Below are 57,365 nucleotides of genomic sequence, written 5' to 3'. Positions count from 1 at the left end.
CGGCTCGTACCGGGACCGGTGCTACTGGCAGCCGTCGTACACGCGCCGGGCCGAGTTCGCCGGCATGGACGCCGGGGACTGGCGGGACGCGGTGCTGGACTCGCTGCGGACCGCGGTGCGCCGGCGGATGGTCGCCGACGTTCCGGTCGGCGTCCTGCTGTCGGGCGGCCTGGACTCGTCCCTGATCGTGGCGCTGCTGGCCGACGAGGGCCAGAAGGACCTGGCGACCTTCAGCGTCGGGTTCGAGGCGGAGGGCGGCGAGGAGGGTGACGAGTTCACCTACTCGGACCTGATCGCGCGCCGGTACGAGACGGAGCACCACCAGCTCATGGTGCCCTCCGACCGGGTGTCGACCGCGCTGGACAGCGCCGTCGCGGCCATGAGCGAGCCCATGATCAGCCATGACGTGGTCGCCTTCCACCTGCTGTCGGAGCTGGTGTCCAAGGAGGTCAGCGTCGTCCAGTCCGGCCAGGGCGCCGACGAGGTGTTCGCCGGCTATCGCTGGTACCCGGAGATGGCCGCCGTCGAGCGGGAACGGGAGCCGGAGCGGTACGCCGACGTCTACTTCGACCGGCCGCACTCCGATTTCGCCAGGATCCTCCAGCCGCACATGCTCACCGACCACGACGTCTCCGGGCGGTTCGTGCGCGACCACATGGCCGTGCCGGGCGCCGAGACCGCGCTGGACGCGGCGCTGCGCCTGGACACCCACGTGATGCTGGTCGACGACCCGGTCAAGCGGGTCGACAACATGACCATGGACTGGGGCCTGGAGGCACGGGTGCCGTTCCTCGACCACGAGCTGGTGGAACTGGCCGCCGCCTGCCCGCCCGAGCTGAAGCTGGCGCAGGGCGGCAAGGGCGTGCTCAAGGACGCCGGGCGCAAGATGCTGCCCCGGGAGGTCGTCGACCGGCCCAAGGGCTACTTCCCGGTGCCGGCGATCCGCCACATGGCGGGCCCCGTCCTCGAACGGGTCCGCCAGGCGCTGTCCGCACCCGAGGCGCGGGCGCGCGGGATCTTCCGGGACGAGTACGTCGCCGAACTCCTCGCCGCCCCCGACGAACACCGCACGAGGCGCGGGGCGAACGCCCTGTGGCACGTAGCGTTGCTGGAGATATGGCTGCAGACGCACAGGATCAGCTGACCGGGGCCTCGTCGGCGGCACCCTTCGTGGTGCCGCTCGCCGACGTGGCCGGCCCGCGCGACACCCGCCAGCCGCTCGTCTCGCACGGCTGCTGGTACCCGTCGGCGGACCCGACGGGTGAACACGTGGCGTTCATCTGCGACCGCACCGGTGTGCCCCAGTTGTGGACCGGTCCGGTCGCCGGCGGACCCGACGGGGAGGGCATCCACCTGCTCGACTCCGACCCCGACCCGGTGACGGAGGTGGCCTGGTCGCCCGACGGGCGCTGGATCGCCTACACCGTCGCCCCCGGCGGCGGCGAGCACACCCGGGTGCTGTGCGTACGCCCGGACGGCACCGGGCGGCGGATCGTGGCCGGTGCCGACTCCGGCAGCTCGGCCTACCTGGGCTGCTGGGCGCGGGACGGCTCGGCGGTCGCGGTGACGGTCGCGGAACCGCCGCCGTCGCCGGGCGCGCCCGCCCGGGAGGACGCCACGGCGGAGGACCGGGGCGCGGCCTTCGGTGAGCTGCCCGCCGACTGGGCGGACCGCGACGGCCGCGCCACCCTGCTGGGCGGCGCCCGCCGGGGCGACGTGGGACCGGCGCGCGACGGGGCCGTGCCGGCCGGGCCGCTCCTCGACGGTGCGCTCCTGGACGGGACGGCACGGGACCGGGCGGTAGGAGACCGGGGCGCCGCCGCCGGATCCCGGGCGGGCGGGCCCGCGACGGGCCGGGCCGCGCTGGACGCGACGGCACTGGACGGTGCGGCACTGGACAGGACGGCGCTGGACGGGACGCCGCTGGACGGTGCGGCACTGGACGGGGCCGGGCGTGACCGGCTCAGCGCCTACCTGGTGGACCCGGACGGCATCGCCTCGCCCGTGCTGGTTGCCGCCGAGAGCGGCGCGGCCACCCTCCGGGTGTGCGACATCAGCCAGGACGGCCGGCTGGCACTGGTGCGCCGGGGGCCGCGCGGGCGGCGGGAGGCCGTCGTCCTGCGCACCGCCGACCTCGGCACCGGCTCGGTGCTGCGGGTGGCCGACGGCGACCCCTGGATCGGCCGGTTCTCCCCCGACGGACGCACGGTGTGGCTGCGCAGCGACCACGAGCGCGAGTTCGCGGCGCTGCTGGCCGCCGGACTGGACGACGAGGGGCGGCGGACCGGGCTGTCGGTGGTGGCCGAACGCGACGGCTGCGACCTCGAACTGCTCGCGTTCGCCGAGGACGGCCGTACCGCCGCCCTCTCCTGGAACGTCCTGGGCGCCAGCGAGTTGCGCACCCTCGGCCTTCCCGCGGCCGAAACCGCCGCGACCGCCGGCACCGCGCCCTGGGCCGGTGCCGGGGCCCCGCCGTGGGGCGGCGCCACCGGAACCGCCCCGCCCCGTGACGTCCCCCTGCCGCACGAGGTGGTCACCCGCGTCAGCCGCGCCGGACCGGGCGGGCTGGTCCTGGCCCTCTCGGGCTCCCAGCGCCGTCCCGGCGTGTGGTGGCTGCCCCGGGCCTCGTCCCCCGTGCGCACGCCCTGGTCGTCCCGGGACGAGGACGCCGTACCGCCCGGCCGGCCGCCGGTGCGCCCCGCGCCGCTGCGGCCCACGGCCCGCGACGGGCTGGTGCTGGGCGGCTGGTACTACCGGGCGCCGGGCCGGGCCGAGGGCCGCCCCGCGCCGTGCGTGATCCACCTGCACGGCGGCCCGGAGGAGCAGGAACGGCCGGTGTTCGAGCCGCTGTACCACGAGCTGACCGGGCGCGGGCTGGACGTCTTCGCCCCGGACGTGCGCGGCTCCTCCGGCTACGGGCGGTCCTTCGTGGACGCCGACCTGGGCACCGGCCGGTTCGCGGCGATCGAGGACGTCGCCGACTGCGCGGCGCACGTGGTCCTGACCGGGCGGGCCGATCCGACCCGGCTGGCGGTGATGGGCCGCTCGTACGGCGGGTACCTCACCCTCGCGTCGCTGGTCTGGCATCCCGATCTGTTCCGCACGGGCGTCGCCGTGTGCGGGATGTCGGACTTCGCCACGTTCTTCGCCGGGACCGAGCCGTGGATCGCGGAGTCGGCGGCCCACAAGTACGGCCACCCGGTGCGCGACCGCGAGCTGCTGCGCTCCCTCTCCCCCATGAGCCGGATCGACGAGCTGCGCGTACCGCTGCTGGCCGTGCACGGCGAGCACGACACGAACGTCCCGCCGGGAGAGTCCGAGCAGGTCGTCCGGGCGGCCCGGGAGAGGGGGCACGCGGCGGAACTGCTAGTGCTCCGCGAGGAGGGCCACGAGTTCCGGCGGGCCGACAACCGGCGGCTGTTCCGCCGGACGGCGGCCGACTGGATGGAGCGCCACCTGACGGGCTGAGGGGCGGCGCCGGGTCGCCCTCGCGGCCGGCCGGCCGGAGCGCCGTCCGGCGGGCGGAGGCCGTGCGGGGTCCGGCGCCTGCGCATACAGTGACCGGACGTGGGCATTCCGTACATTTCCCCGGAGCCCGTCCCCGACTGTGGAGGCGTGGACGCATGATCCCCTCGCTCGCCTCGTACGCCGTGGTCGTCCCCACCGTCGGACGGCCCTGCCTCGCCGACTGCCTCACCGCGCTCGCCTCCGCCGAGGGCCCCGAGCCGAGCCGCGTCGTCCTGGTCGACGACCGGCCGGGGCCGCCCGGCGCACCGCTGCCCGTGGCGGCGCTCGGCGCGCTCGCCGACCGGGCCACCGTGCTGCGGACCGGCGGGCTGGGACCGGCGGCCGCCCGCAATGCGGGCGTACGGCTGGTGGACGAACCGTGGACCGTCCTCCTCGACGACGACGTTCGCGTCAGCGTGTACTGGCGCGAGCAGCTCGCCCGCGACCTGGCCGAGGCCTCCCCCGACACCGGCGGCGTCCAGGGCGTGGTCCAGGTGCCGCTGCCCGCCGACCGCCGCCCCACCGACTGGGAACGCAACACGGCGGGACTCCAGGGCGCCCTGTGGGTGACCGCCGACATGGCGTACCGCACCGAGGTGCTCAAGACCGTCGGCGGCTTCGACGAGCGGTTCCCGCGCGCGTTCCGCGAGGACGCCGACCTGGCGCTGCGGGTCATCGACGCGGGCTGGCGGATCGTCCGCGGCGAACGCCGCACCGAGCACCCGGTGCGGCCCGCCGACCGCTGGGTGTCGGTACGGCTCCAGAAGGGCAACGCCGACGACGCCCTGATGAGGCGTCTGCACGGCGGCGACTGGTGGGAGCGGGCGGCCGCGCCCCGCGGACGCATCGGGCGGCACGCCGCGGTCACCGCGGCGGGCCTCGGCGCACTGCTCCTCGCGGCCACCGGCCGGCGGCGGGCGGCGCTGCTCGCCGCCGGCGGCTGGGCGCTCGGCACGGCGGAGTTCGCCCGCGCCCGTATCGCCCCGGGGCCCCGGACGGCCGACGAGATCGTGACGATGGCCGCGACGAGCGCGCTCATCCCCGCCGTCGCCACCTGGTACCGGATCGCCGGCGAGGTGCGCCACCGGTCGGCGGAGAGCTGGGACGGGGTCCTGTGACGCGCCCGGCGGCGGTGCTGTTCGACCGGGACGACACCCTGGTGCGGGACGTCCCCTACAACGGCGACCCGGACCGGGTCCGTCCCATGCCCGGCGCCGTGGAGGCGCTGCGCCTGCTGCGGCAGGACGGGATCCGGACCGCGGTCGTGTCCAACCAGTCGGGCATCGGGCGCGGTCTGCTCACCGAGGCCCAGGTGCGGGCGGTCAACGCCCGGGTGGACGCGCTGCTCGGCCCGTTCGACGCCTGGGCGTACTGCCCGCACGTGCCGGAGGACCGCTGCGGCTGCCGCAAGCCCGCGCCGGGCCTGGTGACGGAGGTGGCCCGGCTGCTGGGGGTGCGCCCCGAGGAGTGCGTCCTGATCGGCGACATCGGATCCGACATGGGCGCGGCCCGGGCGGCGGGGGCACGGGGCGTGCTCGTCCCCACGGCACGCACCCTGCCCGGCGAGGTCGCCGCCGCGCCGCACGTGTGCGCCGACCTGCTGGACGCCGCGCGGCACGTGCTCGCGGACGGGCGGCCGGCGGCCGGCAGTGGGGCCGGGCGCGGGAGGCGGGCGTGAGGGCCCTGGTGGTGCGGCTGGACAGTTTCGGGGACGTCCTGCTGGCCGGTCCCGCCGTGCGGGCCGTCGCCGCGAAGGCGGACCGGGTGACGCTGCTGTGCGGGCCCCGTGGGGCGCCGGCGGCGCGGCTGCTGCCCGGCGTCGACGAGGTGATGGTCTGGGAGGCGCCCTGGGTGGGGTTCTCCCCGCCGCCGGTGGAGCGCGCCGGCATCGACCGGGCGGTGACCCGGATCGCCGCCGTGCGGGCGGACGCCGCGCTGGTGCTCACCTCGTTCCACCAGAGCCCGCTGCCCACCGCGCTGCTGCTGCGGCTGGCGGGCGTCGGGCACATCGCCGCCGACAGCGAGGACGCCCCCGGGTCGCTGCTGGACGTACGCCACCGGCGGGCGCCGCACGCGCACGAGGCGGAGGCCGCGCTGGACCTCGCCGTGGCGGCGGGTTTCCCCCGGCCGCCGGGCGACGACGGGCGGCTGCGGGTGCGGCACGAGCCCGGCGCGCCCGGGCTGACCGGGCCGGGGCCCTACGTGGTGGTCCACCCGGGGGCGAGCGTCGGGGCGCGGCGGTGGAGCCCGGAGCGGTGCGCGCACGCGGTGCGGCTGCTGGCCGGCGCGGGACACCGGGTCGTCGTCACCGGCGGCCCGGACGAACGGGAGCTGACGGCACTGGTCGCCGGGCGCGACGGGCTGGACCTCGGCGGCCGGACCGAGCCGCCGGAGCTGGCGGCGGTGCTGGCGGCGGCGGGCGCGGTGGTGACCGGCAACACCGGTCCGGCGCACCTGGCGGCGGCCGTCGGCACCCCGGTGGTCTCACTGTTCTCGCCGGTCGTGCCCGCCGAGCGCTGGGGACCGTACGGCGTTGCGCACGTCCTGCTCGGTGACCAGCTCGCGCCCTGCGCGGGCACCCGGGCCCGGGAGTGCCCGGTGCCCGGCCACCCCTGCCTGGACGGGGTGACGGCCGAGGACGTGCTGGCCGCCGTGGAGAAGCTGCTGGAGGACGGCGGATGATCCGGGCCGCCGGGGCGCCGGGTGGCGATCGCCGCACGGCCCCGCCGCGGATCGTCGTCCGCCCGCGGGCCGGTCTCCGCGGGGCGGGGGGCCGGGGCGTGTACGCCGTCTCCGCGCCGGATGCCGGCGGCCCGGGCGCTCCGGCGCGTACGGCGTCCACGTCCACGCCCGCGTCCATGCCCGCGTCCGCTTCCCCGTACGGCGAGGAGGGGCCTGGCCCGGAGGGGCCGCGACCGGGTCCACGGGCCGCGACGGGCCCTCGGGCACGGGGGGCCGGCCGCGACGGAGCGCCGCGCCTGCTGGTGCTCAGGGCGCTCGGGCTGGGCGACCTGCTGGCCGGGGTGCCGGCGCTGCGGGCGCTGCGGCGGGCGTTCCCGGCGTACGAGATCGTCCTCGCCGCGCCGGAGCCGCTGGCGGCGCCCGCCGCCGCCTCCGGGGCGGTGGACCGGCTGCTGCCGGCGTCGGCGCCCGGCCGGGCCGTACCGGAGCGGCTCGACTGGGAGGGGCCTCCGCCGGACGTGGCCGTGGACCTGCACGGCAACGGGCCGCCCAGTCACCGGCTGCTGCAAGGGCTGCGGCCGGGGCGGCTGTTCGCCTTCGCGCACGCGCGGACGCCGGAGATCGCGGGGCCGGAGTGGACGGCCGACGAGCACGAGCGCGCACGCTGGTGCCGGCTGCTGGAGTGGTACGGCGTCCCCGCGGACCCCACCGACCTGCGGCTGCCGGACCCCGGCACGGCCTCCCCCGCGCCCGGCGCGGTCGTCGTGCACCCGGGCGCCGACTCCGGGTCGCGGCGGTGGCCGGCGGAGCGGTACGCGGTGGTGGTGCGGGAGCTGCGGCGGCGCGGGCACCGGGTGGCGCTGACCGGCGGGCCGGGTGAGGACGGGCTGCTGGAGCGGGTCGTCGCCGGGGCGGGCGGCGGGGCGCCGGACGGGGGCCTGGACGTCTTCCGGGGCGGGCTGCCGTTCGACCGGCTCGGCGCGCTGTTCGCGGGCGCGGCCGCCGTGGTGAGCGGCGACACCGGGATCGCGCATCTGGCCGTGGCGTACGGCACCCCGTCGGTCACCCTTTTCGGACCGGTTCCTCCCCGATTGTGGGGGCCGCCGCCGGGTACGCGGCACGTGGCGCTGTGGCACCCGGGGCCTCCCGGTGATCCGCACGGGCAGGACCCGGACCCCCAGTTGCTGCGCATCGGGCCCGAGGACGTCCTGAAGGCCCTGTTCGACCACCCGGAGGTGGCAGCCCCGTGACCGCCGACAGCCGCACCACCGTCGTGGTGATCACCCACAACCGTCGTGAGCTGCTGCTGGGAACGCTGGACCGCCTGGCCGCACTGCCCGAGCGGCCACCGGTGGTCGTCGTGGACAACGCCTCCACCGACGGCACGCCGCGGGCCGTGGCGGAGCGCCACCCGGGGGTGACGGTGCTGCGCCAGGGCCGCAACCTCGGGGCGCAGGGCCGCAACGCCGGGGTCCGGCGGGCCCGTACCCCGTACGTGGCGTTCAGCGACGACGACTCGTGGTGGGAACCGGGGGCGCTGGCCCGCGCCGCCGACCTGCTGGACCAGCACCCCCGGCTGGGTCTGGTCGCCGCCCGGGTACGCGTGGGCCCGGACGGCGCGCCCGACCCGCTGAACGCCCTGCTGGCCGCCTCGCCCCTCGACGGTGCCGCCGACCTGCCCGGCCGGCCGGTGCTGGGTTTCCTCGCCTGCGCGGCCGTGGCCCGGCGGGAGGCGTACCTGGAGGCGGGCGGCTACCACCCGATCTTCTTCGTGGGCGGCGAGGAGACGCTGCTGGCGTACGACCTGGCGGCGCGCGGCTGGGGGGTGTGCCACGCCCCCGAGGTGGTGGCCGTCCACAGCCCGGCCGGCGGGGCGCGGCCCGGCAGGGCCGCCGTACAGCTCCGCAACGCGGCGCTCACCGCGTGGCTGCGCCGCCCGCTGGCCGTGGCGCTGCGGCGGACGCGCTCGATCGCCGTGCGGGCCCGGCGGGACCCGGAGGCGCGGGCGGCGCTGCGCGACCTGCTGGGGCGCCTCCCGGTGGCGCTGCGGGACCGCCGGCCGCTGCCGGCGCGGGTGGAGGAGGCGGCGCGCCGGCTGGACCTCCAGGAACCGGCCGCGCGAGCGGGACGGGCGAGGCACCGGGCGGGCCGGCCATGACCGATTCAGCCGATCGTTCGGAGGGTACCCGGGGCGACATGATCACCATTGGGGTCGAGGAAGAGTACCTGCTGCTCGATCCGGACACCTGCCTGCCCGTCCCGCTCGCGGACCGGGTCCGTGCGGCGGCCGGGCTCGAGCCGATCGTGGAGGACGCGGAGGTCCAGTCCGAGCTGCTCCAGGCGCAGGTGGAGGTGGCCACGCCCGTCTGCACGGACCTGGAGGAGGTCGGCGGTCACCTGCTGCGGCTGCGCCACGCGCTCGGTACGGCGGCGGAGAAGAACGGCTGCCGGATCGGCGCCTGCGCGACCGCTCCGTACCGCGAGGTGGCGCCGGTGCCGGTCACCCAGAAGGCCCGGTATCTCGCGATGCGCTCCCAGGCCCCGCAGCTCGTGGCCGAGCAGCTCGTCAACGGGATGCACGTGCACGCGGCGGTGCCGGACCGCGAGATGGGCGTCGCCGTGCTGAGCCGGATCCGGGTGTGGCTGCCGATCCTGGTGGCCATGTCGGCGAACTCCCCGCTGTGGGACGGCAAGGACACCGGTTTCGCAAGCTGGCGCACGGTGATCTTCGGGCGGTGGCCGGTGAGCGGGCCGCCGCCGTGCTTCACGTCGCTCGACGACCACGAGCGGCGCGTCCGGACGCTGCTGGACACCGGGATCATCACCGACACCGGTCAGCTCTACTGGCAGGCCCGGCTGTCCGACAAGTACCCGACCGTCGAGGTGCGCTGCGCGGACGTGCAGCTACGGGCCGACGCGGCGGTCATGTTCGCCGGGCTCGTCCGCGGCCTGGTCGCCACGGCCATCCGGGACGAGAAGGCGGGCCTGCCGCTGCCGGAGTGCCCGCCGGAGCTGCTCCAGGCGTCGAACTGGCACGCCGCCCGGCACGGCCTCAGCGGACTGCTGGTCGACCCCGAGGGCAGGGCGCGCCGGGCCGGTGACGTGCTGGTCATGCTGCTCGACCATGTCACGCCCGCAATCGACGAGGCCGGGGACACCCGGGAGGTCACCTCCCTGGTCCACCGGCTCCTCCAGCACGGCACCCCGGCCGACCAGCAGCGCCGCGCCCTGGAGGAGGGCGGGCTGCCGGCCCTCGCCGAACTGATCACCACGGAGACCGTCGCCCCCTGACGGGCCGCGGCCGCGCCGGCGACGGACCTTCACCCGGTCGGCCGCCGGCGCGGCGCCGTCCGCGCGCGGGGCGGCGGCACGGGTGGGGGCGGGGGGCCGGCGGGGTCACCGCGGGTGACCACTCGAACGGCTCCCACCACCGCGCCCCCCGCCCTCGTTCGGCCCAGCCTGGTCGCAGGTGCACAGGGCACTCGCCCGCCGTTCGCGGTTCGCACCCGTCCGGAGGAGACCGAATGAACACCGCTTTCTCGCGCAGTTGGGAGCATGCCGTCGTCACCGGTGGCGCCGGCTTCGTCGGTTCGCACCTGTGCCACGCCCTGCTGGACTCGGGCACCGCCGTCACGTGCGTCGACGACTTCAGCACCGGCCGGCCGGAGAACATATCCGGCCTGCTGGACCGTCCCGACTTCACGCTCGTCGAGGCGAACGTCTCCGAGCCGTTCTCCGTGGAGCGCCCGCCGGACCTGGTGCTGCACTTCGCGTCGCCCGCGTCGCCCGCCGACTACCTCCGTCTCCCGCTGCACACGCTGGACGCCGGGAGCCTCGGCACCCGCCACGCCCTGGAACTCGCCCACCGCTCCGAGGCCCGGTTCCTGCTCGCCTCCACCTCCGAGGTGTACGGCGACCCGCAGCAGCACCCGCAGAACGAGCGGTACTGGGGCAACGTCAACCCGGTCGGCCCGCGCAGCGTCTACGACGAGGCCAAGCGGTTCGGCGAGGCGCTCACCACGGCGGAGGCCGAGGTGCACGGCACGGACGCCGGCATCGTCCGGCTGTTCAACACCTACGGTCCGCGGATGCGCGGCCACGACGGGCGGGCCGTCCCCACCTTCGTACGCCAGGCGCTGGCCGGCGAGCCCCTCACGGTCACCGGCGACGGGCTCCAGACCCGGTCGCTGTGCTACATCGACGACACCGTACGCGGCATCCTCGCCGCGGCGGCCCACGGGCTGCGCGGCCCGGTGAACATCGGCAACCCGACCGAGATCACCATGCTGGAACTGGCCCGGCTCGTCATCCGGCTCACCGGCTCCGACTCGGAGATCCGCTTCATCGAGCGGCCGACGGACGACCCGGCCGTGCGCTGCCCGGACATCACCCTGGCCCGCGACAAGCTCGGCTGGGAGCCGCGCGTCGACGCCGAAGAGGGCCTGCGGCGCACCATCGCCTGGTTCCGCGACCGCGCGGACGCCCGTTCCTGACGACGCCCCGCCCCCCGACTCGCCGAAAGGCCTGGCTCCCCATGCGCATCCTCGGAATCAACGCCCTCTTCCACGACCCCGCCGCCGCGCTGGTCATCGACGGCCGGACCGTCGCCGCCGCGGAGGAGGAGCGGTTCTCCCGCCGCAAGCACGGCAAGCGGCCGGTGCCGTTCTCCGCCTGGGAACTGCCCGAACAGGCCGCCGCCTGGTGCCTGAAGCGGGCGGGACTGCGCCCCCAGGACCTGGACGCGGTGGCGTACTCCTTCGACCCGGGGCTCGCCCGGCCCGCCGCCGAGATGGGCCTGGACGACCCGTGGGACCACCTGCGGCTGACCTACGCACGGGAGGCGCCCGGCTTCCTCAGAGCCGCGCTCCCGGGGCTGGACCCGGAGATCGTCCGCTTCGTACCGCACCACATGGCGCACGCCGCGTCCGGCGCGTTCGCCGCCGAGGATGCCGGCACCTCCTCGGTGCTGGTGCTCGACGGGCGGGGCGAGCGCGCCTCCCACCTCGCGGCACGCCGGGTCCACGACCGGCTGGAGGCGCTGTACGCACAGGACCTGCCGCACTCGCTGGGCCTGGTCTACGAGGAGCTGACCGACCACCTGGGGTTCCTGCGCTCCTCCGACGAGTTCAAGGTGATGGCCCTCGCCTCGCACGGCCGGCCCCGGATGCTGCCGGAGCTGCGGCGGTACGTGTACCCCACCGGCGACGGCGGGTTCCACGCGGCGGGGGTGCCGTGGGCGGAGCTGTGCCCGCGCCGCCGCCCGGACGAGGCGTGGACCCAGGACCACGCCGACATCGCCGCCGGCGCGCAGGCCGTACTGGAGGAGACGCTGCTGGACCTGGTGCGCTGGCTGCACGGCCAGACCCACGACCGTCTGCTGACCCTCGCCGGGGGCGTGGCCCTCAACTGCGTGGCCAACGCGCGGATCGCGCGGGAGGGGCCGTTCGACCGGGTGTGGGTGCAGCCCGCCGCCGGTGACGCCGGTACGGCACTGGGCGGGGCGTTGCTGCTCGCCGCGGGCGGCGGGGACGACCCGGACCCGATGCGGGGCGCCGACCTGGGGCGGGACTGGTCGGACGCCGAGCTGGGCGCCTGGCTGAAGACGGCGGCGGTGCCGTTCGACCGGCCGGCCGACATCGCGGAGACGGTGGCCGAGGCCCTGGCGGACAACGCGATCGTGGCCTGGTTCCAGGGACGTTCGGAGTTCGGGCCGAGGGCGCTGGGGCACCGCTCGCTGCTGGCGCACCCGGGGCACGCGGGCAACCTGGAGCGGCTCAACGACGTCAAGGGACGGGAGCAGTTCCGCCCGGTGGCGCCGATGGTGCTCGCGGACCGGGCGGCGGAGATCTTCGACGGGGTGGTGCCGAGCCCGTACATGCTGTTCGTGCACGACGTGGCGCCCGAGTGGCGGGAGCGCATCCCGGCCGTGGTGCACGTCGACGGGACGGCCCGCATCCAGACGGTGGACCGGCAGGCGGAGCCGCTGGTGGCGCGGATGCTGACGGAGTTCGAGCGGCGTACCGGACTGCCGGTGGTGGTCAACACCAGCCTCAACACGGCCGGCCGCCCCATGGTGGACGACCCGCGGGACGCCCTGGAGTGCTTCGGCTCGTCGCCCGTCGATCTGCTGGCCATCGGCCCGTACGCGGTGCGGCGCGGGGACTTCTTCCGCTCCGACGACACCGACGACGCGTCCCGGTGACGGGGACGGGAGGAGACGGGTCATGAACATCCTGCTGTGGCACGTGCACGGGTCCTGGACGACGGCGTTCGTCCAGGGGCCCCACACCTACCTGGTACCGGTCACCCCCGACCGCTGCCCCGACGGGCTGGGCCGGGCGCGCACCTTCACCTGGCCGGACTCGGTCCGGGAGGTCACCCCGGAGGGGCTCCGGGACGCCCCGGTGGACCTGGTGGTCCTCCAGCGCCCGCACGAGCTCGACCTGGCCGAGCGCTGGCTGGGCGGCCGCCGGCCGGGCCGGGACGTGCCGGCCGTGTACCTGGAGCACAACGCTCCCGACGGGGACGTGCCCGGCACCCGGCACCCGTGTGCCGACCGTGACGACCTGACGCTGGTCCACGTCACCCACTTCAACCGGCTGTTCTGGGACAACGGGTCGACGCGCACCGAGGTCGTCGAGCACGGCATCGTCGACCCGGGCCACCTGTACACCGGACGCCTCGCCCGGGCCGCCGTGGTGGTCAACGAACCGGTGCGGCGCGGCCGTCACACCGGTACGGACCTGCTGCCCGCGCTGTCCGAGGCGGCGCCGCTGGACGTGTTCGGCATGCGTACGGAAGGCCTCGCCGAGCACCTGGGGCTCCCCGAGGAGCGGTGCCGCACCGCCGACCTCCCGCAGTCCGCACTGCACGCGGCGATGGCGGAGCGGCGGCTGTACCTGCACCCCGTCCGCTGGACGTCGCTGGGCCTGTCGCTGCTGGAGGCCATGCACCTGGGCATGCCGGTGGTGGCGCTGGCCACCACCGAGGCGATCGAGGCCGTCCCCGCGGGCGCCGGAACGCTGTCGACCCGGCCCGAGGTGCTCGCCCGGGCCGCCCGCCACTACCTCGGCGAGCCGGAGGCGGCCGCCGAGGACGGGGCGCGGGCCCGGCAGGCGGCGCTCGAACGGTACGGGCTCAAACGCTTCCTGGACGACTGGGAGCGCGTGATGACGGAGGTGCGCTCATGACATCCCTGGACCCCCTGGACACCGGCCCCGACCGGCCGGACCACCGTCGCGCGGACGGTGTCGACGACGTGGACGCCGAGGCCGAGGCGCTGGAGGCGGAGGCGCTTGAGGCCGAGGCGGAGGCCCTGGAGGCCGACGCCCTGGAGACGGGGGCGGAGGCTCTGGAGGCCGGGGCGGGGGGCGGGGACCTGGCCGTGGGTGCCGGGGTCGTGGTACGGGCCGGGGCCTTGGGTGCCGGCGGGTTCGCCGGTGGTGGCGGCTCCGGGCTGTCGATCGCGCTGGTCTCCGAGCACGCCAGCCCGCTCGCCGTCCTGGGCGGCGTCGACGCGGGGGGCCAGAACGTGCATGTCGCCCGCCTCGCCGGGGCCCTGGCCGACCGCGGCCACCGGGTCACCGTGTACACCCGCCGTGACGCCCCGGACCTCCCCGAACGGGTGATGCTGCGCCCCGGCGTGGAGGTGCTGCATGTGCCCGCCGGGCCGCCGGAGCCCCTGCCCAAGGACGAACTCCTGCCGTACATGGCGGAGTTCGGCCGGTGGATGGCGACGGAGTGGCGGTCCGGTCCGCCCGACCTGGTGCACTCCCACTTCTGGATGTCCGGCGTGGCCTCGCTGCGGGCCACCCGGGAGGCGCGGCTGCCGTTCCTGCACACGTACCACGCGCTGGGAACGGTCAAGCGGCGCCACCAGAAGCACGCCGACACCAGCCCGCCGGAGCGCATCGCCCACGAGCGGGAGGTGGGACTGGGCTGCGACCGGGTCATCGCCACCTGCCACGACGAGGTGTTCGAGCTGAGCCGCATGCGCGTCCCCGCCGGGAAGGTGGGCGTGGTGCCGTGCGGCGTGGACCCCGAGGAGTTCCGCCCGGACGGCCCGGCCGCCGACCGGGCCGGCGGCCGGCGGTACCGGCTGCTCCAGCTCGGCCGGCTGGTCCCCCGCAAGGGCGCCGCCGTGTCCATCACGGCCCTTACCCGGCTGCCCGACACCGAACTGCTCGTCGTCGGAGGCCCTCCCGCCGCCCGGCTCGACGACGACCCGGAGGTGCGCCGGCTGCGGGAGGTCGCCCGGCTGGCCGGGGTCGCCGGCCGGGTCCGCTTCACCGGCGGCGTACCGCCCGAGGACGTGGCGCCGCTGCTGCGCAGCGCGGACGTGGTGCTGTGCCCCGGGGACTACGAGCCGTTCGGCATCGTGCCGCTGGAGGCCATGGCCTGCGGACGGCCCGTCGTGGCCAGCGCGGTGGGCGGGCAGCTCGACACCGTGGACGATCCGGCCACCGGGCGGCTCGTGCCGCCCCGGGACCCCGACGCGCTGGCCCGCGCGGTGGGGGAACTGCTCGCCGACCCCGCGCTGCGGGCGGCGTGCGGGGCGGCCGGCCGCCGCAGGGTGCTGAGCCGGTACGGCTGGGCGCGGGTCGCCGCCGCCACCGAGAAGGAGTACGCCGCGGTGCTCGCCGCCCGGCCCGCCGTCACGGGCGTGGCCTGACCCGGTCCACCGGAACGACGAAGTCCGAAGGAGGTGCGGGCCCCGTCGCCGTCCCCCGGGACGCGGCAGCCCGAACGCCATGCCCGATCCCCTCGCTCCCCCCACCCTCGAAGCGGCGCACGCACACTGCCGGGCGCTCCAGGACGCCCTCGGCACCTTCCGGCGACGGAACATGGACCGGATCGCCGAGTGGGGCGGTCACCTCGCGGCCGTCCTGCCGGTGGGCGGCCGCCTGCTGGCCGCCGGGAACGGCGGCAGCGCCGCCCAGGCCCAGCACCTGACCGCCGAACTGGTCGGCCGCTACCAGCGGGAACGCCCCGCCTTCTCGGCCATCTCCCTGCACGCCGAGACGTCCAGCGTGACGGCCATCGGCAACGACTACGGGTTCGACCAGGTGTACGCGCGGCAGGTCGCCGCGCACGGCCGGCCCGGTGACGTGCTGGTGCTGCTGTCCACCTCGGGGCACAGCGCCAACCTGATCGCGGCGGCCGTCACCGCGCGGCAGGCGGGGCTGCGGGTCTGGGCGCTGACCGGCCCGCGCCCCAACCCGCTGGCGGAGGCCGCCGACGAGGCGTGCTGCGTCGACGCCGACTCGACCGCGACGGTCCAGGAGACCCATCTCGTCGCCGTGCACCTGGTGTGCGAGTTCTTCGACGCCGCGCTCGCCGCGGCGGCGGTACGGCCCACTCGTGCGGCGGGCGCGGCGGCGCCCCTCGCGGCCCGGCGGAGGATGTCATGAGCGCGTACAAGCCCCTGGTCGTGGTGGGCGACGTCCTGCTGGACGAGGACATCGAAGGCGTGTCCACCCGGCTCGCCCCGGACGCCCCGGCGCCGGTCGTCGACGTCACCGGCGACCAGCGGCGCCCCGGCGGCGCCGGACTCGCGGCCGCCCTCGCCACGCGCGGCGGGCGGGACGTGGTCCTGGTGACCGCGCTCGGCGACGACCCCGCCAGCGACGCCGTGCGGCGCGGGCTGCGCGGCCGCGTGCGGCTGGTGGAACTGCCGCTGAACGGCACCCTGCCGGTGAAGACGCGGGTCCTCGCCGGCGGCCGCCCCCTGGTGCGGATCGACCGCGGCGGCGGTGACCCCGGCGAGCCGGACGCCGCCGTGCGGGACACCCTCGCGCAGGCCCACGCCGTACTCGTCGCCGATTACGGGCGGCACACCGCCAGCGCGGTACGGGAGCACCTGGCGGCCGTCGCGCCCAAGGTCCCCGTCGTGTGGGACCCGCACCTCAAGGGCGACGTGCCCGTACCGGGCGCGCGGATCGTCACCCCGAACGCCGCCGAGACCATGGCGCTGTGCCGCGGTGACGGCGACTCGCTGCGCGCCTTCGCGGAACGGGGCGCCGAGCTGGCCGAACGCTGGAAGGTCGCCACCGTGGCCGTCACCCTCGGCGAGCGCGGGGTGCTGCTCACCAAGCCGGGCGCCGCGACCCCCATGCTGGTGCCGGCGCCGTACCGCGCGCACGGCGACGCGTGCGGTGCCGGTGACTGCTTCGCCGCCGCGGCGGCCGCCGCGCTCGCGGACGGCGCCCTGCCGGAGGAGGCCGTGCAGCGGGCCGTGGCCGAGGCGGCCGCGTTCGTCGCGGCGGGCGGCGCGGGCAACCGGTCGCTGTGGAGCGCGCCGCCCCCGTCCGCGCCCCGGGAAGTGCCGGAGACCGATCCGTTCGTGCTCGCCGAGCAGGTGCGGGCCCGGGGCGGCACGGTGGTGGCGACCGGTGGCTGCTTCGACCTGCTGCACGCCGGGCACGTGGGCCTGATGGAGAGCGCGCGCCGGATCGGCGACTGCCTCATCGTGTGCGTCAACTCCGACGAGTCCGTGGAACGGCTGAAGGGGCCCGGCCGGCCCCTGAACCCGCTGGCCGACCGGGTGCGGGTGCTGGCGGGCCTGGGCAGCGTGGACGCGGTGGCCGTCTTCGACGGGGACACTCCGTCGGAGCTGCTGACCCGGCTGCGGCCGGACGTGTGGGTCAAGGGCGGCGACTACTCGGCGGAGGACCTGCCGGAAGCGGAGGTGCTGCGCGGGTGGGGCGGCCAGGCGGTGGTCCTGCCGTACCTGGACGGCCGCTCGACGACGCTCCTGGCGCGCCGCGCCGCCCAGGCCGCCGCCCCGATCCGCCCCCCGGGCCGTTGACCCCCGTTGTGGGCATGCGTTCCGCGGGGGCATTGCCCACCCCCGCTCCCGCGGCGCCCCCGTTGTGGGCATGCGTTCCGCAGGGCGGAACGGGTGGGTACAACGGAACCCGGGGCGGCGCCCCTTCCCCGTTCCCCCCGGGGCGGTGCGCCTCCCGGTGCGCCCGGGCGCGGGTGGGGTGGCGCGGGCCGGGCGGGCTCAGGCCGCGGTGGAGAGCGCCGGCAGCCCCGCCGGCTCCGGCCGCAGCAGCACCGGCTCCGACACCCCGCGCCGCCGCAGCAGATGCCCCGCCCCGATCGCGCCCGCGATGAGCAGGCCGCCCGTCACCAGCGCGCCCCGCGCTCCCGCGAGCTCCATCATCAGGCCCAGCGCCGGCGGGCCCGCGAAGCCCCAGACGGTCTTGATGCTGCCCCACACACCGAGCACCCGGCCGCGCATCTCGGCCGGCGGGTCGGTCTGGAGGACGGTCGTCCCGGCGGTGTCGGAGACGGACTCGGCGACGGCCATCGGCAGCACCAGCACCAGGAGCACGGCCAGCGAGGGCGCGAGCCCGGCGACGGCCTGGAGCAGGGCGCCCGCGGCCGCCAGGGTGCCGACCAGGCGCACGGAGGGCTTGCGCAGCCGCGCGCCGAGGACCGCGCCGACGATGCCGCCGACGGCGAGGACGGTGGAGACCGTGCCGAAGGCGCCGGCGCCGCCGGCGAGCGGGCCGGTGACCAGGACGGCGAGGGTGAGCCCGTAGTTCCGGCCGAAGATCGCGCTGATGCCGGTGATGCCGGCCAGGGCGACCAGGCGGGGGCGGCGGGCGAAGAAGCGCAGGCCTTCGCGGACGGTCATGTCGGGGTCGTCGCGCTTCGCGGTGGGCGCCGCGGTGGTGACGGCTCCGGCGACGGGGCGCAGGAAGGGGATGACAGCGGCGACGAACAGGAAGGACAGTCCGTTCGCCGCGTACGCGGCCGCCGTGCCGAAGACGCCGACGGCGAGGCCCGCCAGTCCGGTGCCGGCGAGGCGTCCCGCGTTGCTGACGAGGGAGCCGACGCCGATGGCGGACGGCACGTCCTCGGCGCGGACCAGGTCGTTGCCCAGCAGGGCGCAGGCCGGTCCGTCGATGGTGGCGATGAGGCCGGTGACGGCGGCGAGCGCCAGGAGGACGCCCAGGCCGAGCTGGTCGAAGGCGACGAGCAGGGCGGTGGTGAAGGCGACCGCGCCGAGCAGCGCCTGGCTGACGGCGGCGGTGAGCTTGCGGGGCCAGCGGTCGACGGCGGCGCCGCCGGCGACGCCCATCAGCAGTCCGGGCGCGGCCTGGACGGACAGCGACAGGCCGGTGGCGGCGGCGGATCCGGTGATCTGGAGGACCAGCAGGTTCTGCACGGTGAGCTGCATCCACGTACCGGCGTTGGACACCAGGTTCGCGACGGACCACCAGCGCATGCTGCGGTACTTCAGGGAGCGCCACGGCGAGCGGTCGGCACGGGCGGAGGGCATGGAGGAAGGAGGCACGGTGAGTTACGGGGGTGACGAGCCGGTGGACTCGGATGGCGGAATCAGGCGGAAGGGAGGCCACGTGCTGCTCCGCACGGCCGGTCCACCGGATCTGTCTGCTGCCGCGCGCCTCGTCAGAGGCGGTCCCGCAGCGTCGCCCATGGTGGCAGAAGGGCCGGTGCGGGGGTGGTGGGGGGCGGCGCGGGCACGGGGTGGCGGGGGCCTGCTGCGGGGGCTGAGCTGGGCTTTCGACACTTCTGGTGTGCTTGCTCACAGTGACCGTCCGGCATGCCGAGCGTAGTGGCGCAGGCCACAGTGGTGGTCAGGTACGACGAGGCGGAGGTGCGAAGAGCATGGATCTTTCGGGCAGGCAGGCGCTGGTGACCGGTGGGGCGCGCGGACTGGGCGCCTCGATCACCCGGAGGCTGGCCGGCGCGGGGGCGTCGGTGCTGGTCGCGGACGTGCGCAAGGAGCAGGCTCGGGAGCTGTGCGACGAGCTGGCCCAGGAGGGGCGGGACGCGCGGTTCGTGGAGCTGGACGTGACGGACGCGCGGGCGGTCGCGGAGGTCTACCGGGAGCTGGAGCGGGACGGCCAGGCGGTGGACGTGCTGGTGAACAACGCGGCCGTGGACGTGTCCAAGCCGATCGAGCATCTGACGGCGGAGGAGGTGACCCGGGTGGTCACCACCAACCTGCTGGGCCCGGTGTACCTGTGTCTGGAGACGTACCGGCGGATGATCGCCCGGGGTGGCGGCCACATCGTGAACATCCTGTCGACCGCGTCGAACCGCACCTGGACCGAGGCGGGACCCTATTCGGCGGCCAAGTCGGGGCTGCGGGCGTTCACGCACACGTTGTTCAAGGAGGCGCAGCGGGACTGCCCGGGGATCGGGGTGACGGGGATCATCGCGGGCGGCATGGAGACACCGTTCATCCTGGAGCGGTTCCCGGACGCCGACGTGTCGATGCTCCAGAGCCCGGACGTCGTCGCGGACACGGTGCTGTACGCGCTGTCGGTGCCGGTGGGCAGCGCGGTGTCGGAGCTGGTGGTGGTGCCGCGCAAGGAGCCGTCCTGGCCGTGATCAGACGACGTCGGGTTCGCGGCCGGTCCTGAGCATGCGCAGGACGGCCCGTTCGGCGGGGCCCTGGGTGGCGGGGACGCCGTACGGGCCCTCGTCGCCGAGGTGCGGCAGGGCGCGGGCGACGGTGACGCCCTCCTCGTACAGCTCGATCACGCGCGGGTTGATGTAGGACGCGCGGCAGACGGCGGGGGTGTTGCCGAGGTAGCCGGAGACCTCCCGGCAGGCGCGGGCGATGGCGCGCTTGCGGGCGCTCTCGCTGCGGGCGACGGACTGGGAGACGGCGAGGGCGACGGAGGCCATGACGGTTGCGTGCCAGGTGCGGAAGTCCTTGGCGGTGATCTCCAGGCCGGCGATTTCCTTGAGGTAGGCGTTGACGTCCTCGCCGGTCACGTCCCGCCACGCGGGCCGCTCCCAGTAGGCGAGGAGCCGGTTGCCGCCGCCGCGGCGGCGCAGCAGGGCGGTGAGGGTGCGGCAGGAGGCGGGGTCGGCGACGGTCTGGACGATCTCCCGGCCGTGTTTGCCGGTGTAGGTGAACAGGACGGCGCCGCCCTGGCAGCAGGAGTGGTCGCGCAGCAGGGTGGTGAGGCCGTAGCTGTTGTTGAGTTCGGCGTAACGGTCGCTGCCGATGCGGAAGAAGCCGAGGTCGAGCAGGCGTACGGCGGTGGCGAGGACGCGCCTCCGGGTCGGTCCGCGGTCGCCGAGGTGCGCCTCGACGGACTCCCGCAGGGCGGGGAGCCGTTCGGCGACGTCGAGGACGTGCTCGTGCTTGGCCTGTTCCTGTTCGGCGCGGAACCGCGGGTGGTAGAGGTACTGGCGGCGGCCGGCGGTGTCGGTGCCGACGGCCTGGAGGTGGCCGTTGGCGCGGGCGCAGATCCAGACGTCCCGCCAGGCGGGCGGGATGACCAGGCCTTTGATCCGGGCGAGTTCGGCCGGGTCACGGAGGGGCTGTCCGGCGGGGTCGAGGTAGCGGAACCCGCGTCCGTGGCGGACGCGGGTGTGGCCCGGGTCGGTCGGGCGGCTGTGGGACAGGCGCAACGGGTCCTCCTCGTCACGACGCCGGGGCCGTTGCGGGTATCCGGCCGGACCCGGTGGCAAACCGAGGAGGCGATGGGTCAGGGCGGGATGGGCTGTTCGGCCCAGATGGTCTTGCCGGTGGGGGTGTAGCGGGTGCCCCACTGCTGGGTCATCTGGGCGACGAGGAACAGTCCCCGGCCGCCCTCGTCGTCGCTGCCGGCGCGGCGCAGGTGGGGTGAGGTGTGGCCGGTGTCGGAGACCTCGCAGATGAGGGTGCGGTCGCGGATGAGCCGGAGCTGGACGGGTCCGGAGGCGTAGCGGATGGCGTTGGTGACGAGTTCGCTGACCACGAGCTCGGTGGTGAAGGACAGTTCGCCGTCCAGTCCCCAGGCGTCGACCTGTCCGGTGGCCAGCGAGCGGGCCCGGCCGACCGCTTCGGGTTCGCCGGCCAGGTCCCAGGCGGCCACTTCGTGGCTGTCGAGGGTGCGGGTGCGGACGAGGAGGAGGGCGGCGTCGTCGCCGACGGGGCCGGGCAGCAGGGTGCCGACGATCCGGTCGCACAGGTCGTCGAGGGGGCGGCGGTGGTCGGCGAGCACGGTGTGCAGGGCGTCGAGTTCGGCGTCGCGGTCCCGGCCCCGGCCCTGGACGAGCCCGTCGGTGAACAGGGCCATGAGGCTGCCCTCGGGGAGGTCGAACTCGATGCTCTCGAACGGCAGTCCGCCGAGGCCGAGGGGCGGGCCGGCCGGGACGTCCGGGTGGCTGGTCCGTCCGGTGAGGGGGTCGACGACGGACGGCGGGGGGCTGCCGGCGCTGGCCATGCTGCACCGTCCGGTGACGGGGTCGTACACGGCGTACAGGCAGGTCACGCCGAGGGCGGCGTCGTCGCCGCCGGTCCGGACGGCGGCTTGTTCGTGGGCGTCCTGGGTGATGAGTTCGTCCAGGCGGGTGAGGAGTTCGTCGGGCGGGAGGTCCAGCCGGGCGAGGGCGCGGACGCTGGTGCGCAGCCGGCCCATGGTGGCGGCGGCGGGCACGCCGTGACCGACGACGTCGCCGACGACGAGGCCGACGCGGGTGCCGGACAGGGCGATGACGTCGTACCAGTCGCCGCCGACGCCGGCCCGGCTGTCGGCCGGCAGGTACCGGTGGGCGACGTCGACGCCGGTCAGGCGGGGCAGGTGACGGGGCAGCAGGCTGCGCTGGAGGGTGAGTGCGGCGGCGTGCTCGCGGGTGTAGCGGCGGGCGTTGTCGATGCAGACGGCCGCGCGGGCGACGAGTTCGTCGGCGAGGGGGAGGTCGCCGGAGGCGAACGGGTCGGGGTGCCGGTCGCGGCAGAAGGTGACCACGCCCAGGGGCGCGCCCTCGGTGCGCAGCGGGACGGCGAGGAGGGAGCGCGCCCCGTCCTCGCGCGGGTCCGGCGTGTCGATCACGGGGTGCCCGGCGGCCAGGCAGCGGGCCTGGACGGAGTGCGGCGGGTGGTCGACCGGCCGGGGCGTACCGGCGGGGCGGGCGGTGGCGCCGGGGCTTCCCCTGGTCCCTTCCCAGACGCGGACGACCCGCCCGGCGGTGGTGGTTCCGGGGGGCGGCTGGTCGCCTTGCAGGACGACGTCGACGAGGTCGACGGTGATGCCGTCGGCGAACTGCGGTACGGCGACGGCCGAGAGCTCCTGTGCGGTGCGGGTCATGTCCAGGGACGTGCCGACGCGGCCGCCGGCCCGGACGAGGAGGTCCAGGCGCTGCTGGGCGAGGTAGCGGTCGGTGATGTCGACCGTCTCCTCGCAGACGCCCAGGGACCGGCCGTCCGCGTCCTGGAGCCGGTAGTAGGAGCAGGACCAGACGTGGTCGTGCTCGGGGTCGGCGGGTGGCCGTCCGCTGTAGTGGAGTTCGATGACGGGTTCGCCGGTGGCGAGGACCCGGCGCATGGTCTCTTCCAGGGTGCCGGGGTAGCCGTCGGAGAGGATCTCGCCCTGGGCGACCATGTCGTCGGGGCCGAGCCCCGCGTACTGGGAGGTGCCCATCTCGCGGTAGAGGGCGTGGTTGGTCCACACGACCCGGAGGTCGGTGTCGTAGATGGCGAGGCCGACGGGTGACTGGGTGGCCAGGCCGCGGAGCATGGACTGGAGGGCTTCCCAGCGTTCGGTCTCGTCGGCGTCGGCCACCGCGAGCAGCCGGGCGGGTCCGGGGCCTTCGTGGGACAGCGGGAGGGTGGCGGTGGCCACCCGGGTGATGTGGCCGTCCCGGCGGCGCATGTGGAGGATCTGGTACCGGGCCCGGGCCGCGCCGGGGAGCGGGGTGGCGAGGTGGTACCCGCCCGGGCGGTCCACGATGAGGGAGCCGATGGGGCGGCCCACCGCTTCCTGCGGCGGGTAGCCCAGCAGGGCGTGGGCCGCCGGTCCCCAGCCGATGACCGTTCCGTCGGCGTCGAGGACGGCCGTGGCCGCCTTCGTGACGTCGAGGGGGCCGCGGAAGTCGGCACCCTCGGCCGCGTACACCGCGCTCATGGCACCTGCCTCCTCACGTCTCCTCATGGTCGGTCGGCGCTCCGTCCGGCACAACCGCGATCATTCCGTGGGGTGCGGCCGGGGACGGCCGCCGGCCGTGCGGGCGGCGAGGAGCAGGGCGATGTCGTCGGACCGGTCGGCCTCGGGCATGGCCTCGTGGATGAGCCGCTCGGCGGTCTCGGCGAGTGTGCGGGTGCCGACGCGGGAGAGGGCGCTGCGCAGCCGCTCGATGCCCTCGTCGATGTCGGTGCCGGGCTGTTCGACGAGCCCGTCGGTGAACAGCGCGAGGAGGTCTCCGGGCGCGAGCCGCAGCTCGGTGACCGGGTAGCCGGCCCGGGGGTCGATGCCGAGGACCACGCCGCCGGCCAGGTCGAGGACCTCCGTTGTGCCGTCCGGGTGACGCAGCAGCGGCTGGAGGTGCCCGGCACGGACGGCGCGGGTGCGCCCGGTCGCGGGGTCCAGGACGACGTAGCAGCAGGTGGCGAACTGTCCCGGGTCGAGGTCGATGAGCAGCCGGTTGGTGCCGCTCATCACCTCCTCCGGGTCGTGTCCGGCGAGGGCGAAGGCCCGTACGGCGCTGCGCAACTGGCCCATGGTGGCGGCGGCGGCGACGCCGTGCCCCTGGACGTCACCGATGATCAGGGCGACGCCCGCGCCGGTGTCGATGACGTCGTACCAGTCGCCGCCGACCTCCATGTCCCGGGTGCCGGGGAGGTAGCGGCCGGCGGTCTCGACGTCCTGGAGTTCGGGCAGGCTGTGCGGCAGCAGGGCGTCCTGGAGGCCGCGGGCCAGGGCGGCTTCGGAGTCGTAGCGACGGGCGCGTTCGAGGGCCTGGGCGATCAGTCCGGCGAGGGCGGTGAGGACGGTGCGTTCCTCGGGGCTGAAGCCGCGGGGCCGGTCGAAGCCGAGGATGCAGGAGCCGACCGGGCGGCCGGAGGCGATCAGGGGCAGGAACGCCCGGGCGCCGACGTGCGCGTCCAGGGGGATGCCGGGGTACGCGGCCGCCAGCCGCTCCATGGACTCGAAGAATATGGGCCGGCCGGTGGTGAGGGTCTCCACGCCGGGGAGCCGGGCGTCGAGCCCGACGCCGTCGAAGCGGTCGAGGAAGCCCTGCGGGAAGCCGGTCTCCCAGGCGAGGCGGAGCTGGCGCTCGCCGAGGAGGTAGATGGCGAGCTGGCGGCCGCCGAACGCGGGCAGCAGTTCGTCCGTGACGACGGCGGACACCTGCCGGGCGGTGACGGCCTCGGTGAGGGCGATGGCGAGGGCGACGGGGCGGTAGAGCATGGACGCCCGGTCGGCCGGGGAGCCGAGTCCGGCACCCGGCGAGACGACGGAGCCGGGGGCGTAGGCCGGGCGGTCGGCGGTGGCGAAGGTGACGGTGAGGCCTTCGTGGCCGGGGTAGAGGGAGACGGTGAGCCAGCCGTCGGGGTCGCGGCGGGCCAGGAAGTGGACGGGTTCGTCGGACAGCAGGGCGGCCCGGAAGTGGTCCTCGTAGGAGGGCTTGCCGAACCAGGGCAGGGCTTCCCACAGGGGGCGGCCGACGAGCTCGGGTCCCGGCCGGCCGAGGAGGGTCTCCCCGCTGCGGCTGACGAACACGATCCGCCCGAGCCGGTCCAGGGAGACCACTCCCCTGGGCAGCCGGTCGGTCGCGGCGGCGACGACCGGCCCGGCCCCGGGGTCGACCAGCGCCCCGTGCAGGTGCCCCGCCCCGCCGGTCAGCTCCAGGAGGCAGGGGCGGCCGTCGCCGGCCCGCAGCCAGATGCGCCGGCTCACCGGCCCGTCCGCCCCGGCGACCTGCCGGGCGAGGGCCCACACCCCGTACCTGTCCTCGGGCGCCAGCATTCCGGCGAACCCGTCGAGCCGGGCGGGGCCGGCGGGGCCGGCGTGGGGGCCGCCCGCGGGGGCCGTGGGGGTGGTGGGGGTGGCGGCGAGGATCGTGGTGAGCGTGTCGTCCGGGGTGAGCGCGCCGGTGGCGGGGTCCCCGTCGAGGTGGGCGGTCCGCACGGGCGGGGTGGTCCGGGCGGGGAGCTGGACGCTGACGGGCGGGTCGTCCCAGACCACGGGGGTGCCCCGGTCCGCGAGGTGGGCCAGCCGGGTGCCGAGGCGGTGCGCGGCGTCACGCATGCGGCGCCGGTCGCCGGGGTCGACGGGGCGGCCGGGGGTGGCCGCGCGGAGCACGACGAGGACGCCGAACCGCTCCCGGCCCTCCCCGACGGGCTCGTACAGCGATCCGAACGGGTACGGGAGCCCCGCCATGAGCTGGGGGAAGCGGCGCATGGCCTCCTCCGCGTCGGCGAGGTGGACGCCCTGGCCGGAGCGGTAGGACTCGGCCACCGGGAAGGGGCGGTTGATGTGCATGCGCCACCAGGGGTGGAACAGCAGGGCGGGCAGCCCGGCCATGGCGGCCAGGCGCAGGAGTCCCGGCGTGCCGGGCCGCAGGTAGACGCCGCCCGCGAAGGCGCCGGTGGACTCGACGGCGTCCACCGTGGCGCAGGCGAGTTCCCGGACCAGCGCGTCCGGCGGCCCCTCGGCTTTCGCGGTGCCGTTGTCGTGCGCGGTGCCGTTGTCGTGCGGTGTCCCTGGCATGTCCCGGCCTCACTCAGCGGGGGGTGCCCGGCGGCCCGTGCCCGTCGCGGGCGGTGCCGGGGCACACAGCCAGCATGCTCCCGAGCGGCCGCGTCGCGCACATCGGTGGCCGGGGAGCGGTGGGGCGCGTTGAGCTATGTTGAGCGCAATCGGGACAAGAAGGAGGCACACCGGTGCCATCAGGGCAGCAGGCTCGCGCGCAGGCGGCCGCGATCACGCCGGGCAAGCCGGGCTCCACGGAGGAGTCGGCCCCCTCGGTTCCCCTGGACCGGGTCATGGCGCTGTTCGGCGGCCACCGGCTGTCCCCCGCCCAGCGCCGGATCGCCCAGTACATGATCGACCACCTCACCGAGGCGGCGTTCCTGTCGATCACGGACCTCGCCGAGCGGGTGGGGGTCAGCCAGCCGTCGGTGACGCGGTTCGCGACGTCGCTGGGGTACAGCGGGTTCCCGGCGCTGCGGGAGGCGTTGCAGCCCATCGCGCTCAGCGCGGTGGCGGGTACGCCGGACACGCGGGAGGAGATCCGCCGCAACGAGTTGCAGGCCGCGATCGACGCGGAGATCGAGAACCTGGAGCACCTGCGCCGCCTGGTGGCCGATCCCGGGCAGATCCTCGACGTGGGCCGGGAGTTGGCGACTTCCGTGCCCTTGACGGTGCTCGGTCTGCGCATCTCGGTGTCGCTGGCGGAGTACTTCGCGTACGCGGCGCGCCGGATCCATCCGGACGTGCGGCTGGTGACCCGGGGCGGGAGCGTCGCGTACGACGCGCTGTTGCAGTCCCGGGAGGCGGGCGGGACATGGGTGCTGGCGTTCGCGATGCCGAGGCACGCCCACGAGACGCTGTCGGCGATGCGGGCGGCGCGCCGTACGGGGCTGCGCATCGCTCTGATCACGGATCTGACGCTGGGGCCGCTGGTGGAGGAGGCCGATGTGACGCTGACGGCCGGGACGGGCTCACGGCTGGTCTTCGACTCGTACGCGGCGCCGGGCGTTCTGTCGGCCGCGGTGCTCCAGGCGATGGCGGACGCCAACCCGGAGCGGACCCAGTTGCGGCTGGAGGGGTACGAGCAGGCCGCGGAGCAGCACAACTTCTTCCTCGACGACTGACGTCTTCCGGTCGCGCGAGACGCTTCTCACAGCTCCCACCAGGGCGTTTTCAGACGTTTTCATACGTCGGCAGCGCATGAAATTTTTCATGCACTTGCTTACTCGACGGTAAATATATTTACTGCTCGGACACCCCGGTGCAACGACCCGGGGAACGGGACAGAACACCGGCGTGACGACGCTCCCTCCTCGCGTCGCCCCCTGGTGTTTTGACCGGGCGCTCCGCACTCCCCGCGGACACCCGTGGCGGCCCCGGTCAACCCCTGGGCCGGGGCCGCCGAAAGTCTTCCCGTCAGGTGACGGTGACCGCGGCGGCGGCGACCGCGGTCGCCGGGACCGCCGTGACCGCGGAGGCGACCGACGCGGTGGTGACGCCGGCGGTGGCGGCCGACGCCGTGGTCGTGGCGGCCAGCCTGGCGCGTGCCGCCGCCAGCGCTTGGTCCAGGTGCCGCGTCCCGGTGGTCACGCAGAGCGTGTACGTGACATCGTCGAGCCGTCGTTTCAGGTCGGGCGCGAGGGCCATCTCCTGGGAGGCGGTGCACAGGGATTCGTAACGGGCTACGAGCTCACGAAGCACTGCGGGATGCGCCAACAGCATGAACGTACCTGCCTTTCCCACGCCACGAAGCAAGGAGAGAGGGGACGCCGATGCCTTCTCCGGGCCGGCCTCCCCGGGACCGGGCGATGCGCCGGTCCCCGGACCGGGTCGCCCTCCCGCACATGGATGTGCCCGCGCTCTCCGGTCCTCACACGACATTGTGATGCAACCGTGACGGATCCGCGCTGCGTGGGGAGAAAGGGGAGGAAAAGCGCTTCTGCTCCATTGTCGTGACATGGACTTCGGCCCCGGTACCGGCCGATCGGCCGGGGGTACCCCTCGACCATGGCTGTGAACCCCATCGAAATGCAGAAGGCCCTCGGCGGCGTCAACTACCCGGCGTCGAAGGAGGAGATCGTCGACCAGGCGTCGAAGCACAAGGCGGGCCAAGAGGTCATGAAGGCCCTGGACTCCCTTCCCGACAAGCAGTACGAATCGCCCGCCGCCGTCAACAAGGAGGTCGGCAAGGGCTGACCCCACGGGCTCCGCGTCCCGCCGAGTCCCGTCCGCCCCGTCCCCCGATTCCGGGTGGCGGGGCGGACGCACGCCCTCACCCGAGTGGACCGCGTGGGGCTGTGGCCCGGCCGTCACCGCGCTCCACTGGCTGGACACGGCGAAGTCCGCCGCCCGGCCGAGGCAACCCCGGCGGTCCCCCGGCCATCCTCCTTGGACGGCGGCCCGAACTCCCGGACGCCGCCCGCACACCAGTGCATGGAGTGAGCAGCCCATGGTCCACATGTCGGTCGTCGTCCCGTGCTTCGACGAGAGCGAGGTGATCGACGCCTTCCACACCGCCCTGACGGCCGCCCTGGAGCCGACCGGCGTGACCTACGAGGTCTGTTACGTCGACGACGGCAGCGGCGACGGGACCGTGGAGCGGCTGCGAGTCCTCGCGGCGGCCGACCGGCGGGTGCGCTACACGTCCTTCAGCCGGAACTTCGGCAAGGAGTCCGCGCTGCTCGCCGGTATGCGCATGTCCCGGGGCGAGGTGGTGGTCCTCATGGACGCCGACCTCCAGCACCCGCCCGAGCTCCTCCCCCGCATGCTGGAGCTGCACCGGCACGGCTACGACCAGGTGATCGCCCAGCGCGACCGCACGGGCGAGGGCGCCGTGCGGACCGCGCTCAGCCACGCCTACTACCGCCTGGTGCGCCGCTTCATGGACGTCGAGATCGCCGACGGGGCGGGCGACTTCCGGCTGCTGTCGCGCCGCGCGGTGGACTCGCTCCTGTCGCTCCCCGAGAGCAATCGTTTCTCCAAGGGACTGTTCTCCTGGATCGGGTTCGACACGGTCAGCTTCCGCTACGAGAACGTCGAACGGGCCGCCGGCCGCTCCAAGTGGGGCGGCAGACGGCTGCTGGACTACGGCATCGACGGGCTGCTGTCGTTCAACACCCGGCCGCTGCGCCTGGCCATCCACACCGGTCTGTGGCTGTTCCTGTCCGCCCTGGTCTACGCCCTGTGGATCATCGCCAACGTGCTCCTCGACGGTGTGGAGACGCCCGGCTACGCCACCCTCATCACCGCCGTCGTGGCACTCAGCGGCATCCAGCTCGCCACGCTCGGGGTCATCGGGGAGTACGTGGGCCGGATCTACCACGAGGCCAAGCGCCGCCCGCACTACGTGGTGCGGGAGACCGAGCGCTCGGCGACCCTCGGCCGCGGCACGGACGCCACGCTGGAGCCGGCGGGACGGGCCCGGCCCAGGCCGTGAGGACCGCTCCATGAGATCCGTCGCCGCCGCCCTGCGCGCCCCCGCCGTCCGCCAGTTCGCCACCTTCGCCGTGATCGGACTCGCCAACACGGCCGTCTACTACGGGGTGTACGCCACCCTCAACGTCTGGCTGCCCTACCTGACCGCGCACGTCATCGGGTACGCGGTGAGCGTCGTCGGCTCCTTCCTGCTCAACTCGTACGTCACCGTCCGCACCCGGCCGACCTGGCGGGCGTTCGCCCGCTACCCCCTGTCGGGCGCGGCCAACGTCGTGGGCAGCGGGATCCTGCTGCACCTCGCGGTGAGCCGGCTCGGGATGGACGAGAACCTCGCCGCCGTGGCCGCCGGGCTCCTCGTCACCCCGCTGTCCTTCGTCCTCGCCCGCTGGGCCATCACCTCCGGGGCGGCCGCCACCCGCCGGTCCGGGTCGCGGCGGCCGCCCGCGGAGCCGGTCAGGGAAGGCGCGTCCCGCGAGTGACCTTGTCCAGGTGGTAGTAGTCGGCCACGCACCGCGCGGGCCACGCCCGGGTGCCGTTGGCACTGAACGGCTCCAGCATCCCGCTCACGGAGACCGGCTTGTACGGCAGCACCCGGGCGCCCGCGGCCGCCCGCTCCCGCAGCCACCGGTCCTGGCGGTCCCACTTCTGCGCCCGTACGCGCATGTCCCCGCCGAGCTCGTACAGCGGCACGGCCAGGCCGAGTACCGTCACCGCGCACACGGCGGCGGCCAGCCCGGCGACCGCGCCGGTGCGCACCCCGCGCAGCCGCAGCGCCCGTCCCAGCAGGGCGCCCGCGCCGGTCAGCAGCAGCACGAACAGCAGCAGGTAGTCGTTCCAGGTGCGCTCCGAGGTCACCACCCTGGCCCCGAAGACCGGGTAGGTGATGACGGTGCACAGGTAGCCGGAGATCAGGAACGCCGCCGTGCCGAGGCCCGTCAGCAGCAGCGGCCGGCACGGCAGCAGCACCCGCCGCCCGCCGGGCACGGGGCCCCGGGACGCCAGCAGGCCCAGCAGGACCCCGGCGGCGACGGCGCCCGTGTACTGCCAGGTCGTCAGGACGGTCTCCAGGATGCGGACGAAGGCCCGCAGCGAGGCGGCCAGCGATTCGGGGGCGAGCATGGAGGTGGTCTCCGCGCCGAACCGCTCGCGCCGGTTGCGCGACCCGGGGGACGTCACCAGGACCACGGTGCCGACGGCGACGCCGGCCATCCCGGTCAGGGACCAGGCGCGGACGTACGGCACGAACCGCGCGGTGAAGAGCCGGCCGGCGAACAGGACGGCGCCCGACAGCACCACCAGGGCCACCACGGACGCCTCTTCGGACAGGGTCCCCATGAAGACGCCCGCCAGGAGGACCACCCCGAGCGCGGCGGCCCGCCCGCGCCGGCCGCGGGCGCGCAGCAGTGGGAGCACGGCCGCGCAGGCGAGCACCGGGGCGAGGGTGTGCGAGACGGACGCGGCGGGCCAGTAGAAGGTCTTGTACGTGTTGGGCGTGGCGAACAGGAACACCGCCGTGATCATGGCGGCGACGAGCAGCGGCACCCCGCGCGGGAGGCGCAGGCCGGCCCGGCGCGGCAGGAGCACGGTCAGCCCCCACAGCAGCCCCAGCACGAGCACGCCGCTGACGAGGCCGTACCACTGGTGCCCGGCGACGGGGAATTTCGCGTACAGCCCGACGAGCAGTCCGTTGCCGATCCGCCCGTTGTCGGTGAAGTAGAACTTCCCGATCAAGCCGGAGATACCGTCGTCGCGCACGGCGGGCAGGAAGCACCACTCGTCGGCGCTGGGCCGGACGTACCGGCCGAGCCAGGCGGCCGCGGCCAGCAGGCCCAGGGGCAGCAGGGCGAGGGCCGCCGGCCACCCGGAGGTGCGCGACCCGCGCGGGTCGCCGTCACCCCCGGCGGGCCCGGACCCGGGGTCGTCGCCCGGGTCCGGGGGGACGGTGACACTCGATGCGCCGACGGCCATGTCTTCTTCACTGCCTCTCGGGGAAACCACTGGTACGACACCGAAGAGGTGATTCGGGCCGGTGCCGTTGTCCGCGTGCCGTGCCGGATCCGGCGGATCGCGGGTGGGTCTCCCACTCGACCGGCTGTCGCGGGCGGCCGCAACCGGGCGGCACCCGGGCGGCTCACGCCCGCAGCGCGGTCACCAGCCGGCAGGAGGGCGCCCCGTCGGACCTGCGGCCGAACTCCTCCAGCGGGGCCAGTTCCACCGTGAAGCCGGTGCGGGTGAGCTGCTCCACGACGTCGGTGAGCCGGAAGGTGCGGTAGTACATGACGAAACGGGGCCGCCACAGCAGGTTGCGCAGCCGCATGGCCGCGTCGAACGCCCACAGTTCCCAGTAGGGGCGGGAGCCGACCTCGGGCGGGGCCGGGAGCGGGAACACGAACCGGCCGCCGGGGCGCAGCGCCCGGTGCACCCCGGCGAAGAGCCCGGGCCGCTCGGCGGGCAGGAAGTGCCCGAAGGCGCCGAAGCTCACGGCGAGGTCGAAGGAGGCGCGGAAGGGCAGGGCGCGGGCGTCGGCGCGTACCCACTGGGGTGCGGGCCCGCCGGGTGCCGCCGCGTGGGTGGCGCGGGCGTGGGCCAGCATGCCGGCGCTGAAGTCGACACCGGTGACGCGTTCGTCGCACAGTTCGCGCAGGACGCCCACCCCGGCGCCGGTGCCGCAGCACACGTCGAGGCCGGCGCGGAAGGGCCCGTGGGGCCGTACCGCGTCGGCGACGGCGCGCAGCACGCGGTCGGCGGTGCGGTACGGGGTGTGGTCGAACTTCGGCGCCAGGAGGTCGTAGCCGGTCCGGGTGGAGGAGAGGGCCTGGGTGGCGAGTTCGCGGAGCGTCGGGCCGTGCGGGGTGGACATGCGCACTCCTTGCGGGCGGACCGGTCAGATGACGCCGGCGTTGAAGATGTCGAACGGCAGGGTCCCAGTGCCGTCGCCCGCCGGTCCGCCGGTGCCGGGAAGCGGGAGTTCGGCCCAGATGACCTTGCCGTGGGCGGTGTAGCGGGTGCCCCAGCGTTCGGCGAGCTGGGCGACGAGGAAGAGCCCGCGGCCGCCCTCGTCGGTGGTGGCGGCGTACCGGAGGTGGGGTGAGGTGCTGTTGTGGTCGGCGACCTCGCAGGTCAGGCCCCGGTCGTACAGCAGGCGGACCCGGACGGGGGCGGCGCCGTAGCGGATGGCGTTGGTGATGAGCTCGCTGAGGATGAGCTCGGCGGCGAACGACAGGTCGTCCAGCCCCCACTCGGTGAGCCGGCGGACGGCGGCGGAGCGGATCCCTCCGACGGCGCCGGGGTGGAAGGGCACGTCCCAGTCGGCCACGCGGTCGCAGCCGAGGGCGCGGGTGCGGGCGACGAGCAGGGCCACGTCGTCCTTGGGGTGGGCGGGCAGCAGGTCGTCGAGCACGAGCCGGCAGAGTTCCTCGGGTCCGGAGGCGGGCCGGCCCAGTGCCTCGCGGAGCAGTTCGATGCCGACGTCGATGTCGCGGGTGCGGTCCTCGATGAGCCCGTCGGTGTAGAAGACGATCTGGCTGCCCTCGGCCAGTTCGAGTTCGCGGGTCTCGAAGGGTATGCCGCCCAGGCCGAGCGGCGGCCCGGCCGGGAGGTCGGGGAACTCGACCTGGCCGCCGGGGTGGACCAGGGCGGGCAGCGGGTGGCCGGCGCGGGCCATGGAGCAGCGCCGGGAGACCGGGTCGTACACCGCGTAGAGGCAGGTTGCGCCGGTCATTCCGGCGCCCGAGCCCATGGCGTCCTCGTCCTGGTCGATGCGGCCGACGAGGTCGTCGAGGCGGCCGAGGAGTTCGTCGGGGGGCAGGTCGAGGGTGGAAAAGTTGTGCACGGCGGTACGGAGCCGGCCCATGGTGGCGGCGGCGTGCAGGCCGTGCCCGACGACGTCGCCGACGACGAGGGCGACGCGGCTGCCGGGGAGGGGGATGACGTCGAACCAGTCGCCGCCGACGCCCGACTGGGCGGGCAGGTAGCGGTGGGCCACCTCCAGGGCGCTCTGTTCGGGCAGGGCGCGGGGCAGCAGGCTGCGCTGGAGGGTGACGGCCATGGCGTGCTCGCGGGTGTAGCGGCGGGCGTTGTCGATGCTCACGGCGGCGCGGGCGACGAGTTCCTCGGCGAGCTCCAGGTCCTCCTCCTCGAAGGGGTCGGGCTTCTCGGAGCGCCAGAAGTTGGCGACGCCGAGGACGACGCCCCGGGCCTTGAGGGGGACGGCGATGAGCGAGTGGATGCCGTAGTCGACGATGCGGGCGGCCCGCTCGGGGTCCTGGGCCTGCCAGCCGGGGGCGCGGGACAGGTCGGGGACGAGCTCGGCCCGGCCGGTGCCGAAGCCGCGCGCCTGGGGGGTGGACGGCACGAAGCCGATCATCTTGCCGCGCGGGTAGAGGGGGTGGTCGTCGCGGATGCCGGCGACGGCGGTGCGGCGCATGTCGGCGGCCGTGCCGCTGGGCTCCTCGCCACGCAGGACGGGGTCGGCGAGGTCGACGGTGACGAAGTCGGCGAAGCGCTGGACGGTGACCTCGGCGAGTTCCTCGGCGGTGCGGACGACGTCGAGGGTGGTGCCGATGCCGACACCGGCGTCGTACAGCAGGTTGAGCCGCCGGCGGGCGCCTTCGGCGCGGCCGGTGAGGGAGCGCAGCTCGGTGGTGTCGCGGATGGTGGCGACGGTGCCGGCGGGGCCGCCGTGGCGGTCGGTGTGGCGCTGGTTGACGGCGAGCAGCCGGTCGGCGGCGGGGACGACCTCGTCGGTGGCGACGCGCCCGGAGCAGAGCAGTTCGGCCATGCCGGGGTCGAGGCCGGGCAGGTCCCGGACGCTGCGGCCCTCGGCGTCCGGGGGCAGCCGGAGCAGGCGTTCCGCCTCGTCGTTGGCGAGGAGCAGCCGGCCGTCGCCGCCGACGATGACGACGCCCTCGCGTACGGAGTGCAGGACGGCATCGTGGTGTTCGTACACCCGGGTCATCTCGGTGGGGCCGAGGCCGTGCGTCTGGCGCCGCAGCCGGCGTGCCACGAGGGCGGTGCCGGCGGTGGTGACGGCCAGGCCGGCGGCGGCGATGCCGAGGATGACGGGGAGCTGGCGGTTGACGACGCCGGTCACGTTCCGGACCTCCAGGCCGGCGGAGACCAGCCCGATGACCTGCCCGTTCGAGCCCCGGACGGGGACGATGGCCTGGACCTCCTCGCCGAGGGGTCCGTCGACGCTCTCGGTGAGGACCTTGCCGCCCAGGGACGGCGCGATGGTGCCGACGAACCGTCCGCCGATCCGTTCCGGCTGGGGGTGGGTGTAGCGGATGCCGCGGGTGTCCATCACGACGATGAAGTCGACCCCGGCGCGCTTGCGGGCGCTTTCGGTGAGCGGCTGGAGGACGCCGGACGGATCGGGGTCGTTCTTCAGGACGTCCTCGAGGCCCGGGGAGTGCGCGAAGGACTCGGCCACGGCGATGGAGCGGTTGCGGGCTTCCCGGTCGCTGTCGCTGCGCGATTGGAGGAGGAGTGCCAGGACCGCGCCGAGCACCAGCAGCACGACGAGCGCCACCTGCAGGACGAAGACCTGTCCCGCGACGCTCCGTGGGAGCCTCTCGGCCAGTGACCGAACCGAGGCACCACGGAATCGGTCGAAGAAGTGGACCACGCTCCCCTTTCTAACACCGCATGCCCCATGACGACCATGAGTGACCGCCGGTCGCCGGCCGAACACGGGGCGCACCCGGCTCGCCGGGGCGTTCGCGGGGCGGTGGAACGGCCACTGCGGCGTGCGTGCAAAGCCGATCCATGGGTGGGCCATAGGGGGACCATGAACGCACCAACAGAGATCAAACCCGATCAGGTGCGGAAGCGGCCAGGCGTACGGTGCGCGGCGTGACGACTCGTTCCGGCGCCGGTCCGGCAGCCCCCTCGGTCCCGCTCTCCCTCCCCTCCCCGCGCGGCCGGCGGGCCCTGCTGCGGGCGGCGCTCGGCGGTACCGCCGTCCTGGGCGCCGGGCTCGTCGCGGCCCCGGCGGCGGCCGCGGCAGCACCGGCACCCCCGGCACCCGGGCCGGCGGCCATGACGGCCCGCGGCGGCCCGCGCCCCACGACCCCGGCGGAGGCGCTGCGCGAGCTGGCCCGCGGCAACCGGCGCTGGCGGTCGCGGCACCAGACCCACCCGGACGAGAGCGCGGCGGCCCGGGTGGCGGCCGTCTCCGGCCAGCACCCGTTCGCGCTGGTCCTGGGCTGCATCGACTCCCGGGTGCCGCCGGAGCTGGTGTTCGACCAGGGCCTGGGGGACCTGATGACGGTCCGCTCGGCGGGCGAGGTGCTGGACGAGGCGGTGCTGGGGAGCATCGCGTACGGCGTCCTGGAGCTGGCGATACCGCTGGTCGTGGTGCTGGGCCACCAGTCGTGCGGGGCCGTGGCCGCCGCGGTGCGCGCGGAGGAGACCGGCGAGCGGCCGCCCGCCCACATCGACTACATCGCCGAGCGGATACGGCCCGCGATCGACCACACGCACACGGGCGCGGCCCGGATCGACGCGACGATCACGGCGAACGTCCGCCGTGTGCGTGGTCTGCTGGCCGCCGAACCGGACCTCGCCGGCCGGGTGGCGACGGGCCGGCTCGCGATCGTCGGCGCCCGGTACGAGCTGAGCAGCCAGCGGGTGCACCGGCTCTAGGGGGTGTCCGCAAAGTCTCGCCTGGCCCGCGGTGTCTCGCCCGGGCCCCACCGGGCCCGGGCGGCCCGTCAGCGGACGCCCCGGGGCCGGAACTGGACGCTGATCCGGGGTCCGACGCCCTTGGCCGTCTTGGGGATCGCGTGCTCCCAGGTGCGCTGGCACGATCCGCCCATCACGATCAGGTCGCCGTGCCCGAGCGGCACCCGCCTGGACGGGCCGCCGCGCACGGGCCGCAGGGCCAGGTCCCGGGGCTCGCCGACCGACAGGATGGCGACCATGGTGTCCTGCCGTCCGCCGCGCCCGATCCGGTCGCCGTGCCAGGCGACGCTGTCCCGGCCGTCGCGGTAGTAGCAGAGGCCCGCCGTGGTGAACGGCTCCCCCAGCTCGGCGCCGTAATGGGCGGACAGCGCGGCGCGGGCCTCGTCGAGCACGGGGTGCGGCAGGGCGTCCCGCTCGCCGTAGAAGGCCAGCAGGCGCGGTACGGCGACCTCGTGGTCGTACATCGTGCGGCGCTCGGCCCGCCACGGAACGCCCTCGGCGAGCTCCTCGAAGAGGGCGTCCGCCCCGTGCAGCCACGCGGGCAGCAGGTCGATCCAGGCCCCGTCGCCGAGCACGGTGCGCCGGACCGGGTCCAGCGGCCCGAGGCGGATCTCGTCGGTCTGGTCGAAGAGCGATCCCTGGAGGTGTGCTGCCATGACCCCAGCGTACGAGTAAATCGAATGTATGAGCTATTCGATCAGCCCGTGGTCGTCGAGCCGTCCCACCCGGAGGCCCCGCCCCCGGCACTCGGCCACCAGCCCGGGCAGCGCGCCCAGCGCCGCCCGCCACGCCCCCGGCGCGCTCACCATGTCCGAGTCGTGCAGCAGCACCGTCCCGCCGCCGCGCAGCGTCCTGGTGACCTCGGCGTGCACGCTGTACGCCGTCGCCGAAGCGGTCCAGTCCCGCCCCCACGCCGACCAGAGCACCGTGCGCAACCCGGCCGACCGGGCGGCGGCCCACCGGCCGCCGGTGAGGATGCCGTAGGGAGGCCGGTACCACAGCGGCCACCGCCCGGCGGCGCCGGCGACCAGCTCCGCCGCCCGCGCCACCTCACGGGCGTCGAGCCGGGGGCGGGGGCGCCAGGGCCGGTCGTGCCGCCAGCCGTGCACGGCCAGCTCGTGTCCCTCCGCCGCGATCAGCCGCCCGAGTCCGGGGTGGTCGGCGAGCCGGCTCCCGAGCACGAAGAAGGTGGCCCGCACGTCCAGGTCGTCCAGGGCGCGGAGGAACCGGGGGGTGGTGTCGGGGTCCGGGCCGTCGTCGAACGTCAGCGCCACGTGGGAGGGGTCCCCGCGCCCGTCCAGGCCCGGCCACAGCACGGCGCGGGCGCCGGGCAGCCAGGTCGCGGCGGGCCCGACGTGCCAGGCGGCCACCGCGCCCGCCGCCACCGCGCCCACCGCGCCCGCCGCTCCCGCGAGGGCCGCCACCGGCCGGGCGCTCACCACCGCTCCCCCGGGTGCTCCGGGTCGTCCGTCACGAGCGGGGACCGGGCGAGCTGGACGCAGCCGGCCACCAGGACCACCAGCGCCAGCACCTCGAACACCACCCGCCAGCCCAGGTGCACCCGCTCCGCGAACAGCGTCACGCCGAGCACCACGCTCAGCAGGGCGTCCCCCAGCGTCAGCGCGGGCTGCGACGCCACCAGGCTGCCCGCCCGAAGGGTCACCTGGAGCAGCAGGAAGCTCGCCAGCCCCACGCCTCCCGCGGCGTACGGCTGCCAGGTGGTCAACACCGCGTCGATCCCGTCCGGCAGCCGCCCCAGCGCGTCCTTGAGCAGCGCGGCCGTGCACGCGAAGCCGGTGGCCGTCGCCGTGCCCAGCACCGCCGCGCGCGGCGCCGGTGACAGCCGGAACGCCACCACGGCCAGGACGGCCACGAACAGCCCCGCGCCCAGAACCGTCCAGGCCCAGTCGGACAGGGGCACCGTGGACCGGCCGCCGGTCGGGTCGGCCATCGCCAGGAACACCGCGAGGCCCAGCGCCATGGCGCCGAACGCCCACCGCGTCCGGGTGTCCGGGCGGCGCCGGAACACCACCCCGCCCACCACCAGCGTGAACATCAGCTCGGTGCTCATCACCGGCTGCACCACCGACAGCGGCCCGGTGGCCAGCGCCAGCGCCTGGAGGATGCCGGACACGGCCAGCAGGGCCGCGCCCCACACCCACACCCGCCGGTGCACCAGCCCGGCCATCCACGAGCCCCGGCGCCCCGACTCCGGCTCCGGCCCGGTGGCGGCCGCGCCCTGCCGCTGGAGCACGGACGCACCCGCGTTGCCGAGGGCGGCCAGCAGCGCCAGGCAGATCGACAGGGCCAGCACCGTACTCAGCCGAACCGCTTGGCCATGGCGCGGAAGAAGCCGGGCACGGCCCCGTGCAGACGGGCGGGCACGGCCAGCCAGCCGGGCACGAACACGTCCTCCCGGCCCCGTACGACCGCCCGCCACACCACCTCGGCCACCCGCTCCGGTGGCACCGGGCGCGGGTGCTCACGGTGGTACGGAACGCCCCGGCGGCTGAAGAACGGGGTGTCCACCGCCCCCGGCAGGACGACCGTCACGCCCACCCGGGTGCCGGCCAGCTCGTAGCGCAGGCTGTCGGCGAAGGCCAGCAGTCCGCCCTTGGTCGCGGCGTACACCGCCTCGTTGCCCACCCCGACCCGGCCCGCCATCGAACCGATCAGGACCACCCGGCCCACCCCCCGCTCCGCCATTCCGGGCAGCACCTGGCGCACCAGGTGCACGACGGAGGTGAGGTTGAGCGCGATCAGCCGGTCGACGGCCTCGGCGGGCATCCGGGTGAACGGCCCCGCCCAGCCGATGCCGGCGGCCGCCACCAGCGCGTCGACGCGGCCCTCCCGCTCCAGCGCCTCGGCGGCCAGCCGCTCCACCCCCGCCCGCTCCGCCAGGTCCGCCGCCAGCGCCCCGCCGCCGGTCCGCCGTGCCACCGCGGCCAGCCGTTCCTCGTCCCGCCCGGCGAGGAGCAGCCGACAGCGGCCGTCGGCGGCGAACCGGTCGGCGACCGCCTCGCCGATGCCGGAGGACGCGCCCGTGACGAGCACGACCGGGCGAGCGGCCGGGCGGGTGCCGTGCCGTGCCCTTCCCGGTCCGGCCGCGTGACGGGGCGGGGCCACGTGACGGGGCGTAAGGGGCATGGCGGATCCTCCGGACTGTCGTCGACCGTGCCCCTCCAGCCTCCCGCTTACGCGCCGGTTCACCTCCCCGCACCCGCCCGGTGCGCCCGCTGATCCACCCGAACAGTCCGATTCACCCGCTCCGGGCCCTTCCGTGGGGCGGGGACGGAGCAGGATGGGAGCACCGAACGGAGGGCGTCACATGGAGCGGCGATGCCTGGTCCTGAGCGCGAGCATGGGCGCGGGCCACGACGCGGTGGCCGGCGAGCTGGCCCGCAGGCTGCGCGCGGACGGCCACGAGGTCCTCGTGAGGGACGTGCTGACGCTGCTGCCGCCCGGCACGGGGGCGGCGATGCGCGGCTTCTACCGGTTCGTGGTGCGGCGGGTCCCCCCGGCGTACGCGGCGATCCACGCGCTGTTCCTGGCACCCCGGCCGCGTTCCGGGCCGGGGCCCGCCCGCCGGGGGCTGGACGTGGCCCCCTTGGCGGCGCTCGCGGAACGGCGGCTGGGCGCGCTCGTGGAGCGGTGGCGGCCCGACGTGATCGTCTCCACCTTCCACCTCGCGGGCCGGATCACCGGGCGGATGCGCGGCCGGGGTGCGCTGCGGGTGCCGTGCGCGGTGTTCGTCACCGACTTCGCGGTGCACCGTGCCTGGCTGGACCCGGGGAACGACCTGTACCTGTGCGTGACCGGGTCCGCGGCGCGGGCGGCCCGGGACGGCACGGGCCGGACCGCGGTCGCCACCGGGCCGGTCGTGCCGCCGGAGTTCCCCGCGGCCGCCGCGGACGGGGCGGACACGGAAAGCACGCAGGGCCGGGAGGGCGGGGAGGGCCGGCCCGTGGTGCTGCTCTCGGGCGGGGCATGGGGGGTGGGTCCGGGGCTGCTGGGGACGGCGAGGGCGCTCGCCCGGAACGGTTTCCGGCCGGTGCTGCTCTGCGGCCGGGACGGCCGGCTGCGGCGGCGGGCCGCGCGGCTGCCCGGCGTGCGGGCGCTGGGCTGGACGGACGACATGCCGGGGCTGATGGCGTCGGCGAGGGTCCTGGTGGACAACGCGGCGGGCCAGACCGCGGTGCAGGCGCTCGCCGCCGGGGTCCCTGTGATCGGCTACCGGCCCATCGCGGGGCACGGGGCGGCGGGGGTCCGGGAGATGGCGGCCGAGGGCCTGACCACGTACGCCCAGGGTCTTCCCGAACTGCTGGCGGCGGCCGGTGCGCTGGCCCGGCCGGGTGACGCGCGGGGCCGGCGGACGGCGGCCGCCTCGGCGGTGTTCCGGGCGGACGCCGCCCGCCTGGTCGCGGGCCTGACGGATCCGGCGGACCCGGCGGACCTCATGGACCTGACGGGTCCGGCGGACGTCATGGACCCGCCGGACCCGGCGGACGTCATGGGCCCGGCGGACCCCCCGGACCGCGCCGGTCCCGTGGCATGAGTGCGGTTACGCCGCGGGCGTCGCCCGTGCGGCCAGCCACTCCTCGTGGGCGCGCGTCACCCGCTCCCACAGCGCGGTGCGGTCGTCGGCGTCGAGACCGCTCAGGTCGCGCCCGAAGACGTCGGTGAGGGCCGCGAACCAGTCCCCCGCCGTGTCCAGCGTGCGCTCGGCTCGGCCGACCGCGTCGATGCGGGTCAGGACCCGCCCGCGCAGCAGGTCCACGCCGTGGGCGTCACGGCGCAGGGCGGCGAAGGTGGCCTGGAACGGCGAGTCCGGCGCGGTGGACAGCCGCACGTGCTCGTCGGCGAAGTCCGCCATGGTGGCGGGCCGGGCGGCGAACTCCATCACGGGGAAGGAACTGCGCGGGTCGTGGTGGAACGTCCAGCCGCCCGGCTCGGTGACCGACGGCTCCAGCCGGTAGGTGAACGGCCCCTGCCGGTACGTGCCGGGGCGCAGCGGCAGCGGTTCGTGCGGGCCGTCGCCGAGCCCGGCGTCGACGAACCAGTCCTCGCCGCCGGCCCGGACCGTCAGCGCCAGGTGGTTGCCGTTCGCGCCGCGCCCGTCGGGCCGCTCGTGCACGCCGCCGACATGGCGGGTGACGTCGTACCCGAGGGCCTCCAGCAGCGCGGCGAAGCCGCCGTTCAGATGGAAGCAGTAACCGCCCTGCCCGGCGGCGAACCGCCGTACGGACAGTTCCGGTTCGATGCCGGGCGGCCGTCCGAGCTGGATGCCGACGTTCTCGTACGGGACGCGCTCCAGGTGCGCCCGCTGCAAGGCCTTCAGGCCCTCGGCGGACGGCGCGCCCGGATCGTCGATGCCCAGCCGGGCCAGGTAACCCTCAAAACCCTTCACGCTCATGACCGTTCACCCTAACGAGCGGGCTCCTCGTGTCCGTTCCGGGGGGTGCGGGCGTCGCTCCCGGTACCCGGGAGGGGGGTGAAGGTGAGGGGCTCGCCCCAGGGCGTTCGCCGCTCCGGAGAGTGAACGACCCCACACGTGAGGGGGGTTGGGGCGTCGGGTGCGCGCGGTCACGTACGCGCGGTCACGTACGCCGTGTCGGGTGCGCCGTGTCGGTGCGCCGTGCCGGGTGCGCCGTGCCGGGTTGCGCGCGGTCAGGTCGTCGCCGGGTCGCCCTTGATGAGGGCGAAGGGCGCGCCGCCCGGGTCCCTGACCATGGCGAGGCGTCCCACTCCGGGGACGTCCACCGGCGGGACCAGGACCGTGGCGCCGTTCCCGGTGGCGGTGGCGACGGTGGCATCGCAGTCGGTCACCCCGAAGTAGGGGTGCCACGCCGAGCCGAAGCCGGCGGCCGGGTCCTCGGCGAGCGGCATGATGCCGCCCTGGCCCGGGTGGTCGCCCCCGCCTCCGCCGGGTGCGGAGACGACGGAGTAGACGAGCCCGCCGCCCATGTCCCGGTCCTCGTACTCCCAGGAGAACACCGCGCGGTAGAAGTCCCTGGCGGCGGCCGCGTCCGTGGTGTGGAGCTCCGTCCAGCAGAGGGTGGCGGGCTCCATGACCGTGTCCAGGCCCTTGGTGTCGCCCGGCTGCCAGACGGCGAAGCCGGCGCCCGTGGGGTCGGTGAAGGCGGCCATCCGCCCGGCGGTGAAGACGTCCATGGGCGGGACGCGGACCGAACCGCCCGCCCGGCGGACGGCCTCGGTGGTGGCGTCGGCGTCACGGGTGTGGAAGTAGGGCGTCCACGCGGGGCTCGCGCCCTCCTCGGTCAGCGGGCCGAGGGCGGCGACGGTGCCGCCGTCGCGCTGGAAGAACCCGTACCCGCCGGCGTCCGGGCCGGCCGACTGGAACGTCCAGCCGAAGACGGCCGCGTAGAACGCCGCGGCGGCGTCCGTGTCCCGGGTGCCGAGGTCGATCCAGTTGGGCGTGCCGGGGACGAAGTCGGTCGTCAGCATGGGGAGTCCTCCGTGGAGCCGAGCAGCGTGTAGGCGGTGGGGACGAGGGTGTCCCGGGCGCGGAACCGGCGGGTGGAGAGGGCGACCAGCGCCGTGTCGCGGTCGGGGCGGAAGCCGAGGAACGCCGTCTGGCCGCTGGTGGCCCCGATGTGGAAGTACATGGTGCCGTCGTCGGCGGGGTGGTGGAACCAGGCGAGCGTGTGGGTGTGCGCGTGGCCCCGGCCGCGGCGCAGCAGCGGGCGCCGCACCTCCCGCAGCGCGGCGGCCGCGGGGGAGCCGCCGGGGTGGAGGTGTGCCTCCAGGAAGGTGAGCAGGTCGTCCGGGGTGGCGCGGACGGCGCCCGCCGCCTGGAAGCCGCCGATGAGCAGGGGCGGTACGGGGGTGGTGCCGTCCGCCCGGTGGCCGGTGGCGTCGGTGCCGGGGCCGGTGGGGCGCAGGGCGGTGTCGTGCAGTCCGAGGGGGCGCAGCACGCGGTCGGTGAGGAGCTGTTCCCAGGGGGTGCCGGTGGCCGCCACGAGGGTCTGGCCGAGGACGGCGACCCCGAAGTTGGAGTAGCGCCAGCGGGTGCCCGGCCGGTGGCGGGGGCGGGCGCGGAGGAAGGCGCGGACGACCCGTTCGGGCGGGTAGTGGGCGTAGGGGTTGGTGGCCCAGCGGGGCAGCGCCTGGGGGTAGAAGTCGGCGGGGAGCGGGGGCAGTCCGGAGGTGTGGGTGATCAGGTGCAGGAGGGTGGCGGGGCGCCGGCCGGGTGGCCGCGCCGGGTCCAGGAGGGCGGCCGCCGGGTCGTTGCCGGACAGGGCGCCCGCGTGGACGAGGTCGGCCAGCAGCAGGCCGGTGAAGGTCTTGGTCGCCGATCCGATCTCGTACCGGAGCTGTTCGCGCGATACGGGCGGCGGTGGCGCGGTGCCGCCGCTGCGGACGGTGCGGTGGCCGTGCCGGGAGAGCGCGAAGACGACGTCGGGGGCGTCGACGGCCCGTACGGCCTCGTCGAGCCGTTCCGCGTCGGTCGTCGGCGTGCCGGTCACGCCGGGGCCTCGGCGGTCAGCCGCTCCAGGGCGCGTGAGGTGGCCAGTACGGACGCGAAGGCGGCGACCAGCGTGGAGTGGTACACGAGGTCGAAGACGTCCTGGGGGTCGCCGGCCGGCATCCCGCCCATCGGGGGTACGGCCCCGTCGGGCTGCTGGGCGGCCGCGAAGCCCTCCCACGCCGACGCGTCGAGGGTGGGGCGGGGCAGGCAGGCGTCGACGACGAGCAGTTCGCCGAGCAGGTCCCAGCGTTCGAGGTCGAGCCAGTCGTCCAGCCAGACCGGCAGCCACTGCTGGAGGTGGCCGGCGGTCTCGGGGGGCAGGCGGTCCGGGTCCTCGCCCCAGTCGGTGAGGTGGAAGACGGTGTGGGTGATGTCGTATCCGATGCGGGTGTCGACGGTCCACGGTTCGGGGCGGCGGGCCAGCCATGTGCGGCCGAACGCCTCGTCCTCGGGGAGGCTCGGGGTGAGCCCGAAGCGGCGTTCGAAGGCGCTGAGGCCGAGTCTGCGGACGGGCAGCACCTCCAGCCGCGCCCAGCTTCCGAGCCGGTGGTTGAGCCGGATCGCCCGCTCCAGCTCCGGCTGGCTGTGGCCGAGTTCACGGAAGGGCACGTACGTCTCGAAGGGGATCGGCGAGATCGGTTCGGTGCGCTGGCCGCGCACCAGTGCCTGTCCGCCGTCCAGGACCTCGCGCCAGGCGTGGTCGAGCAGCCGGCGGGCCAGGTCGGCCTGGCGGGAGCCGGCCACTCCTTCGCGGAAGAGAACCTTGCAGATGACGGCGAGTTCGCCGACGGGTTTGAAGCGTTCGAGGTACCCGGTCTCCGGGTCGGCGTCCGGTTCCAGCCGGAATCCGTCACGGTGGGCGTGGAGCCATTCGAGGGCGCCCACGCCGACCGTGTGGACGAGGCGGGTGCTGGCGGCGGTCATCCCTGCGCTCCTCGGTGGGTCGCTCCGGCGGCCCGGCCGCCGTCGGGGCGGCGGGCGGCGGTGAGGGTCGCGGCGAACGCCGCGACCAGCGTGGAGTGGTAGCAGTTGACGAAGACCGCCGGCACCTCCTCGCCGTGCGGTCCGCGGCCCACCTCGGTGATCTCCCCCGTGGGCCGCTGGGCGCGGGCGAGGGCCCGCCAGGCGTCCTCGGTCGCCTCCGGTGCCGGTGGTCCGGGCAGGCTGGCGGCGACGGCGAGCAACTCGCCGCACAGGTCCCAGTGCTGGGTCTCCACGCAGCTGTCGAGCCAGGCGGGGAGCCAGGTGTCCAGGTAGGCGGCGACGTCGGCCGGTACGCCGCGCACGTCGTGGCCCCAGTCGGTGAGGTGGTACACGACGTGGGTGAGGGTGTACCCGGCGGTGCGCTCGAAGGCCCAGGGCTCGGGCAGCGCGCCCAGCCAGGTGCGGCGGAGGGCGGTGCCGGCGGCCTCGTGGGGGGTGATGCCCGTGCGGCGCTCGGAGTTGAGGATGCTCAGGCGGCGGTTGGGCAGCAGTTCCGTCGTCCGCCAGCTACGGGTGCGGACGATGCCGGTCAGGAACTCCTCGTACGCGGGGTGGCGCAGGCCGCCGGAGGTGAACGCGGCGTAGACCTCCAGGGGGTAGGTGGCCCACGGTTCGAGCCGTTGCACGTCGAGGAAGAGCGCGCCGTCGCGGGTCTCGCGCCAGGCGTGGCGGAGGAGGTCGGAGGCGGTGTCGTGCAGGACGGTGCCGGGGCGGGTGTGGCGGCGGACGCAGGCGCACATCTGGGCCAGCTCGCCCAGGGGTTTCCAGGAGCCGTTGACGTCGGCGTCCGGCTCCAGGGCGTCGTCCCCCAGCCGGAAACCGGCGCGGTTGTCGGACAGCCAGCCGAGGGCGGACTCGGCCAGCCGCCGTACGTCGGTGGTCGCCGCCGGTGCCGTCATGGCGCCGCCCGCCCGTCGGCCGGGCGCAGCAGCCGCGCCGCGTGCAGGTGCAGGGCCACGCGCGGGTCGTCGCCGCCCATGAGGCCGACGAACTCCAGCCCGGCGTCCAGGCCGAGGCTCGGGGGGACGTCGTCGAGGACGGACAGCCAGCGGCCGGTGCCGGCGGCCTGGAGCCAGCCGCGGCGCCGGACGGCCCGTATGAAGCCGCGCGCGACGTCGACAGTGCGGCGCCGGGCGACCCGGGCGACGGCGCTGTCGGCGGCCGGGACGGCGAGCGGTGCGAGCAGGGCGAGCTGGTGGCCGAGTGCCTGCCAGGGGAGGTCCTCCAGCCAGGCGGCGCCGGGTTCGGTGCCGTCGCCGTCGGGGGCGCCGCCGGAGGCCAGGGCGGCCGGGGCGCCCAGGTCGCGGAGGGTGCGGGTCATCGCCCAGTGGCTCCAGAGCGACGTCGGTGAGGCGTCGGCGCCGGGAGGGTAGGCGAGCACCGCCTTCTCGCACACCGCCAGGTCGACGGGGGCGGGGGCGGTGCGGTGCAGGACGCTCGGCAGCAGGACGTCCGCCCCGACGACCCGTACGGCCGCGAGGCCGAGGTCGTCGTCCCCGAGCGTGACCGCCGTGGCGGCCGACACCGGGGCGTGGCCCCCGCTCGTGAGAGCGGAGACCACGTGGTGGGCGAGTTCCCGCACCGTGCCCGTCAGGGGGTTGGGGGTGCCGGACTCATCCATTCAGTCGTACCTTCACCCCTTCTTCGGGCGCGGTGCCGGCGGCGCCAACAGCACCTGTCCGGCGCCGGCTTGCAGGGCGAGCGCGGCACACTCGCGAGTGTCGCGGTAGAAGCCCTGGACTTCACCCGGGTTGAGGGCCGCTTCGATGTCGGTGTCCGCAACCTTGGTCCGGTCCCGGAGTTCGTACTCGGTCGACGTCATGCCACCATCCCTTCATGCGGAAAGGAATCTCTGCTTCCACTTCCAGTGGACCCCAGCCGCACAGAGGACGCAAACGGCGAAAGCGCCCTGTTTCGTAGAAGATTCAAAAGCGCCGGGGGGACGGCGTACCCGTACGGGTACGACCCCCGCCCTGGTAGGGACGGGGGTCGTGGCCGGTTGTCGGTCAGCCCTTCTTCGGCCGCGGCGTCGGTGGCGCCAGCAGCACCTGTCCCGCCCCGGCCTGAAGGGCGAGGATCCCGCATTCACGGGTGTCCCGGTAGAAGCCTTCGGCCTCACCCGGGTTGAGGGCCTTCTCGATATCGCTGTCCAGGACCTTGGTACGGCCCTGGAGCTCGCGCTCGGTCGACGACATGTCGCCATCCCTTCATGCGGAAAGGAATGTTTGCTTCCACTTCTAGTGGACCGCAGTTGGGCAAGCGGCGCAAATGGCAAAAATTCAACTTTGAGGTATAGGGCGCGCGTCGGGAACGGAGCGGCGGTCCGGACGCACGGCGGGGCGCCCGGCGTACCCCGTCTGCGCTTCCCGGATGGCGCAATTCGCTGGATTGCCCATTAGATGGTGCAAACCGCGCGCCCCAGTCGGCGCACGACGACCGACACGGTGTGTGCCTCACCGGAGTCCGGCGAACGGAGCCACGCCATGACCACCGACGACCCCACAACTCGCCCCACCGGGGCGGCCCCTGACAGGGCGGGGCCGCCCCACCCGCCCGACCCGCCCGACCGGCCCGACCCGGCCGGCGTGCCCGTCGACGCGACGCACACCGAGGCGCCGCCGTTCGGCACCGTGCACGTCGACGCCGCGCACGCCGAGGCCCTGCGCCTGGCCGCCGCCGCGCCGCCCCCGGCCCCGGCCGCGCCCCCGGCGGCGACGACGTACGCCAACGGCACGTACACCAACGGCGCGTACGCGAACGGCACGTACTCGCGCGCGACGCCCGAGGCCACCCCCGCGTACGGCGTGCCGGCCACGGCGGACCGGGCCCCCGACGACCACGAGGCCACCGGCACCACGCCGGGCGCGGCCGTCCACCGGGAGCCCCCCTACCGCGAGGCGCCCGACCGGCGCCCGCACGCCGAGACGGCCGGGGACGCCGCCGCCACCGGCACCGCGCCCGCCGGCGGGACGCCCGCACCGGCCGTCGCGGCCGTACCGACGCTGGACGGAGCACCGGCCGACGCGGCGCGCCCGGACACGGCGCGCCCGGACGCGGCCCGCACGGACGCGGCAGCCGGCGACGTGACGGCGTCCCCGGAGGGCCCGTCCACCGACCCGGTGACCGGGGACGCGGTGGACGCCGCCCCCGACGTCCCGCGCGCCGACGCGGACCCCTCGGCGGTCGACACTGCTCTCGTCGACGCCGTCCTCGGCGAGACGTCGGGGGCGGGGACGGACGACGAGGACGGCGACGAGCGCATACGGACTCTCATCTGGACGGCGGCCACCTACCGCCCGCTGGAGGAGGTCGCCGCGCTGGTGACCCAGCTCAAGAACACCAAGGCCGTCGACAGCCCGGCGGACGAGGCGCTGCGCGCGGCCGCGGTGGCCCGCCCGCTGGAAGAGGTCCGGCAGTTGGTCGCGATGCTCAACGAGGCCGGCCACACGCTCGACGACAACGACACGACGTTGCGTGCGGCGGCGGTCGGCAGGCCCATCGAGGACGTCGTCCAGCTCGTGAGCATCCTCGGCACCGGTGACGGCCAGGACCCGCCGGTGATCACGGGAACAGCACCGGCCGTCTCCGGCCCGGTGGTGCCCGAGAACCCCCATGTGCGGCCACCCCGGTCCGTCACGGGCGCGCCGGCGGCGGCGCAGGAGACGAAGGTCCTCGTGCCCGAACCGGCCGGCGGTCCGGCCGAGCCCTCGCCCCGGTCGGGGCTGCGCTGGCCGGCGGCCGCGGCCCTGTTCGCCTGCGGGGTGATCCACCTGCCCACGGACTTCGGCGGGCTGCGGTCCGGCGGGTACGCCGACGCCCTGGCGCTCGTCGTCACCGTGGTCTGCCTGGTGCTCGGCGAGTGGCTGATCGTGCGGGACTCCCCGCGGGTGTGGGGCTTCGCCGCCGCGACGTCCGTCGGTGTGGTGGCCCTGCACGGGATCGCGGGAAGCAGCGGGTTCGCCCTGCTGGAGAGCAGTCTGGGACGCACATGGGCCTTGTCGGGCGCCGCCGCGGTGACGTGCGCGATGCTCACCGCCCTCCTGGCCGGTTCGGCGCTGCTGCGCCGGCAGAGACAGCCCGACGCGGCCGACGGCGTATGACGGGCGATGCCCTCAGCGGGCCGCCCGCACACGGGAGCCGCTCTCCACGCGGCTCCCGTCGCCGTGCCGGCCCGCGAGGTCGCCGTCGGGCCGCCCGCCGTGGTGGCCGTGCCGGCCGTTGCCGTCGCGGCTCCCCGCGCGCGTGCCGTGCAGGGCGAACGCCGTGTTGACCAGGGCCACGTGGCTGAACGCCTGGGGCAGGTTGCCCAGTTGGCGGCCGGTCACGGGATCCCACTCCTCGGAGAGCAGACCGACGTCGTTGCGTACGTCCAGCACGCGCTCGAACACCTCCCGGCCCTCGTCCCGCCGCCCGGTCAGGGCGAGCGAGTCGGCGAACCACAGCGAGCAGGCCAGGAACGTGCCCTCGCTGCCGTACAGTCCGTCGACCTCGTGCACCCGGTCGCCCCCCGCGTCGGCGTACCGGCGCAGGAAGCCGTGGTGGTCGAGCCGCCGGGCCGCGTCCAGCGTGCCGCGCAGCCGCCGGTCGCCCGGGGGCAGGAAGCCCAGCCGGGGCATCAGCAGGGCGGCGGCGTCGATCCGCCGGGAGCCGTAGTACTGCACGAAGCAGCCGAGTTCGTCGTCCCAGCCGTGCTGGAGGACGTCCTTGCGGATCTCCTGCCGCATCGCGCGCCAGCGTTCCGCCGAGCCGCGCAGACCCGCGACCCTGGCCATGCGCAGGGCACGGTCGGCGGCGACCCACGACATGACCTTGGAGTGGACGAAGTGCCGCCGGGGACCGCGCACTTCCCACAGTCCGGCGTCCGGCTCCCGCCAGTGCTCCTCGAGGTACTCCATGAACGAGGCGATCAGGCGCCACACCTGGACGTCGATCGTGACACCGGCCCGCAGCGCCGAGTAGACGGTGTTGAGGACCTCGCCGTACACGTCGAGCTGGAGCTGCCCGACCGCGGCGTTGCCGAACCGCACGGGCTGGGATCCCTCGTACCCGGGCAGCCAGGGGGCGACGGTCTCGACGAGCCGGCGCTGTCCCCCCACCCCGTAGAGGGGCTGGAGGTCGGACGGCTCGCCGGCCACGGCCCGCACCAGCCAGTCCTTCCAGGCGACGGCCTCCTCGCGGTACCCGGAGCGCAGCAGGCACGACAGCGTGAAGGTGGAATCCCGGAGCCAGCAGAACCGGTAGTCCCAATTGCGCTCCCCTCCCAGGCATTCCGGCAGGGAGGAGGTGACGGCCGCGACGATCCCGCCGGTGGGTGCGTAGGTGAGCGCTTTGAGGGTGACCAGGGAACGGACGACGACATCGCGGTACGGTCCCTGGTACAAGCATTTCGACGCCCAATTGCGCCAGAATTCCAGGGTGTCGGCGAGTGCCGGGACCGCGGCCACTCCGAGGGCCGGGGGAATATGCGAGGGGCTCCAGCGGAGTACGAAGGCGATCCGCTCCCCCGCCGATACGGAGAACGCGCACGACGTACCGGACTTGGCGACCTCCATGTGGACGTCGGCATCGGCCTGGAGGAGCGTGGAGTCCGGTCCGGCGACCGCGGCGACCGTCCGTCCGTCGACCGTCCGGGTCCAGGGCACGATCCGCCCGTTGTCGAAGCGGAGCCGTACGTCCGACGTCATGTCGACCCGCCCCGACACGCCCTCGACCAGCCGCACGACCTGGGGAAGCCCGCTCCGGGGCGGCATGAAGTCGGTGACCCGCACGGTTCCGCCGACGGTCTCCCAGACCGATTCGAGCACCAGCGTGTCGGCCACGTAGGAACGCCGGGCGCAGGTGTCCGCGCCGGCGGGCGCGATGCGCCAGCGGCCGTGGTCCTCACCGCCGAGGAGTGCGGCGAAACAGGCGGGTGAATCGAAACGGGGCACGCACAGCCAGTCGATCGCCCCGTCCTTCCCGACGAGGGCCGCTGTTTCCAGGTCTCCGATGAGAGCGTAGTCCTCTATTCGCCCGACCATGACTCAAATTCTAGTCCCGCCGCCCGAGGTGAAGCATTCGGCGCCGTTTCCGCCGTCGCCCGGGCGGAATGCCTTTCCGGAGCCTTCCATAATCGTGCACGTCCCATTGACCGCCCCTGGGGCATGTGCTACGGATAGAGAACAAGCATGCCCGTTCCAGGGCATGCGGTCGCAGGAAGAGGTCCCCCGTGTCCTCGATCCAGGCAAGCCGTGCTCCGGCGCTCTCGGCCCCGCATCCGCTGCGGCGGGTGACGGACTGGCCCGCCGCCGGACCGGCCTCCGGCGCCCGGCCCCGCCCTCACCCGGCACGCCGGACCTCCGACCGCCTGGCCCTCGCCGCGACCGCGCGGCACGTGCGGGTACGCCGGCCCTGTTCCGCCCCGCGCCGCCGTCGTGGCCGTGCCGTCGCCTCGCGGACGACGGCATGCCGGCGTCACGACGATTCCGAGGGCGATCCAGCCCCGGCGGATCCCCCGCACCCGGTCCCCGGGACGCACCGGGCGGTTGCCCTCCCCGCCGCACGGTCCCACTTCCCGCCCCGTGACGGCGCGTTCGTCACGGGGGCGCTGCGCACCGTCGGGTGCGTCATCGGCGCGCACGCCCCGGGCGTGCGCGCCCTCCTTCGCGTGTGCGTGGTCCCGCTCGCCCTCGGCGCGGCACAGGACCACGTGACCACGATCCATGTCGGGTGGTCGCGGGACAGCGGGCGTATGCGGACGCCCCGCCCCGTGGCCACCACTCCCGGGGAAGCGATGCCGGAGGCCACCGGGCCGCCGTCCGGGTGCGCGCCGGTGCCGCGCGACGCCCGCGCGGCGGTGGTCCCCGGCATCGCGCCGCGGTCGTTCCCGGGCCGGTGCTCGCCCCGCCGGCCCGGGAACGCCGTCGCGTACGCCCCGGTATATGCCGTTCACGCCGTTCCCCGCTCGCGGGCGGGCCGTTCGAGTGCGCGCCGGCCATGACGCCCGGAGCGCGCCGCCCGCGCGTCCTGCTGCTCGCCCGCGGGCCCCTCGAGGGCGGCGAGGGGCCGGACATCCAGCTCGCGGCGGCCGTCGCCCACGCCGTGACGGACGTGGACTTCACCTGGTTCACCCGGTGGCCGCACCGGGGCGGCCCGCGGGCCGTCGACCGCGGCCGGGCGGTGCCGTTCCCGGCGCTGGACGGCCTCCAACAGCCCCTGACGATCGCCGCCGGAGCCGTACTGGCCCGCCGTGCCGACCTCGTCCACGCGGTGCTGGCGGTCGACGACGGCTTTCCGCTGCTCTCCCGGCTGTGGCCGCCGCTGCTGCGGGGCAGGCCGGTGCTGCACACCGTTCCGGGCGTCCAGGACGCGCGGCTGCTGCGCCGGTCGCGTCCGATCGGCCGCACGGTGGCGCTGTCCGCGGCGACCGCGAGGGAGCTCGGCGCCGCCGGGTTCGGCCCCGTGCGGGTCGTTCCGCCGGCGATACGGCTGGACCGCTGGCCGTTCACGCCCCGCCCGTCCGGGCCCACCCCCCGGGTGCTGGTCGTCGGCTGCCACCCGCACGGCGGGGCCGAGGAGGCCGTCATGGCGGCCGGGGTGGCCGCCCGGGCCGGGTCGCGGTTCCGCCTGACGCTCGCGCTGCGCCCCCGCCCCGGTCACCGTGCCCGGTCGGCGGAGCCGTCCCTGTCGGCCCTGGCCGAGCGGGAGGGGCTGCGGGAGATCGAGGTGCTCGGACAGGTCCCCGACATGCCCGGACTGATGGCGTCGGCCGACGTGTTGCTGTTCGTCCCGCGGGTGCTGGGCGCCCGGTCGGAGCTGCCGCTGACGGTCCTGGAGGCGCTGAGCACCGGCCGTCCGGTGATCCTCGCCGACCATCCGCAGTTCGCGGTGCTCGGTGACACGGTGCTGCGGGCGCCGGCCGGCGACGCCCGCCGCACCGGCCATCTGCTGCGCCAGTTGCTGGACCGGCCGCACTGGTGGCAGGTGCTCTCCGAGCAGGGGCGGACGACGGTGGAGGAACGCTTCGGGCCGGAGCGCTGTGCCGCGCAGTACACGCTGCTGTACCGGGAGTTGCTGGGCCGGTGGCCGGCCGGCTGAGGGTCCCCCGGGCCGAGGCTCCCGGTCCGGACCGGGAGTCGCCGGCCGGGGTCACCCGTCCACCGGGGTGCGGACCGCCCGGAGCAGCACCATTCCGGTGTCCCCGTAGTCCGGCAGGGTGGGGTCCTTCTCCACGCGGGTGATCCGGAGCCGTTCGGTGTACGGGGCGAAGACGTGCCGTACCGCCGTCGTGTCGACGGGGAAGGCGGGCCAGCTCAGGCCGGCGCCGATGTGGTAGCTGGGCATGTTCTCCATGAAGGCCGCGACGAGGTGGCCCCCGGGCCGTACCGCGTGGATGAACGTGCCGCACAGGGCGGCGAACTCGTCGGCGTCCTCGGTGACGCTCTCGGCGACGAAGTTCATCGAGGCCAGGTCGTAGGCGCCCGGTGGGACGGCGGTGGCGTCGGCGTGCAGGACGCCGACCCGGGACAGTGCGTCGGGGAGGCTCGCGGGCAGCCGGGGGTCCAGGGTGCGGCACAGGGCGTAGAAGGCGTCCCAGTTCTCGTCGGGGTGGGCGAGCTGTCCGGTGAGGTAGGCGACGTTGGCGGCGCTGGGTTCGAGGGCGTCGATCCGGCGGGCGACCGCCGCGCCGACCATCAGCGGGTACAGGTTGGGACCTGCGCCGAACTCCAGCGACCGGCCGATGCCGTCGGCGGGGAACTGCCGGTAGAAGCCGGCGTGGTGGCGGATGACGGTGGCGTCGGAGGCGTGCATCCGGCGGTAGTTCTCGGCCAGGTAGGCGGCGACGGGCCACTGGTCCCAGTCCGCGTCGGCGTTGTGCCGGTGGTCGCGGCCGGGGGGCGGTGGGCCGCCGTCGCGGCGGCCGGCGTCGTCGCGGTCGTCGTCGCGGCCGGCGTACCGGCCCGGGCGGGTCATGGCGCCCAACCGTCGGGCCCGGGCAGGGGTCCGGGCTCGGCGTCCGCCTCCGGCAGTCTCTGCTGGAGCGGGAAGCGGTCGGCCAGCCCGGTGAGCGCGTCGTTGAGCTGCTCGATCTCCTCGTCGGTGTTGAGGGCGGTGACCTGGACCCGGAAGCCGACCTGTTTGCGCGGCACCAGCGGGTAGCCGGCGAGGGTGACGTAGATGCCGTGTTCCCACAGGTAGTCGCCCACGGCGTCCAGGTCCCAGCTATCGGCGAGGGGGATCTCGATGATGGGCAGGTCGTCGGTGTTGGGGGTGGCGATGCCGAGGCCGCGCACGTGGTCCAGCACGCGCCGCGTCTTGCGGTGGAGGCCGGCGCGGATGGCGTCGCCGCGGCGCTCGTTGACGTCGAGTCCGGCGAGGACGGTCGCGAGCGACGCCGTCGGAGAGGGCCCGGAGTACAGGTAGGGCCCGGCGGCGATCTTCAAATGGGCCTTGAGGTCGGGGGGCGCGGTCAGGAAGGCGAGGAGGGAGGAGTACGCCTTGGAGAAGCCGGCGACCAGGATGATGCCGTCGTACGACTCGGCCAGGTGGCGGACGATGCTGTTGCCCTTCGCTCCGTACGGCGAGGTCTCGCCGGGGCCGCGTTCGCCGATGACGCCGAAGCCGTGGGCGTCGTCGATGTACAGCAGGGCGTCGTGGGCGCGGCACATGCGCGCCAGCAGTTCCAGGTCGGGGAGGTTGCCGGTCATGCTGTTGACGCCGTCGATGCAGACCAGCCGGGTGGCGCCGGGCGGGGCGGAGGCGAGCAGTTGCTCCAGCTCGTCGGGGCGGTCGCCGTGGAAGCGCCGTACCGAGGCACCCTGTCCGCGGGCGACGAGGCAGCCGTCGTACACGGTGCGGTGGGCGCGGGCCTCCACGCACACCTGCCCGCCTCCCGCGAGGACGGGGATGACGGAGGAGTGGATGAGGGTGATGGTCGGCAGCAGCAGGGTGTCCGGCGCGCCGAGCAGGCCGGCGAGCCGTTCCTCGATCTCGGTGTAGAGGCGGGGGTTGCCGATGAGCCGGGACCAGCTCGGATGGGTGCCCCAGCGGCGTACGTGGGGGGCGATGGCGTCCATGATCTCGGGGTCGAAGTCGAACCCGAGGTAGTTGCAGGAGGCGAAGTCGGCCAGCCAGCGGTCGCCGATGCGGATGCGGCGGCCGTGGACCTCGTCGATGACGGCGTCGCACATGCGACTGGTCTTCTGGAGGCGGGCCAGGTCGCCGACGCTCGGTTCGCCGCGGGCGGCCGGGTGGGCGATGGTCCGGATTTCGGGGCGGCGGCCGACGAGGGAGGCCGGCCGGTGGCCGCCCGACGCGTCCAGCAGGCGTTCGGCCTCGCCGGCGGTCACCGGGTGGGCGAAGAGGTAGCCCTGGCCGAAGCGGCAGCCCATGGCGCTGAGCAGGTCGCGCTGGCCGGCGTTCTCGATGCCCTCCGCGATGACCTGGAGGCCGAGGACGTCGGCGATGCGGACGATGCCCTCGACGAGGGCGACCTGCTGGCCGTCGGTGACGATGTCGTCGATGAACGACTTGTCGACCTTGAGCATGTCGATGGGGAACTCCCGCAGGTAGCTGAGGGAGGAGAACCCGGTGCCGAAGTCGTCGATGGCGATGGAGACGCCCAGCCGCTTGAGGGTCCGCATGGCGGTGCGGATCTGCTCGTCACGCCGCATCAGGACGGTCTCGGTGATCTCCAGGACGAGGGAGCCGCGCGCCAGCCCGGAGGTGTCGAGGACGCGCCGTACGTCCTCGACGAACCCGGGGTCGATGAACTGCCGGGCGGAGACGTTGACGTTGAGGCAGAGGGGCGGGGTGCGGGGGTGGGCCTTCTGCCAGCGGGCGACGTCGCGGGCGGCACGTTCGAGCACCCACGCGCCGAGGGGCATGATGTGCCCGGTCTCCTCGGCGAGCGTGATGAACTGGTCCGGCGGCACCAGCCCCCGTGAGCGCGGCCAGCGGATCAGTGCCTCGAGGCCCGCGACGGCGCCGCCGTCGATCTCGACGATCGGCTGGTAGTGGACGGTGAACGCCTCTCGGCTGATGGCGTTGTCCAGGCCGGCCTGGAGTTCGTGCCGCTCGACCATGCCGGAGTGCAGGTCGGGCCGGTAGCGCTGCCACTGGCCCTTGCCGGCGGTCTTCGCGGCGTACAAAGCGAGGTCGGCGTGGCCGAGGAGTTCCTCCGCCTCGCCGCTGTCCCGGGCCGTGGCGACGCCGATGCACGCCGAGACGCTGGTCGAGCCGGTGGTGAGCCGGAACGGCGCGTCGAGGGCCTCGACGATCTGCGCGGCGAGCCGTTCGGCGTCCTGGGGTTCCCTGACGCCCTCCATGAGGACGGCGAACTCGTCACCGCCGAGCCGGGCGGCGGTGTCGGTGCGCCGCAGCGCGGCGGTCAGCCGCCGGGCGACGGCGACGAGGAGTTCGTCGCCGACCGAGTGGCCCATCATGTCGTTGACGACCTTGAAGTCGTCGAGGTCGATGAAGAGCACGCAGGTGAGGGTGGCGACCCGGCGGCCGCGCAGCAGGGCCCGTTCGAGGCGTTCCAGCAGCAGGACCCGGTTGGGCAGGCCGGTCAGCGCGTCGTGGAAGGCGCGGTGGGTGAGCTCGCGCTCCAGCTCCCGCTGTTCGGTGACGTCGCGGAGGGTGAGCACGATGCCGTGGACGGTCTGCTCGTGGCGCAGGTTGCTGCACCGGACCTCCACGTCCACCCGCTGGTCGTCGGAGCGCAGCACGCGCCAGTCGTCGTGGACGTCCCGGGCGTCCCCGGAGCGGACCCGGCCGAGCGTGCGGGCGGCCCGGGCGCGGTCCTGTGCGTCGACGAGCCGGGCGAGGGGGGTGGCGCTGAGGAGGGCGCCGCCGAACATGCCCTGGGCGGAGGGGCTGGCGTAGCGGACGGTGTCGTCGTCGTCGACGATCAGGATCACGTCGGAGGCGTTGTGCACGAGGGTGCGGAAGTAGGCCTCGCTGCGGCGCCGGTTGATCTCCTCGCTCAGGCCGACGCGTTCGAGCGCCAGGGCGGCCTGTGAGGCCAGGGACTGCACGGAGGTGCCGATCTGCTCCAGCCGGCGGCGCGGCCCGGCGACCAGGAGTGCGCCGATCAGTGGGGTGACCGTCTGGGGCGTGTCGAGCGTCAGGGGGCTGAGGACGACGTGGGTCGACGGCGCCAGGGCGGCGGCCGCCTCGGGCCCCAGGGCGGCGACGTCCACCAGCCGCGTCCCCTCGGCGCGGCGGCCGGCCGTCGCGGGGGCGGGCGCGGCGGGGGCGGGCGCCGGACCGCCGGTGCCGGCGGGCGGCGGGGGCGTGGCGGCCGGGCCGGCGGGCGGCGCGGGCGTGGTGCCCGGCGGGGTGCCGCTCGGGGCCGTACCGGCGGACGTGCCGGGGGCCGGCGGGGCGGGGACGCCGACCCTGCCGAGGGCGTCGGCCGGGATGTCTATGTTCCGGGTCCAGGGCCCGCCCGCCGTGGTGACGGGCCGCAGCCGCCGCCGGGCGTCCACGGCGAGCAGCACGGCCTCGCGCGGGTCCCCCGCGCCGAACAGCGTGGTGGCGGCCGCCTCGACGCAGCGGGCGACGTCCCGGGGGGTCACCGCGCCGACCAGTGACGCGGCGGCCACGCGGAGGCTGCGCTCGCGCGTGACCGCCCTGCGGTGCTCCGAGACGAGCTCCCACAACCGGGCCATGACCAGCAGGAACATCAGGGCGGAGAACACGGCGATGACGGCGGCGTCCCGCACGTGGCCCAGCAGCGCCTCGACCAGCAGCATGACGGGGGCGATGAGCGAGGCGACGGCGAGGACGGCGAGGCGGCGCTTGGCGAGGCCCGGGCCGGGCTGGGGGACGTGCTCGGTGAGCCGCACCATGGACGGGTGCAGGGCGGCCAGCCCCCAGGCGGTGAAGAACACCACCCAGCCCAAATCCATGTAGGTGCCGACCCGCCAGGTCCCCTGGAGTTGCATCAGCCCGTACAGGACGTCCGAGGTGAGGATGCCGCACGTGCCGAGGGCGAGGAGCTGGACGGACCGCTCGCGGGTGCCGCCGAGGGTGAGCAGCCGGACCAGCATGGCCAGGATCAGCACGTCACCGAGCGGGTAGGCGATGGCGACCGTCTGGTGCACCCAGGTCTCGCCGCCGGCCATGGTGAGCGGGTTGATGAGGTGCAC

The 57,365-nt window shown here is 75.3% G+C and carries 46 protein-coding genes (2 of these 46 only partly in view); 23 read left to right on the top strand and 23 right to left on the bottom strand.

All coding sequences use genetic code 11. The annotated features are described in order from the left end of the window. The 14 genes from ACF068_RS09595 to rfaE2 form a co-directional block, all read left to right on the top strand. Positions 1-1,144: the 3' portion of an N-acetylglutaminylglutamine amidotransferase gene (locus ACF068_RS09595; RefSeq protein ID WP_392273616.1), read on the top strand. It extends 641 nt beyond the left edge of the window; only the last 1,144 of its 1,785 coding nucleotides appear in the window; its start codon lies beyond the left edge, outside the window; it ends in the stop codon at positions 1,142-1,144. Next, on the top strand, positions 1,117-3,468 hold the full coding sequence (locus ACF068_RS09590; protein WP_392273615.1) for a prolyl oligopeptidase family serine peptidase: 2,352 nt from the start codon (positions 1,117-1,119) through the stop codon (positions 3,466-3,468). The genes ACF068_RS09595 and ACF068_RS09590 overlap by 28 nt, the downstream gene beginning before the upstream one ends. A 155-nt stretch (positions 3,469-3,623) precedes the next feature. Further along, the gene (locus ACF068_RS09585; protein WP_392273614.1) at positions 3,624-4,625 is read left to right on the top strand and encodes a glycosyltransferase family 2 protein; all 1,002 of its coding nucleotides are present in this window, start codon (positions 3,624-3,626) and stop codon (positions 4,623-4,625) included. Continuing rightward, complete coding sequence (locus ACF068_RS09580; protein WP_392273613.1) at positions 4,622-5,185, top strand: D-glycero-alpha-D-manno-heptose-1,7-bisphosphate 7-phosphatase; 564 nt, start codon at positions 4,622-4,624, stop codon at positions 5,183-5,185. Before ACF068_RS09585 ends, ACF068_RS09580 begins: the two co-directional genes overlap by 4 nt. Next, entirely contained in the window at positions 5,182-6,189 is a 1,008-nt protein-coding gene (locus tag ACF068_RS09575; protein ID WP_392273612.1) for a glycosyltransferase family 9 protein, read from the top strand. Before ACF068_RS09580 ends, ACF068_RS09575 begins: the two co-directional genes overlap by 4 nt. A 302-nt stretch (positions 6,190-6,491) precedes the next feature. Continuing rightward, positions 6,492-7,439, top strand: coding sequence for a glycosyltransferase family 9 protein (locus ACF068_RS09570; RefSeq protein ID WP_392273611.1), 948 nt, complete (start codon positions 6,492-6,494; stop codon positions 7,437-7,439). After that, on the top strand, positions 7,436-8,347 hold the full coding sequence (locus ACF068_RS09565; protein WP_392273610.1) for a glycosyltransferase family 2 protein: 912 nt from the start codon (positions 7,436-7,438) through the stop codon (positions 8,345-8,347). The genes ACF068_RS09570 and ACF068_RS09565 overlap by 4 nt, the downstream gene beginning before the upstream one ends. A 38-nt stretch (positions 8,348-8,385) precedes the next feature. Then, positions 8,386-9,480 (top strand): glutamate--cysteine ligase, encoded by a 1,095-nt coding sequence (locus ACF068_RS09560; protein ID WP_392273609.1) that lies wholly within the window; start codon positions 8,386-8,388, stop codon positions 9,478-9,480. A 233-nt stretch (positions 9,481-9,713) separates the two neighbouring features. Next, a complete protein-coding gene (locus ACF068_RS09555; RefSeq protein WP_392273608.1) occupies positions 9,714-10,682 on the top strand; it encodes a UDP-glucuronic acid decarboxylase family protein in 969 nt (322 codons plus the stop codon). 41 nt (positions 10,683-10,723) lie between these two features. Further along, positions 10,724-12,391, top strand: coding sequence for a carbamoyltransferase (locus ACF068_RS09550; RefSeq protein ID WP_392273607.1), 1,668 nt, complete (start codon positions 10,724-10,726; stop codon positions 12,389-12,391). Between the two features lie 22 nt (positions 12,392-12,413). Continuing rightward, positions 12,414-13,379: a glycosyltransferase gene (locus tag ACF068_RS09545; protein WP_392273606.1), complete on the top strand. Its 966-nt coding sequence runs from the start codon at positions 12,414-12,416 to the stop codon at positions 13,377-13,379. Beyond that, positions 13,376-14,860 carry a glycosyltransferase gene (locus tag ACF068_RS09540; protein WP_392273605.1) on the top strand — a complete coding sequence of 495 codons (1,485 nt, stop codon included), beginning with the start codon at positions 13,376-13,378 and terminating at the stop codon, positions 14,858-14,860. Before ACF068_RS09545 ends, ACF068_RS09540 begins: the two co-directional genes overlap by 4 nt. Before the next feature lie 79 nt (positions 14,861-14,939). Beyond that, complete coding sequence (locus tag ACF068_RS09535; RefSeq protein ID WP_392273604.1) at positions 14,940-15,599, top strand: SIS domain-containing protein; 660 nt, start codon at positions 14,940-14,942, stop codon at positions 15,597-15,599. Beyond that, positions 15,596-16,996: a D-glycero-beta-D-manno-heptose 1-phosphate adenylyltransferase gene (gene rfaE2 / locus ACF068_RS09530; RefSeq protein WP_392273603.1), complete on the top strand. Its 1,401-nt coding sequence runs from the start codon at positions 15,596-15,598 to the stop codon at positions 16,994-16,996. The genes ACF068_RS09535 and rfaE2 overlap by 4 nt, the downstream gene beginning before the upstream one ends. Before the next feature lie 198 nt (positions 16,997-17,194). On the opposite strand, the gene ACF068_RS09525 is transcribed toward rfaE2, so the two are convergent. Beyond that, positions 17,195-18,427, bottom strand: a complete 1,233-nt coding sequence (locus tag ACF068_RS09525) for an MFS transporter (RefSeq protein WP_392273858.1) — start codon at positions 18,425-18,427, stop codon at positions 17,195-17,197. Positions 18,428-18,831: 404 nt separating this feature from the next. On the opposite strand from ACF068_RS09525, the gene ACF068_RS09520 reads away from it, so the two are divergent. Then, on the top strand, positions 18,832-19,560 hold the full coding sequence (locus ACF068_RS09520) for an SDR family oxidoreductase (RefSeq protein WP_392273602.1): 729 nt from the start codon (positions 18,832-18,834) through the stop codon (positions 19,558-19,560). Here the strand turns inward: ACF068_RS09520 and ACF068_RS09515 are convergent, their stop codons facing one another. The 3 genes from ACF068_RS09515 to ACF068_RS09505 form a co-directional block, all read right to left on the bottom strand. Further along, a complete protein-coding gene (locus ACF068_RS09515; RefSeq protein WP_392273601.1) occupies positions 19,561-20,595 on the bottom strand; it encodes a DNA topoisomerase IB in 1,035 nt (344 codons plus the stop codon). A 77-nt stretch (positions 20,596-20,672) separates the two neighbouring features. Then, on the bottom strand, positions 20,673-23,072 hold the full coding sequence (locus ACF068_RS09510) for a SpoIIE family protein phosphatase (protein WP_392273600.1): 2,400 nt from the start codon (positions 23,070-23,072) through the stop codon (positions 20,673-20,675). Between the two features lie 60 nt (positions 23,073-23,132). Continuing rightward, the gene (locus ACF068_RS09505) at positions 23,133-25,658 is read right to left on the bottom strand and encodes a SpoIIE family protein phosphatase (protein ID WP_392273599.1); all 2,526 of its coding nucleotides are present in this window, start codon (positions 25,656-25,658) and stop codon (positions 23,133-23,135) included. A 173-nt stretch (positions 25,659-25,831) separates the two neighbouring features. Between ACF068_RS09505 and ACF068_RS09500 the strand changes: the two genes are divergently transcribed. Then, positions 25,832-26,764, top strand: a complete 933-nt coding sequence (locus ACF068_RS09500) for a MurR/RpiR family transcriptional regulator (RefSeq protein ID WP_392273598.1) — start codon at positions 25,832-25,834, stop codon at positions 26,762-26,764. Between the two features lie 292 nt (positions 26,765-27,056). Here ACF068_RS09500 and ACF068_RS09495 read toward each other — a convergent pair whose 3' ends face one another. Beyond that, complete coding sequence (locus ACF068_RS09495) at positions 27,057-27,362, bottom strand: DUF5133 domain-containing protein (RefSeq protein WP_392273597.1); 306 nt, start codon at positions 27,360-27,362, stop codon at positions 27,057-27,059. Between the two features lie 285 nt (positions 27,363-27,647). On the opposite strand from ACF068_RS09495, the gene ACF068_RS09490 reads away from it, so the two are divergent. From ACF068_RS09490 to ACF068_RS09480, 3 genes are all read left to right on the top strand, one after another. Next, positions 27,648-27,836, top strand: coding sequence for a DUF2795 domain-containing protein (locus ACF068_RS09490; RefSeq protein ID WP_392273596.1), 189 nt, complete (start codon positions 27,648-27,650; stop codon positions 27,834-27,836). A 253-nt stretch (positions 27,837-28,089) separates the two neighbouring features. After that, positions 28,090-29,076: a glycosyltransferase family 2 protein gene (locus ACF068_RS09485; RefSeq protein ID WP_392273595.1), complete on the top strand. Its 987-nt coding sequence runs from the start codon at positions 28,090-28,092 to the stop codon at positions 29,074-29,076. Between the two features lie 10 nt (positions 29,077-29,086). Beyond that, a complete protein-coding gene (locus tag ACF068_RS09480) occupies positions 29,087-29,554 on the top strand; it encodes a GtrA family protein (protein ID WP_392273594.1) in 468 nt (155 codons plus the stop codon). On the opposite strand, the gene ACF068_RS09475 is transcribed toward ACF068_RS09480, so the two are convergent. The 3 genes from ACF068_RS09475 to ACF068_RS09465 form a co-directional block, all read right to left on the bottom strand. After that, positions 29,529-31,043 (bottom strand): DUF6056 family protein, encoded by a 1,515-nt coding sequence (locus ACF068_RS09475; protein ID WP_392273593.1) that lies wholly within the window; start codon positions 31,041-31,043, stop codon positions 29,529-29,531. The two genes, ACF068_RS09480 and ACF068_RS09475, sit on opposite strands and share 26 nt — an antisense overlap. 163 nt (positions 31,044-31,206) lie before the next feature. Next, positions 31,207-31,935, bottom strand: a complete 729-nt coding sequence (locus tag ACF068_RS09470; RefSeq protein WP_392273592.1) for a class I SAM-dependent methyltransferase — start codon at positions 31,933-31,935, stop codon at positions 31,207-31,209. Between the two features lie 24 nt (positions 31,936-31,959). Then, positions 31,960-34,605: a SpoIIE family protein phosphatase gene (locus ACF068_RS09465; RefSeq protein ID WP_392273591.1), complete on the bottom strand. Its 2,646-nt coding sequence runs from the start codon at positions 34,603-34,605 to the stop codon at positions 31,960-31,962. 323 nt (positions 34,606-34,928) lie between these two features. On the opposite strand from ACF068_RS09465, the gene ACF068_RS09460 reads away from it, so the two are divergent. Next, positions 34,929-35,720 (top strand): carbonic anhydrase, encoded by a 792-nt coding sequence (locus tag ACF068_RS09460; protein ID WP_392273590.1) that lies wholly within the window; start codon positions 34,929-34,931, stop codon positions 35,718-35,720. Between the two features lie 68 nt (positions 35,721-35,788). Here ACF068_RS09460 and ACF068_RS09455 read toward each other — a convergent pair whose 3' ends face one another. The 4 genes from ACF068_RS09455 to ACF068_RS09440 are packed head-to-tail and all read right to left on the bottom strand — an operon-like array spanning position 35,789 to position 38,906. Continuing rightward, entirely contained in the window at positions 35,789-36,415 is a 627-nt protein-coding gene (locus ACF068_RS09455) for an alpha-ketoglutarate-dependent dioxygenase AlkB family protein (RefSeq protein WP_392273589.1), read from the bottom strand. 33 nt (positions 36,416-36,448) lie between these two features. Continuing rightward, positions 36,449-37,201: a polysaccharide deacetylase family protein gene (locus ACF068_RS09450; RefSeq protein WP_392273588.1), complete on the bottom strand. Its 753-nt coding sequence runs from the start codon at positions 37,199-37,201 to the stop codon at positions 36,449-36,451. Beyond that, entirely contained in the window at positions 37,195-38,073 is an 879-nt protein-coding gene (locus ACF068_RS09445) for a DMT family transporter (RefSeq protein ID WP_392273587.1), read from the bottom strand. The genes ACF068_RS09450 and ACF068_RS09445 overlap by 7 nt, the downstream gene beginning before the upstream one ends. 5 nt (positions 38,074-38,078) lie before the next feature. Further along, positions 38,079-38,906, bottom strand: a complete 828-nt coding sequence (locus ACF068_RS09440) for an SDR family NAD(P)-dependent oxidoreductase (protein WP_392273586.1) — start codon at positions 38,904-38,906, stop codon at positions 38,079-38,081. A gap of 181 nt (positions 38,907-39,087) precedes the next feature. On the opposite strand from ACF068_RS09440, the gene ACF068_RS09435 reads away from it, so the two are divergent. Further along, on the top strand, positions 39,088-40,314 hold the full coding sequence (locus ACF068_RS09435) for a galactosyldiacylglycerol synthase (protein ID WP_392273585.1): 1,227 nt from the start codon (positions 39,088-39,090) through the stop codon (positions 40,312-40,314). A gap of 6 nt (positions 40,315-40,320) precedes the next feature. Here ACF068_RS09435 and ACF068_RS09430 read toward each other — a convergent pair whose 3' ends face one another. The 8 genes from ACF068_RS09430 to ACF068_RS09395 form a co-directional block, all read right to left on the bottom strand. After that, positions 40,321-41,172 carry an arylamine N-acetyltransferase gene (locus ACF068_RS09430; RefSeq protein ID WP_392273584.1) on the bottom strand — a complete coding sequence of 284 codons (852 nt, stop codon included), beginning with the start codon at positions 41,170-41,172 and terminating at the stop codon, positions 40,321-40,323. Positions 41,173-41,426: 254 nt separating this feature from the next. Further along, a complete protein-coding gene (locus ACF068_RS09425) occupies positions 41,427-42,224 on the bottom strand; it encodes a VOC family protein (protein WP_392273583.1) in 798 nt (265 codons plus the stop codon). Continuing rightward, a complete protein-coding gene (locus tag ACF068_RS09420) occupies positions 42,218-43,246 on the bottom strand; it encodes a serine hydrolase domain-containing protein (protein ID WP_392273582.1) in 1,029 nt (342 codons plus the stop codon). The genes ACF068_RS09425 and ACF068_RS09420 overlap by 7 nt, the downstream gene beginning before the upstream one ends. Then, entirely contained in the window at positions 43,243-44,172 is a 930-nt protein-coding gene (locus ACF068_RS09415; RefSeq protein ID WP_392273581.1) for a DUF6895 family protein, read from the bottom strand. The genes ACF068_RS09420 and ACF068_RS09415 overlap by 4 nt, the downstream gene beginning before the upstream one ends. Beyond that, positions 44,169-45,131 carry a DUF6895 family protein gene (locus tag ACF068_RS09410; RefSeq protein WP_392273580.1) on the bottom strand — a complete coding sequence of 321 codons (963 nt, stop codon included), beginning with the start codon at positions 45,129-45,131 and terminating at the stop codon, positions 44,169-44,171. Before ACF068_RS09410 ends, ACF068_RS09415 begins: the two co-directional genes overlap by 4 nt. Next, positions 45,128-45,853, bottom strand: a complete 726-nt coding sequence (locus ACF068_RS09405) for a hypothetical protein (protein ID WP_392273579.1) — start codon at positions 45,851-45,853, stop codon at positions 45,128-45,130. The genes ACF068_RS09410 and ACF068_RS09405 overlap by 4 nt, the downstream gene beginning before the upstream one ends. Before the next feature lie 12 nt (positions 45,854-45,865). After that, positions 45,866-46,054, bottom strand: a complete 189-nt coding sequence (locus ACF068_RS09400) for a hypothetical protein (RefSeq protein ID WP_392273578.1) — start codon at positions 46,052-46,054, stop codon at positions 45,866-45,868. A gap of 184 nt (positions 46,055-46,238) precedes the next feature. Then, the gene (locus ACF068_RS09395; RefSeq protein WP_392273577.1) at positions 46,239-46,427 is read right to left on the bottom strand and encodes a hypothetical protein; all 189 of its coding nucleotides are present in this window, start codon (positions 46,425-46,427) and stop codon (positions 46,239-46,241) included. A gap of 288 nt (positions 46,428-46,715) precedes the next feature. On the opposite strand from ACF068_RS09395, the gene ACF068_RS09390 reads away from it, so the two are divergent. Beyond that, on the top strand, positions 46,716-48,332 hold the full coding sequence (locus ACF068_RS09390; protein ID WP_392273576.1) for a hypothetical protein: 1,617 nt from the start codon (positions 46,716-46,718) through the stop codon (positions 48,330-48,332). A gap of 12 nt (positions 48,333-48,344) precedes the next feature. Here the strand turns inward: ACF068_RS09390 and ACF068_RS09385 are convergent, their stop codons facing one another. After that, complete coding sequence (locus ACF068_RS09385) at positions 48,345-50,252, bottom strand: glycoside hydrolase family 15 protein (RefSeq protein WP_392273575.1); 1,908 nt, start codon at positions 50,250-50,252, stop codon at positions 48,345-48,347. A gap of 955 nt (positions 50,253-51,207) precedes the next feature. On the opposite strand from ACF068_RS09385, the gene ACF068_RS09380 reads away from it, so the two are divergent. After that, on the top strand, positions 51,208-52,308 hold the full coding sequence (locus ACF068_RS09380; protein ID WP_392273574.1) for a glycosyltransferase: 1,101 nt from the start codon (positions 51,208-51,210) through the stop codon (positions 52,306-52,308). Positions 52,309-52,359: 51 nt separating this feature from the next. On the opposite strand, the gene ACF068_RS09375 is transcribed toward ACF068_RS09380, so the two are convergent. Both ACF068_RS09375 and ACF068_RS09370 read right to left on the bottom strand, forming a co-directional pair. Continuing rightward, complete coding sequence (locus tag ACF068_RS09375) at positions 52,360-53,184, bottom strand: class I SAM-dependent methyltransferase (protein WP_392273573.1); 825 nt, start codon at positions 53,182-53,184, stop codon at positions 52,360-52,362. Further along, a protein-coding gene (locus ACF068_RS09370; protein WP_392273572.1) for an aminotransferase class I/II-fold pyridoxal phosphate-dependent enzyme crosses the window boundary here: on the bottom strand, positions 53,181-57,365 show its 3' portion. 396 nt of this gene lie beyond the right edge of the window; the window shows 4,185 of its 4,581 coding nt (coding positions 397-4,581); its start codon lies off the right edge, out of view; the stop codon is at positions 53,181-53,183. Before ACF068_RS09370 ends, ACF068_RS09375 begins: the two co-directional genes overlap by 4 nt.

It is taken from the genome of Streptomyces sp. NPDC016309, assembly GCF_043077235.1.
In the GTDB taxonomy this organism is placed as follows: domain Bacteria; phylum Actinomycetota; class Actinomycetes; order Streptomycetales; family Streptomycetaceae; genus Streptomyces.
This window is presented reverse-complemented; position numbering and strand designations above follow the sequence as displayed.

Bases quoted from the DNA above. Each gene is read 5' to 3' on its own strand.
- ACF068_RS09590 (WP_392273615.1), top strand. From the start codon at position 1,117: ATGGCTGCAGACGCACAGGATCAGCTGACCGGGGCCTCGTCGGCGGCA.
- ACF068_RS09585 (WP_392273614.1), top strand. From the start codon at position 3,624: ATGATCCCCTCGCTCGCCTCGTACGCCGTGGTCGTCCCCACCGTCGGA.
- ACF068_RS09560 (WP_392273609.1), top strand. From the start codon at position 8,386: ATGATCACCATTGGGGTCGAGGAAGAGTACCTGCTGCTCGATCCGGAC.
- ACF068_RS09555 (WP_392273608.1), top strand. From the start codon at position 9,714: ATGAACACCGCTTTCTCGCGCAGTTGGGAGCATGCCGTCGTCACCGGT.
- ACF068_RS09550 (WP_392273607.1), top strand. From the start codon at position 10,724: ATGCGCATCCTCGGAATCAACGCCCTCTTCCACGACCCCGCCGCCGCG.
- ACF068_RS09545 (WP_392273606.1), top strand. From the start codon at position 12,414: ATGAACATCCTGCTGTGGCACGTGCACGGGTCCTGGACGACGGCGTTC.
- ACF068_RS09540 (WP_392273605.1), top strand. From the start codon at position 13,376: ATGACATCCCTGGACCCCCTGGACACCGGCCCCGACCGGCCGGACCAC.
- ACF068_RS09535 (WP_392273604.1), top strand. From the start codon at position 14,940: ATGCCCGATCCCCTCGCTCCCCCCACCCTCGAAGCGGCGCACGCACAC.
- rfaE2 (WP_392273603.1), top strand. From the start codon at position 15,596: ATGAGCGCGTACAAGCCCCTGGTCGTGGTGGGCGACGTCCTGCTGGAC.
- ACF068_RS09525 (WP_392273858.1), bottom strand. From the start codon at position 18,427: ATGCGCTGGTGGTCCGTCGCGAACCTGGTGTCCAACGCCGGTACGTGG.
- ACF068_RS09520 (WP_392273602.1), top strand. From the start codon at position 18,832: ATGGATCTTTCGGGCAGGCAGGCGCTGGTGACCGGTGGGGCGCGCGGA.
- ACF068_RS09510 (WP_392273600.1), bottom strand. From the start codon at position 23,072: ATGAGCGCGGTGTACGCGGCCGAGGGTGCCGACTTCCGCGGCCCCCTC.
- ACF068_RS09505 (WP_392273599.1), bottom strand. From the start codon at position 25,658: ATGCCAGGGACACCGCACGACAACGGCACCGCGCACGACAACGGCACC.
- ACF068_RS09495 (WP_392273597.1), bottom strand. From the start codon at position 27,362: ATGCTGTTGGCGCATCCCGCAGTGCTTCGTGAGCTCGTAGCCCGTTAC.
- ACF068_RS09490 (WP_392273596.1), top strand. From the start codon at position 27,648: ATGGCTGTGAACCCCATCGAAATGCAGAAGGCCCTCGGCGGCGTCAAC.
- ACF068_RS09485 (WP_392273595.1), top strand. From the start codon at position 28,090: ATGGTCCACATGTCGGTCGTCGTCCCGTGCTTCGACGAGAGCGAGGTG.
- ACF068_RS09480 (WP_392273594.1), top strand. From the start codon at position 29,087: ATGAGATCCGTCGCCGCCGCCCTGCGCGCCCCCGCCGTCCGCCAGTTC.
- ACF068_RS09475 (WP_392273593.1), bottom strand. From the start codon at position 31,043: ATGGCCGTCGGCGCATCGAGTGTCACCGTCCCCCCGGACCCGGGCGAC.
- ACF068_RS09470 (WP_392273592.1), bottom strand. From the start codon at position 31,935: ATGTCCACCCCGCACGGCCCGACGCTCCGCGAACTCGCCACCCAGGCC.
- ACF068_RS09455 (WP_392273589.1), bottom strand. From the start codon at position 36,415: ATGGCAGCACACCTCCAGGGATCGCTCTTCGACCAGACCGACGAGATC.
- ACF068_RS09440 (WP_392273586.1), bottom strand. From the start codon at position 38,906: ATGCCCCTTACGCCCCGTCACGTGGCCCCGCCCCGTCACGCGGCCGGA.
- ACF068_RS09435 (WP_392273585.1), top strand. From the start codon at position 39,088: ATGGAGCGGCGATGCCTGGTCCTGAGCGCGAGCATGGGCGCGGGCCAC.
- ACF068_RS09430 (WP_392273584.1), bottom strand. From the start codon at position 41,172: ATGAGCGTGAAGGGTTTTGAGGGTTACCTGGCCCGGCTGGGCATCGAC.
- ACF068_RS09425 (WP_392273583.1), bottom strand. From the start codon at position 42,224: ATGCTGACGACCGACTTCGTCCCCGGCACGCCCAACTGGATCGACCTC.
- ACF068_RS09415 (WP_392273581.1), bottom strand. From the start codon at position 44,172: ATGACCGCCGCCAGCACCCGCCTCGTCCACACGGTCGGCGTGGGCGCC.
- ACF068_RS09410 (WP_392273580.1), bottom strand. From the start codon at position 45,131: ATGACGGCACCGGCGGCGACCACCGACGTACGGCGGCTGGCCGAGTCC.
- ACF068_RS09405 (WP_392273579.1), bottom strand. From the start codon at position 45,853: ATGGATGAGTCCGGCACCCCCAACCCCCTGACGGGCACGGTGCGGGAA.
- ACF068_RS09400 (WP_392273578.1), bottom strand. From the start codon at position 46,054: ATGACGTCGACCGAGTACGAACTCCGGGACCGGACCAAGGTTGCGGAC.
- ACF068_RS09395 (WP_392273577.1), bottom strand. From the start codon at position 46,427: ATGTCGTCGACCGAGCGCGAGCTCCAGGGCCGTACCAAGGTCCTGGAC.
- ACF068_RS09390 (WP_392273576.1), top strand. From the start codon at position 46,716: ATGACCACCGACGACCCCACAACTCGCCCCACCGGGGCGGCCCCTGAC.
- ACF068_RS09385 (WP_392273575.1), bottom strand. From the start codon at position 50,252: ATGGTCGGGCGAATAGAGGACTACGCTCTCATCGGAGACCTGGAAACA.
- ACF068_RS09380 (WP_392273574.1), top strand. From the start codon at position 51,208: ATGACGCCCGGAGCGCGCCGCCCGCGCGTCCTGCTGCTCGCCCGCGGG.
- ACF068_RS09375 (WP_392273573.1), bottom strand. From the start codon at position 53,184: ATGACCCGCCCGGGCCGGTACGCCGGCCGCGACGACGACCGCGACGAC.